At 55.3% G+C, this 57,671-nt stretch carries 47 protein-coding genes and 3 pseudogenes; 19 read left to right on the top strand and 31 right to left on the bottom strand.

All coding sequences use genetic code 11. The features are described 5' to 3' along the window. The 10 genes from ACC569_RS00005 to gspN form a co-directional block, all read left to right on the top strand. Positions 1 to 559: GspE/PulE family protein (locus tag ACC569_RS00005; protein WP_372521427.1), on the top strand; the 559-nt coding region annotated here is incomplete at its 5' end. A 127-nt stretch (positions 560 to 686) separates the two neighbouring features. After that, complete coding sequence (gspF, locus tag ACC569_RS00010) at positions 687 to 1,907, top strand: type II secretion system inner membrane protein GspF (RefSeq protein ID WP_372521428.1); 1,221 nt, start codon at positions 687 to 689, stop codon at positions 1,905 to 1,907. Positions 1,908 to 1,915: 8 nt separating this feature from the next. After that, positions 1,916 to 2,365 carry a type II secretion system major pseudopilin GspG gene (gene gspG, locus ACC569_RS00015; protein WP_372521429.1) on the top strand — a complete coding sequence of 150 codons (450 nt, stop codon included), beginning with the start codon at positions 1,916 to 1,918 and terminating at the stop codon, positions 2,363 to 2,365. A gap of 9 nt (positions 2,366 to 2,374) precedes the next feature. Then, complete coding sequence (locus ACC569_RS00020; protein WP_372521430.1) at positions 2,375 to 2,875, top strand: GspH/FimT family pseudopilin; 501 nt, start codon at positions 2,375 to 2,377, stop codon at positions 2,873 to 2,875. Further along, the gene (gene gspI / locus ACC569_RS00025; protein ID WP_372521431.1) at positions 2,875 to 3,267 is read left to right on the top strand and encodes a type II secretion system minor pseudopilin GspI; all 393 of its coding nucleotides are present in this window, start codon (positions 2,875 to 2,877) and stop codon (positions 3,265 to 3,267) included. The genes ACC569_RS00020 and gspI overlap by 1 nt, the downstream gene beginning before the upstream one ends. Further along, positions 3,264 to 3,869: a type II secretion system minor pseudopilin GspJ gene (gene gspJ / locus ACC569_RS00030; RefSeq protein WP_372521432.1), complete on the top strand. Its 606-nt coding sequence runs from the start codon at positions 3,264 to 3,266 to the stop codon at positions 3,867 to 3,869. Before gspI ends, gspJ begins: the two co-directional genes overlap by 4 nt. A 13-nt stretch (positions 3,870 to 3,882) precedes the next feature. After that, positions 3,883 to 4,875: a type II secretion system minor pseudopilin GspK gene (gene gspK / locus ACC569_RS00035; protein WP_372521433.1), complete on the top strand. Its 993-nt coding sequence runs from the start codon at positions 3,883 to 3,885 to the stop codon at positions 4,873 to 4,875. A gap of 88 nt (positions 4,876 to 4,963) precedes the next feature. Next, a complete protein-coding gene (gene gspL / locus ACC569_RS00040; RefSeq protein ID WP_372521434.1) occupies positions 4,964 to 6,238 on the top strand; it encodes a type II secretion system protein GspL in 1,275 nt (424 codons plus the stop codon). A 26-nt stretch (positions 6,239 to 6,264) separates the two neighbouring features. Then, positions 6,265 to 6,741, top strand: coding sequence for a type II secretion system protein GspM (gene gspM, locus ACC569_RS00045; RefSeq protein ID WP_372521435.1), 477 nt, complete (start codon positions 6,265 to 6,267; stop codon positions 6,739 to 6,741). Then, positions 6,738 to 7,514 carry a type II secretion system protein N gene (gene gspN, locus ACC569_RS00050; protein WP_372521436.1) on the top strand — a complete coding sequence of 259 codons (777 nt, stop codon included), beginning with the start codon at positions 6,738 to 6,740 and terminating at the stop codon, positions 7,512 to 7,514. Before gspM ends, gspN begins: the two co-directional genes overlap by 4 nt. A 70-nt stretch (positions 7,515 to 7,584) precedes the next feature. Here gspN and ACC569_RS00055 read toward each other — a convergent pair whose 3' ends face one another. The 13 genes and pseudogenes from ACC569_RS00055 to ACC569_RS00115 all read right to left on the bottom strand — a co-directional run bounded on the left by ACC569_RS00055 (position 7,585) and on the right by ACC569_RS00115 (position 22,086). Beyond that, complete coding sequence (locus ACC569_RS00055; protein ID WP_372521437.1) at positions 7,585 to 8,250, bottom strand: outer membrane beta-barrel protein; 666 nt, start codon at positions 8,248 to 8,250, stop codon at positions 7,585 to 7,587. Between the two features lie 536 nt (positions 8,251 to 8,786). Next, a complete protein-coding gene (locus tag ACC569_RS00060) occupies positions 8,787 to 10,475 on the bottom strand; it encodes a sulfotransferase (protein ID WP_372521438.1) in 1,689 nt (562 codons plus the stop codon). Next, positions 10,468 to 10,807: pseudogene (locus tag ACC569_RS00065) on the bottom strand (transposase); the annotation flags it as partial. The pseudogene ACC569_RS00065 and the gene ACC569_RS00060, both read right to left, overlap by 8 nt. A gap of 54 nt (positions 10,808 to 10,861) precedes the next feature. Then, positions 10,862 to 12,631: a tetratricopeptide repeat protein gene (locus ACC569_RS00070; RefSeq protein WP_372521439.1), complete on the bottom strand. Its 1,770-nt coding sequence runs from the start codon at positions 12,629 to 12,631 to the stop codon at positions 10,862 to 10,864. Between the two features lie 93 nt (positions 12,632 to 12,724). Beyond that, positions 12,725 to 13,504 carry a hypothetical protein gene (locus tag ACC569_RS00075; protein WP_372521440.1) on the bottom strand — a complete coding sequence of 260 codons (780 nt, stop codon included), beginning with the start codon at positions 13,502 to 13,504 and terminating at the stop codon, positions 12,725 to 12,727. A 515-nt stretch (positions 13,505 to 14,019) separates the two neighbouring features. Then, positions 14,020 to 14,403, bottom strand: coding sequence for a hypothetical protein (locus tag ACC569_RS00080; protein ID WP_372521441.1), 384 nt, complete (start codon positions 14,401 to 14,403; stop codon positions 14,020 to 14,022). A gap of 47 nt (positions 14,404 to 14,450) precedes the next feature. Beyond that, a complete protein-coding gene (locus tag ACC569_RS00085; RefSeq protein ID WP_372521442.1) occupies positions 14,451 to 15,245 on the bottom strand; it encodes a hypothetical protein in 795 nt (264 codons plus the stop codon). A 263-nt stretch (positions 15,246 to 15,508) separates the two neighbouring features. Continuing rightward, positions 15,509 to 16,234 (bottom strand): hypothetical protein, encoded by a 726-nt coding sequence (locus tag ACC569_RS00090; protein ID WP_372521443.1) that lies wholly within the window; start codon positions 16,232 to 16,234, stop codon positions 15,509 to 15,511. 47 nt (positions 16,235 to 16,281) lie between these two features. Further along, positions 16,282 to 16,980, bottom strand: coding sequence for a hypothetical protein (locus ACC569_RS00095; protein ID WP_372521444.1), 699 nt, complete (start codon positions 16,978 to 16,980; stop codon positions 16,282 to 16,284). Between the two features lie 33 nt (positions 16,981 to 17,013). After that, positions 17,014 to 17,961, bottom strand: a complete 948-nt coding sequence (locus ACC569_RS00100; protein ID WP_372521445.1) for a hypothetical protein — start codon at positions 17,959 to 17,961, stop codon at positions 17,014 to 17,016. Between the two features lie 12 nt (positions 17,962 to 17,973). Continuing rightward, complete coding sequence (locus tag ACC569_RS00105) at positions 17,974 to 20,019, bottom strand: S8 family serine peptidase (protein WP_372521446.1); 2,046 nt, start codon at positions 20,017 to 20,019, stop codon at positions 17,974 to 17,976. Between the two features lie 275 nt (positions 20,020 to 20,294). Further along, positions 20,295 to 20,972 carry a hypothetical protein gene (locus tag ACC569_RS00110; RefSeq protein ID WP_372521447.1) on the bottom strand — a complete coding sequence of 226 codons (678 nt, stop codon included), beginning with the start codon at positions 20,970 to 20,972 and terminating at the stop codon, positions 20,295 to 20,297. Positions 20,973 to 21,357: 385 nt separating this feature from the next. Beyond that, entirely contained in the window at positions 21,358 to 22,086 is a 729-nt protein-coding gene (locus tag ACC569_RS00115) for a VPLPA-CTERM sorting domain-containing protein (protein ID WP_372521448.1), read from the bottom strand. 554 nt (positions 22,087 to 22,640) lie between these two features. On the opposite strand from ACC569_RS00115, the gene ACC569_RS00120 reads away from it, so the two are divergent. Beyond that, the gene (locus tag ACC569_RS00120; protein ID WP_372521449.1) at positions 22,641 to 24,476 is read left to right on the top strand and encodes a tetratricopeptide repeat protein; all 1,836 of its coding nucleotides are present in this window, start codon (positions 22,641 to 22,643) and stop codon (positions 24,474 to 24,476) included. An 11-nt stretch (positions 24,477 to 24,487) separates the two neighbouring features. Here ACC569_RS00120 and ACC569_RS00125 read toward each other — a convergent pair whose 3' ends face one another. Further along, entirely contained in the window at positions 24,488 to 24,931 is a 444-nt protein-coding gene (locus ACC569_RS00125; RefSeq protein ID WP_372521450.1) for a hypothetical protein, read from the bottom strand. Positions 24,932 to 25,147: 216 nt separating this feature from the next. Between ACC569_RS00125 and ACC569_RS00130 the strand changes: the two genes are divergently transcribed. Next, positions 25,148 to 26,071 carry a glycosyltransferase gene (locus tag ACC569_RS00130; RefSeq protein ID WP_372521451.1) on the top strand — a complete coding sequence of 308 codons (924 nt, stop codon included), beginning with the start codon at positions 25,148 to 25,150 and terminating at the stop codon, positions 26,069 to 26,071. Between the two features lie 175 nt (positions 26,072 to 26,246). After that, positions 26,247 to 27,533 carry a hypothetical protein gene (locus ACC569_RS00135; protein WP_372521452.1) on the top strand — a complete coding sequence of 429 codons (1,287 nt, stop codon included), beginning with the start codon at positions 26,247 to 26,249 and terminating at the stop codon, positions 27,531 to 27,533. A gap of 77 nt (positions 27,534 to 27,610) precedes the next feature. Here the strand turns inward: ACC569_RS00135 and ACC569_RS00140 are convergent, their stop codons facing one another. Then, the gene (locus ACC569_RS00140; protein ID WP_372521453.1) at positions 27,611 to 29,497 is read right to left on the bottom strand and encodes a tetratricopeptide repeat protein; all 1,887 of its coding nucleotides are present in this window, start codon (positions 29,495 to 29,497) and stop codon (positions 27,611 to 27,613) included. A 236-nt stretch (positions 29,498 to 29,733) separates the two neighbouring features. Between ACC569_RS00140 and ACC569_RS00145 the strand changes: the two genes are divergently transcribed. Then, positions 29,734 to 29,925 (top strand): hypothetical protein, encoded by a 192-nt coding sequence (locus tag ACC569_RS00145; RefSeq protein ID WP_372521454.1) that lies wholly within the window; start codon positions 29,734 to 29,736, stop codon positions 29,923 to 29,925. Between the two features lie 284 nt (positions 29,926 to 30,209). Here the strand turns inward: ACC569_RS00145 and ACC569_RS00150 are convergent, their stop codons facing one another. From ACC569_RS00150 to ACC569_RS00165, 4 genes and pseudogenes are all read right to left on the bottom strand, one after another. Continuing rightward, on the bottom strand, positions 30,210 to 32,261 hold the full coding sequence (locus ACC569_RS00150; RefSeq protein ID WP_372521520.1) for a tetratricopeptide repeat protein: 2,052 nt from the start codon (positions 32,259 to 32,261) through the stop codon (positions 30,210 to 30,212). 15 nt (positions 32,262 to 32,276) lie between these two features. Next, positions 32,277 to 32,342 (bottom strand): annotated as a pseudogene (locus ACC569_RS00155) (SEC-C metal-binding domain-containing protein); the annotation flags it as partial. A gap of 13 nt (positions 32,343 to 32,355) precedes the next feature. Next, on the bottom strand, positions 32,356 to 33,798 hold the full coding sequence (locus ACC569_RS00160) for a tetratricopeptide repeat protein (protein WP_372521521.1): 1,443 nt from the start codon (positions 33,796 to 33,798) through the stop codon (positions 32,356 to 32,358). 48 nt (positions 33,799 to 33,846) lie between these two features. Next, positions 33,847 to 33,981: pseudogene (locus ACC569_RS00165) on the bottom strand (SEC-C metal-binding domain-containing protein); the annotation flags it as partial. A 504-nt stretch (positions 33,982 to 34,485) separates the two neighbouring features. On the opposite strand from ACC569_RS00165, the gene ACC569_RS00170 reads away from it, so the two are divergent. The 5 genes from ACC569_RS00170 (at position 34,486) to ACC569_RS00190 (ending at position 40,990) form a co-directional block, all read left to right on the top strand. Continuing rightward, a complete protein-coding gene (locus ACC569_RS00170) occupies positions 34,486 to 35,766 on the top strand; it encodes a VPLPA-CTERM sorting domain-containing protein (RefSeq protein ID WP_372521455.1) in 1,281 nt (426 codons plus the stop codon). 454 nt (positions 35,767 to 36,220) lie between these two features. Next, positions 36,221 to 37,510, top strand: coding sequence for an OmpP1/FadL family transporter (locus ACC569_RS00175; protein ID WP_372521456.1), 1,290 nt, complete (start codon positions 36,221 to 36,223; stop codon positions 37,508 to 37,510). A 148-nt stretch (positions 37,511 to 37,658) separates the two neighbouring features. Further along, complete coding sequence (locus ACC569_RS00180; RefSeq protein ID WP_372521457.1) at positions 37,659 to 39,599, top strand: Ig-like domain-containing protein; 1,941 nt, start codon at positions 37,659 to 37,661, stop codon at positions 39,597 to 39,599. A gap of 20 nt (positions 39,600 to 39,619) precedes the next feature. Then, positions 39,620 to 40,138, top strand: coding sequence for a type II CAAX prenyl endopeptidase Rce1 family protein (locus tag ACC569_RS00185; RefSeq protein ID WP_372521458.1), 519 nt, complete (start codon positions 39,620 to 39,622; stop codon positions 40,136 to 40,138). 246 nt (positions 40,139 to 40,384) lie between these two features. Further along, positions 40,385 to 40,990, top strand: a complete 606-nt coding sequence (locus ACC569_RS00190) for a polysaccharide biosynthesis/export family protein (protein ID WP_372521459.1) — start codon at positions 40,385 to 40,387, stop codon at positions 40,988 to 40,990. Positions 40,991 to 41,156: 166 nt separating this feature from the next. On the opposite strand, the gene prsR is transcribed toward ACC569_RS00190, so the two are convergent. From prsR to ACC569_RS00250, 12 genes are all read right to left on the bottom strand, one after another. Continuing rightward, the gene (gene prsR / locus ACC569_RS00195; RefSeq protein WP_372521460.1) at positions 41,157 to 42,509 is read right to left on the bottom strand and encodes a PEP-CTERM-box response regulator transcription factor; all 1,353 of its coding nucleotides are present in this window, start codon (positions 42,507 to 42,509) and stop codon (positions 41,157 to 41,159) included. Positions 42,510 to 42,515: 6 nt separating this feature from the next. After that, on the bottom strand, positions 42,516 to 44,618 hold the full coding sequence (gene prsK / locus ACC569_RS00200) for an XrtA/PEP-CTERM system histidine kinase PrsK (RefSeq protein ID WP_372521461.1): 2,103 nt from the start codon (positions 44,616 to 44,618) through the stop codon (positions 42,516 to 42,518). Between the two features lie 663 nt (positions 44,619 to 45,281). Beyond that, a complete protein-coding gene (locus tag ACC569_RS00205) occupies positions 45,282 to 47,672 on the bottom strand; it encodes a tetratricopeptide repeat protein (RefSeq protein WP_372521462.1) in 2,391 nt (796 codons plus the stop codon). A gap of 358 nt (positions 47,673 to 48,030) precedes the next feature. After that, a complete protein-coding gene (cysC, locus tag ACC569_RS00210) occupies positions 48,031 to 48,636 on the bottom strand; it encodes an adenylyl-sulfate kinase (RefSeq protein WP_372521463.1) in 606 nt (201 codons plus the stop codon). A gap of 118 nt (positions 48,637 to 48,754) precedes the next feature. Beyond that, positions 48,755 to 50,392 (bottom strand): glycosyltransferase family 4 protein, encoded by a 1,638-nt coding sequence (locus ACC569_RS00215; protein ID WP_372521464.1) that lies wholly within the window; start codon positions 50,390 to 50,392, stop codon positions 48,755 to 48,757. 392 nt (positions 50,393 to 50,784) lie between these two features. Beyond that, positions 50,785 to 51,555: a WecB/TagA/CpsF family glycosyltransferase gene (locus ACC569_RS00220; RefSeq protein WP_372521465.1), complete on the bottom strand. Its 771-nt coding sequence runs from the start codon at positions 51,553 to 51,555 to the stop codon at positions 50,785 to 50,787. Beyond that, entirely contained in the window at positions 51,539 to 51,871 is a 333-nt protein-coding gene (locus ACC569_RS00225) for a hypothetical protein (RefSeq protein ID WP_372521466.1), read from the bottom strand. The genes ACC569_RS00220 and ACC569_RS00225 overlap by 17 nt, the downstream gene beginning before the upstream one ends. Further along, positions 51,868 to 53,097 (bottom strand): glycosyltransferase, encoded by a 1,230-nt coding sequence (locus tag ACC569_RS00230; protein ID WP_372521467.1) that lies wholly within the window; start codon positions 53,095 to 53,097, stop codon positions 51,868 to 51,870. Before ACC569_RS00230 ends, ACC569_RS00225 begins: the two co-directional genes overlap by 4 nt. Before the next feature lie 165 nt (positions 53,098 to 53,262). Then, positions 53,263 to 54,171, bottom strand: a complete 909-nt coding sequence (locus tag ACC569_RS00235; protein WP_372521468.1) for a glycosyltransferase family 2 protein — start codon at positions 54,169 to 54,171, stop codon at positions 53,263 to 53,265. Positions 54,172 to 54,435: 264 nt separating this feature from the next. Continuing rightward, positions 54,436 to 55,446 carry a VirK/YbjX family protein gene (locus ACC569_RS00240; protein ID WP_372521469.1) on the bottom strand — a complete coding sequence of 337 codons (1,011 nt, stop codon included), beginning with the start codon at positions 55,444 to 55,446 and terminating at the stop codon, positions 54,436 to 54,438. Positions 55,447 to 55,556: 110 nt separating this feature from the next. Then, on the bottom strand, positions 55,557 to 56,213 hold the full coding sequence (locus ACC569_RS00245; protein ID WP_372521470.1) for a hypothetical protein: 657 nt from the start codon (positions 56,211 to 56,213) through the stop codon (positions 55,557 to 55,559). 182 nt (positions 56,214 to 56,395) lie between these two features. Continuing rightward, complete coding sequence (locus tag ACC569_RS00250) at positions 56,396 to 57,664, bottom strand: glycosyltransferase family 4 protein (protein ID WP_372521471.1); 1,269 nt, start codon at positions 57,662 to 57,664, stop codon at positions 56,396 to 56,398. Positions 57,665 to 57,671: the final 7 nt, after the last annotated feature.

The following is a 57,671-nucleotide window of genomic DNA, read 5'->3' on the forward strand; positions in this document are numbered from 1 at the left end:
CTCCATCCTGCGCCAGGACCCGGACATCATCATGATCGGTGAAATCCGCGATCTTGAAACCGCGCAGATCGCCGTGCAGGCCAGCCTGACCGGGCACCTGGTGCTCGCCACGCTGCACACCAATGACGCCGTCGGCGCCGTGACGCGCCTCGTGGACATGGGTGTGGAGCCGTTTCTGGTGGCCTCCAGCCTGCTCGGGGTGCTGGCCCAGCGCCTGGTGCGCAAACTTTGCCCCCTCTGCCGCCAGACGCGCGCACCCGATGCCGCGGAGTTGCGCCTGCTCGCTGCCAACGGGAGCGAACCCGAAGCGCTTCCCATTTACACACCCGTCGGTTGCAATGCCTGCACCAATACCGGTTACCAGGGCCGCACCGGTATCTACGAGCTGCTGACCATCGACGACAGCCTGCGCACTTTGATTCATGACGGCGCCTCGGAAGGGAAACTGCGTGACTATGCCCGTACCCGCGGCATGCGCAACATGCGCGACGACGGCCTGCGCTGGGTGCGCTCCGGCGCCACCAGTCTCGAAGAAGTGCTGCGCGTGACGCGTGAATAAAAGCAATTTCAAAAATGCGTTTCACGCATTGGCAGGGTGGTCACCGCCCGCCGCTGGTGGCTTCGATAACCGTCCGACGGTGGGAAATGCCCACCCTACATCTGGTTTTTAAGATGGCTTCTGAGTAATGGCGGCATTTGAATATCAGGCGCTGGACACGCAGGGACACGCCGTCAAAGGCGTGATGGAAGGCGATGCCGAGCGTCAGGTGCGCGCCCAATTGCGCGAGAAAGGCCTGACTCCGCTGCGCGTGGATGTCATTGACCAGAGCGCCGAGGCAAAACGCGGCGCTTGGTCGTTCTCGTTCCGCCGTGGCATCCCCGGATCCGAACTCGCGTTGCTGACCCGCCAGTTTGCCACCCTGATTCACGCCGGCCTGACCATCGAGGAATGCCTCAATGCGCTTATCGAGCAGACGGAATCGGCGCGATCGCGGTCGGTGCTGGCCGGCGTGCGTACCCGCGTCCTCGAAGGCCAGTCGCTCTCGCGCGGTCTGGCGCAGTTTCCTGAGTCATTTCCGGACATCTTCCGCAGCATGGTCGATGCCGGCGAGCAGTCCGGTAAGCTCGATGAAGTGCTGGAACGGCTCGCGGATTACACCGAAAGCCGGCAGAACCTGCAGCAGAAAGTATTACTCGCATTCATTTATCCCGCGCTGGTAACGCTGGTCGCCGCCGCCGTCGTCATCGGCTTGCTGGTATATGTCGTGCCGCAAGTGACGCGCGTTTTTGAAAATACCGGTCAGACTCTGCCGGTGGTCACGCGCATATTGATAGCGGTCAGCAATTTCGCGCGCGGAGGGGGATGGTGGTGGCTGATTGTGGTCATTGCCGGCATTGTTGCGTTCCGTATCGCACTGCGTGAACCGCACCTGCGGCTGCGCTGGCATCATCTATTGTTGCGGCTCCCGTTGGTGGGCCGCTTGCTGCGCGGCACCAACGCCGCGCGCCTGTCGAGCACGCTGGGTATTCTCACCGCCAGCGGCATCCCGCTGCTCAGCGCGATGCAATCCGCCGTGCAGGTCGTGACCAACCTTCCCATGCGCGCCGCCGTGGAGGACGCGCTGCGCCAAGTTCGCGAAGGCGGCAACCTGTCGCGCGCGCTCGGCAAAACCAAGCTTTTTCCGCCGATGGTCATCCACCTGATCGCCAGCGGCGAGGCCACCGGCAAGCTCGACCAGATGTTGCAACGCGCCGCCGAAGCGCAGACGCGCGAGCTCGAAAACTGGGTGCGCGCGCTCACGGCGCTGCTCGAACCCCTGCTCATCCTGGTGATGGGAGCGATCGTCTTGTTCATCGTAATCGCCATCCTGCTCCCCATCTTTGAAATGAATCAACTCATCAAATGAGGTTGTCTATGAAATATGTAACGCGTTACGACGGTAAATCCGGCGGCTTTACCCTCATCGAGGTTCTCGTCGTCGTGGTGATATTGAGTATTCTGGCGGCATTGATCGTGCCCAAGATCATGGACCGGCCGGATGAAGCCCGCGTGGTGGCCGCCAAAAGCGATATTCGCGCCATCACCAGCGCGCTCAAGCTCTATCGACTGGACAACGGCGTCTATCCTTCCACCGAACAGGGCCTCCAGGCGTTGGTGAAGAAGCCCGAAACCGGCGAGATCCCGCGCAACTGGAAAGGCAGCGGCTATCTCGACCGTCTTCCGAAGGACCCATGGAAAAACGAGTACCAGTATCTCAATCCCGGGTTGTATGGCGATATCGATATATTAAGTCTGGGTGCCGACGGACAGCCGGGCGGCGAAGGTGTCAATGCCGATGTCGGATCCTGGAATCTCGACAACTGACGCGCATCCATGAACGACATGCGTCACAACCGCGGTTTCACGCTGATCGAAGTCGCCGTGGTGATGCTCGTGATCGTCATTGTTCTCGGCATCGTCAGCGTGAATCTGGAACCCGACCGGGATTCCATCGTGCGCGATGAAGCCAATCGATTGACATTGCTGCTGCAAACCGCGCAACAGGAGTCCATCCTCCAGGGAAAGGTTATCAAGGTGGTGATTGAACGTCAGGGTTATTCCTTTCTGGTTATGGACGACAAGGGTGAATACAAGCCGCTGTCCCAGGACGACGTGCTCTACCCGCGTGCCCTGCCGCAGGATATTGTTATTTCGTCGGTAGATATCGACGGTGCATCCGATACTGAAAAGCCGCGCCTGATCCTGCTGCCGACCGGTGAATTGTCCGTTTTCACCGTGACCCTGTCGCGCGGCAAGACGCGCTGGCTCGTGAAAGGCGAACTGACAGGGGAAATCACAGCGCAGATCGCCCCGGCGACGCCGGCGAAGGGCTGATGCGCGCCTCGTCTCGCGGCTTTACCCTGGTCGAGGTTCTCGTCGCGCTGGCCGTGCTGGCCATCGCTCTGGCCGCCGTCATGCGTGCCATGGCGCAGGCGGTTGATACCACCGTCAGCCTGCGTGAGCATAATGTGGCGCTGTGGGTGGCGCAGAACCGGCTGGCGGAGCATGAGATGCGGCAGGATTGGCCGGCCGCCGACACGATTGACGGGGAAACGGAAATGGGCGGCGAAAAATGGTACTGGCGTGAACAGGTTTCGACGACGCCGGAGCCGAAAATGCGGCGCATTGAAATTACCGTGCGACGCACGCCCGACAGCAAGGACACGCGCGCCAAACTGATCGGATACCTGCGCAACAAGATCGGCACTAAACCTCCCGGCACATGAAACGCAATAACGGATTCACGCTTCTCGAGCTGATGGTGGCGATCGGCATTTTCGCGCTCGTTTCGGTCATCGCCTACGGGAGTCTCGACCGCCTGCTCCACGACCGCCAACGGCTCGACGCGGAACACGAATTCTGGCGCAGCTTGTCTCTCGGCTTCACCCGCATGGAGGACGATTTCTCGCAGGCGCGGGAGCGAACCGTGCGTGATGCGATTGGCGACCCCCTGCCCGCTTTCCGCGGACAACCGACGGACACGCGCGCCACCGGCGCGCCCAGCGTGGAATTCACGCGCGGCGGCGTCCTGACATTCGATTCCGGCGCGCGCAGCGATATGCAGCGTATCGCCTACCGCCTGGTCGACGGCACCTTGAAGCGCGTGGTGTGGCCGGTGCTCGATCAGGGACCGCAAAGCACGCCGCAGGAGTTCCCGTTGCTCACGCATGTGGAGGAATTTCGCGTGCGTTTTTTTGCACCGGCCGGCGTGTGGCTGGATCAGTGGCCTGTCCAAGGAATCAGTGAAGTCCTTCCCCGCGGCGTGGAAATAAAACTGACGCTTACCGGGCGCGGCGAATTCACGCGCTTTTTTCTGGTCAATGGCTGACCGGCCACCCGTCATGCCTGCAAGACAAAAAGGGCTCGCCTTGATCACCGCCATGCTGGTCGTGGCCATCGCCGCGACCACGGCGGCGTACCTCAGTCTCGATCAGCAGATATGGCTGCGCCAGGCTCAGAACCTGTCTGACCGCGCCCAGGCCGAAGTGGTGCGCGCCGGCGCGCTGGAATGGGCCTTTATCATTCTGGCGAAGGATGCCAAGGACAACCAGACCGATGACCTGACGGAAAACTGGGCCAAGCCGCTACCGCCTCTCGCCGTGGAAGGAGGTCAGGTTACAGGTCTGATTACCGACGCGCACGCACTGTTTAATCTCAACAATCTCGTACTCAACGGTAAGCCCAATCCGCCGGATGTAGGAACTTTCCGGCATCTGCTCGAGTCCCTGTCGCTTGACCCAAATCTCATCGACGCTGTAATCGATTGGATCGATGACAACGGCGACAACAAGCAGCCCTACGGCGCGGAGGACCTTGACTATCTGCAGATGAAAACACCTTATCGCGCCGCGAACCAGCCGATGACGAGCGTGGATGAGCTACGCCTGGTGCGCGGGTTTACCCAGGAAATTGTCGACAAACTGCGCCCGCTGGTCACTGTCCTGCCCTCAGGCACAGAAATCAACGTCAACACCGCGCCCAAGGAGGTCCTGGCGGCGTTGTTTTATACTCTGACCGACCCCGCCGCCATTGAACAAGTCGTGGCGCAGCGGCCTTACAAATCCATGGAAGAGATCCGTGCCAAGAACCCGGGGCTACCGGTTGGCGACAAAAAAACAATACCTTCGTATGGCATCAAAAGCAGTTATTTCGAAGTCACCGTCGAAACCCAGTTTGGCCGCTACCAGCGCACTACACAGGCGCTGATACACCGCGACGCAAACGACAGCGTTTCGCGCATCCTCTGGCATCGCCAGCGCCTGCCCACCAAAATGGCAACCGCGAACGCAGCGCCTGGCGAAAAATCCAATACCATGTCAGACGGGAATATATAATGATGCGCAATGGCAATACCGCTCGATATTTTAAAGAATGGCTAAGCGACAGGTCTCGTTAGCGAACCGTGCACGCCCATTTGGGCAAATGCTGCAAAGACTGCGGCAGGTCGGGTTACGCCAGGGAAATACCCTGGAGCTGCTTCTGCCCCGCGGATGGCCGGAAAGCCATGGCAATATCCACTGGCGGTTGCGTGGGGACGCGGGTGTGGCGCCCCACGGTCAGGTCACGGAGCTGAATCAGATTCCCGGTGTCGGCGCCATGACACGGGTTCACGCCTGGACACCGCCCTCGGAAACGCTGCTGACGCGCGTCACATTGCCCACGCGTTCGCGCGCCAAAATCCAGCAGGCCCTGCCGTACGCGCTCGAAGACCAGATCATCGGCGAGCCGGATCAGCTGCATTTCGCCTATCGGGTCCTGGACGATGCCAGTCTCGCCGTGGCGATCACGGCACGCGCCCGCCTGCAGGCCTGGATTTCGCGCCTGACCGACGCCGGGCTGCGCCCCGTCAGCCTGTGCCCGGCGGAATTGGCGCTTCCGCTCATCGGCGGCTCCTGGTCGGCGGCGTTTCACGAAGACGAAATCTGGGTGCGCACCGGGACGGCCTCCGGTTTCGTGTGCGCGACCGGCGTGCGCACGCCGCCATCCATGCTGGAAACCGCCGTGCGCGAAGCGCGCGAAAAGCAGATGGCGCCGCAAGGCCTTACGATCATGCAACCGCCACCCGGTTTCGACCAGAACGCATGGGCGACACAACTGAATTTAACGGTACAAACGCAGAAACAGGAGTTCTGGGCGACTCATCATGAATCCACGCCGGCCTTGAATCTGTTACAGGGGTCTTACGCGCCATCGAGTCAAATACAGGCCATGGCGCCTGCCTTGCGTCCGGCGGCGATCATGCTGGCGGTGTGGCTGGTCGGCAGCCTCGGATTCAATCTCTGGGAATGGTGGCAACTGAAAACAACTCATGAAAATCTCCGGCAGGAGATGATGTCGCTCTTCAAGCGCACCTTTCCCGACGCGCAGGTCGTGGTGGATCCGGCCTTGCAAATGCAGCGGCTCATCAGCGACATGCAGGACAAGGGCGGAAAATCTTCCGGCGCCGACATGTTGCCGCTGCTCGAAAGCATCGCGCCCGTCATCCAGGCGAGCCCGCAGCTGAAACTGCGTGGCATGCAGTACGGCGAAACCCGTTTGACGCTGGATATCACCTTGCCGGATTTCCAGACCATGGAGACGGTTAAAAATGCCTTCACGGCACGCGGCATGCAGGTCGAGGTCATCGGCGCCAACAGCACGTCTGGTGGCATCGAAGGGCGGCTGCGCCTGGGCCAGACAAGCAAGGCGGGAACATGATCCGCGCTCTACTACAAAAATTATCGTTGGAACGACTGCGAAATCTCACGCCGCAGCAACAGCTTATCTACCTCGGTGGCGCCGCCGCCGTGCTGCTGATCCTGTATCTCGCGCTGTGGCTGCCGGTGCTGCACGAGCTGTCGCGGTTGCGCACAGCGGTACCACAGGAAAAAACACAACTGGCCCAGATGCAGGTACAGGCCATGGAAGTCAACCAGCTTCGCGCCAGCGGACGCATGCCGACGGCGGGCGGCAACCTGCTGGCCAGGCTGGAACAATCCGCGACGGTAAGCGGCATTCGCGGCCGCATCACGCGCATGGAACCGGATGGGTCCAATGGCGCACGTCTTTCACTGGACAGTGTTGATTTCAATGCCTTGATCAGCTGGCTCGGCAATCTTCAGGCCCAGGGCGGCGTGCGGGTGGAAAAAGCCACCTTTGAGCCACAGGCGACGGCGGGCACGGTCAGCGCACGCCTCGTCTTGCGAGGTGCCGGCGCGTGAAAAAACGCTGGCTGCTGTACGCCGTCTTCGGGCTGGTCTTTTATCTGCTATTTCTCATCATCGAGATGCCGGCATCGTGGTTTGCGTGGGGGCTGGACTACTACACCCATAACACAGTTCGCCTCGATCCTCTTTCAGGCAGCCTGTGGCACGGCAAGGGGCGGTTGGTGATCTATTATCCGCAGACCGTGCCGCACGATTTCGGTCAAACCGAATGGAGCATAAACCCCTTCTGGCTGCTGACCGGGCGCGTTCAACTGACACTGCAAACCAATACGCCGGATAGACAAATCAAAACCACGCTCGGCATCGCCAAGGAAAGCCTTTCCATCAAAGATACTGACGCCGCGTTTCCCGCGACCTTCGTCAGTCAACTCTACCCGCCCGCTACGTTGATTGGCCCCCAAGGCCAGATCAGGCTGCGCACATCGGACCTTGTTTTCGGTCAGAAAAATCTGGAAGGAAACGCGACGCTCGAGTGGCAAGGCGCGGGCAGCAGTCTTTCAAATGTTAAGCCGCTGGGCGATTACCGTCTTGAAATCATCGGCGCGGGAAAAACGGCTAACCTCAAGCTCTCCACCGCACGAGGCGCTCTTGAATTAACCGGTCAGGGCCAGTGGCAAACTCAGACCGGCCAAGTTCAGCTCACCGGCTCCGCTCTCCCCCGCGAACGGGCGGCTGAATTGGAATCCCTGCTCAAACTGCTCGGGGAAGATCAGGGCAATGGAAAACGACAGCTTATGCTGAACAGTTACCTGCCAAAGCTCCAGTAACAGGTAGTGGCGACTGTCAAATAAAGAAAGCCGGAGTGAGCTAACCCGGCTTTCATGTGCGGATTGTCAGTTATTGGAATTTATATAAAAGTCCAAGCGTTATCAGATTAATATCGCTCGACCCGGTAATAAGGGTATTTCCCACGTCTTTAAATCGCTCCCATTCCACACGCATATCCATGGTTTTGCTGATGCCGTACTTAAAACCAACACCAATGTTATTGAAGGCAAAGCCGGGCTTGGTGTCTCTCGCCAATGTGCTGCGCCCGCCAGGAATAGAAGCTTCGGACTGTACCTTCCAGCGGAACATCCCAACACGGCCGATGAGGCCAAAGTCTTTTGTGATAGGCAAAGTCCCCACCCCGGCAAACGCGAATCCATCCACATCAAACGTGGTCGCGGCGGTTACAGAGGTGGAAGTACTTTTGGCATTGGCAGACGTCCCGCCGAAGTTGAGGTAACTGAGTTCAAATCCCAGAACATCCATGAGCTGGTATCCGCCGACCAGCTTAAAGGCGTTGTTGGTATTATCGCTGCTCGAACAGGAATACCCGCCACTCAAAAGGCTTCCCGCCACCCCGCAAATGTTATTTTCTGTCATTTTTGCATTGCCAAACCCCACTCCGGCATACAAATCGCCGGCCTGCACCGGGACGGATGCCGCCAACCCCAGCAAGAGCGCGGGCACCACTCCCCATGCAACCAAATTCTTCAATAAGCATTTTTTTCCACGCATGACGCAAAACTCCTCCAGTTCAAAATCGTTTTTGATTTACGGACTTTTCTCAATGGCACTAAAACTAAAGTTTTCAGCGTCACCCATGTCCGCTTGAGGTGTCACCTTCATTATCGAGGCTGTCAGACTAATAATCGGCGGCCACCAAGTCAATAACAACAGCGCCTTACTGGACCGAAAAGTGCTTCATGTACACTCCCTCTCGCAAATTCCCCGGAAACCGTAATAACCGGTGCCGGACGTTTCGTAGAGTTCCCAGCAAAATGAATAAGTTACTATGGTGCCGCTGATCTGATAAACACCGCAAGCTGTTCGTGTCCAGCTGACACCGCCCTCTCCTGACTTTTCCATGAGGGTGAGATCTGATTTATGTAGATTCGCGCCGGACAACCATCGACTGTATACCGAAGGGTTCATGACTCATTTATAACGCCCGGTACAGCACAACGCACCGCCTGTCTCGATTTCTTGTCAGATTTAAGATAAATCGAATAGAAATTGCCTCCGTCGCGCATCCTGCCGTTACTGAGAGCCATTCACGACTCGCGCAAAGGGTCGCACGGACTCTCATGAAGGGCTTCAATTAACTCTCCCAAATAGAATTCGTAATGTTTCCACCGTCCAACCGAACTCCGGTAGATGGGTTGCCTGACCTGATCGTAGCTCGCCGTATTGACGTAACGTGTCGATTTATGAAATTCGAGGCAGCGCGGATCCCATGGCAAATCGCAAAACTCCAACAACGTCCGGACCGTCTGTTCCGGATCGCTGACAAGCGCTTCGTAGCTGACGTCCAGAATGCGAATTGACAATGTCGCATGCCAGTGAGCCATAAGCCTCTCGTAAATCCGATAGACTTCACCCAGGGCGCGCAGGTCAGACGAGTATGTATGGGTGTTGCCGAAGTTTTGGAAATAGCACGACAGGCAGGTATCGAGCGCATGCCGGGTGGTGTGAACAATACGCGCGTTTGGAAAAAGTCTTTCAATTAACCCCAGCCGTTCATAGTTGATGGGAAGCTTGTCCGTGACAAACCGGGCACCTTTTGCGATATCAGCGATCGCACCGAGATAATGGTCTGCCAGAGCTGTCATTTCGGAAGGCGTGGCGCCACGAAGGCATTCGGGGTAGCTTCCCCGGCCGCCGATAATGCCGGCGGCGCGTCGTTCCACATCATCCATGACCTCCAGCTCACCTGCCGCCGCCACGTCCGGGTGGCTGGCAAGTATCTGCTCCACCAGCGACGTCCCGGAGCGCGGCATGCCGACGATGAAAATCGGCGTGGGTAACTCTCGTGACGCTTGGCGCGCTGTCGGCAATTCCTTGCTGGAGAAGACCTCGATGATCTCTTCAGTTTTTTTCCGCTTCGCTGCCACGTCAAACCGGTGTGGGTACAGCGAGTTGGCTGAACGATAGTGGGAGAATGCCGCATCATAGTCCCCGACCTTGTCATTCAATTCACCGAGCGCGAAATACATTTCCTGTCGTTGCGACGGTGCCCAGGATGGGCGAGACAGTACGGTATTCAGAAGTGACATGGCGCGATTGGCGCTGTCATATTTCGGAGCGAGCTTTGCGTAGACGATTGCCGCGCCAGGCGTGGCGGTGTTTCCAGCGACTATTGGGGCCAGGCATTCCCACGCCGCATCGAGGTGGCCCTGTTTCTCCAGTATCAATGCTTTGCTCGCCAGCGCCTCGGGGTGCTCGGGCACCTTGGCCAGAACCTGATTGCATAATTCCAGCGCCTCTTCCATCCCGCCCCTGAATATCAGGATGTTGGCGAGAAACACGGCCGCATCGAGAAGCGCCGGAGAAAGTTGCAAAGCCCGCCGCAGGTGTCTGATTGCCAAGTCGAGCTGTCCAAGATCGCGCTGCAAGCAACCCATCTGCATATGCCCCTCGGCAAAGTCAGGCCGCAACTGCAGCATTCTCTCGAAGGGCGCCACCGCCTCTTTGAGGCGACTTTGCATTACCAATGACAGACCATGGTAGCAGTGATGTTGGAAGGAATTTGGCTCATGCCGGCAAAGACTTTCGTAGCAAGATTCGGCTTCTTTGAATTCGCCCAGCCTTCCGTGGATGGCGCCCAGCAGCGCAAGAACCTGCGTGTTATTCGGGGCCACGCTGACAAGTCTGCGCCCAAACGCCCGCGCCTCGGGCATCCGGTTTGCCTGAAAGAGGCGGGCCAGCTCGTGAATCTCGGCATTGACCTGTTGGTTAGTCATGCATGAAGTCTCTGGCTTGATGATAACAAAATGGCAGCAACGGGACAGGTTGAAATACCTTAAGCTCAACTCTCGTTACACCTTCGCGCTTAGACGCTTTTCGGTACTCCTCCCCGCGGGCCATGAGCGCCCAGAGGATCTGTGCATTCTTGTTGGCGAGTGCCACGGCGGTGATCCAGCGGCTGCGGGCATCCTGCTTGCGTTTGGCCGCTGCCACCGCGGCCTGCGCCCCGTGGATCAATAACGTGCACCGACAGGTGTCCCCAGCGTTTGCTGATACCGGCGAGCACATTCTTCCCGCCGCTGCCGTATTGCCGTGGCACGATCCCCACGCCACGCCGCCATCGTCAATCTCGCGATCGTTTCCCGCTTTTGTCACTTCGCGGTTAGGCTTTATGCGCAATGCACCATTTCTTCCACATTGAGCGATAAACGGATTCCACTTCCCTGGCGAAACTTTTTCCATCGCACAAAGAGGAATTCATGATTCTTTCACGCAAAGATGCACGTGAACGCGAGAGATCTTCGACATTTTTTGCCAATATAGATGCGATACGGACATACTCCTCTGGCGTTTCGGCAATAAGATGGGAAAGCCCAAGTTGCGTGAGTAAGCTGATTCCAACACGACCTGCGTGCAAATGGCCCGCCAAGGTAACGACAGGAACACCCATCAACAGGGCCTCGCATGTCGTAGTCGTTCCATTATAGGGAAATGTATCCAACGCAATGTCAATTGCGCCATACGAACTTAGATGTTCGGCCATCGAGTCATGGCGTCCCTGCAATTCCAACCGATCGGGCGCAATTCCATGTTCAGAAAATAATTGCAAATAACGTTTTCTTATCGACAAGTCGCTTAATGAGAAGTTTTTCAAGACAAGACGAGCGTCTGGTACCGTACGCAAGATTGATGCCCACAGTGAAGCGACACTGGGTGTAATCTTCGGCAGATTGTTAAATGAGCCATACGTAACATGACCTCGGATTGTCACAGGCGGTTGTGTGACTGGAGGTGGATTCGATGGCGGAAGATAGCACAAGAAACCACGCGGCAATCGGATGAGCTTTTCCGTATGAAAGCTGTCAGTCTGCTCCGGCGGGTCAGCCCAAGCATCTGTCAATCGGTAGTCTATTGCGGCTACACCGGTCGTATTCGGATAACCCAGATATGTTGCCTGTATCGGCGCGGGCTTGGCAGAAAATGCCAATAACCGGTTATTTGAAGAATGTCCGGCAAGGTCAACGAGAATATCTATTCTGTCAGCATGAATGCGATTGGCTAGCTCACGATCGGTAATACCACAGGTGGTGTACCAATGTTTAGCCAACGACTGCAAACGCTTTGTCGTCGAGTCGGGCTTAGCAACCTCCGCGTAGCAGAAAGTCTCGACCTCGTCCGCATGATGATTAGCGAGCAGCGGTTCGAAAAAATACGAAACCGAATGTTCGCGTAGATCGGGCGAAACGTATCCAACACGCAATCGTCGATCTGAATCAGGCGTATTAGCATGAAGAAATGCAGAGGTGGACGCATAACGTTGGCCCCAACGAACATGTTCGGAAAATATCGTGTGCGCGTCATAGGCAGCGCTGTAATTCAGCGCAAAGAGCAAGCTACTGTGTAAGGTGTGAAAGTCTGGTCTGATCCGCAGACCCTCTCGAAAGCTTGCAACCGCCTCCTGGATTTGACCACAACTTACAAGTGCAGTGCCGACGGCACCATAGGCTTCTGCTAAATTTGGTTCTAGTTGTGCGGCACGCTGGTAGTACTTTAACGCCTCACCGACGCTGGCTGACAAGTTTCCTAAATGCAAATATGTCATCGCATGTTCGGGTTTCAGCTGAATCACGCGTTGAAAAGCAGAGACGGCGTCATTTTGTTTGTTCTGGAACATGAGCGCACAGCCGAGATGATAATGCGCATCGTATAAACCAGGATTAATCCTGATAATTTCTCGACAGCATTTTTCTACTTGATCGGGCTGGCCAAGGCGTGCATTGATTTGAACCAAAAGTATCCAGGATTCAATATCGTTTCTATCTATTTTGCATATTTTCTCTAGGAGACTCTTTGCCTCGGCAAGTTTATTACTTTGAAGCAGGAGCAGGGCCTGCTTTTTATTACTGCGAGTCATACTGTCATTATTTTCCATCGCTTCGCTCACCCTGGCGCGCAGCGTCGGAGATCATGCTGGGTAGGATAAATACGGCGGCTCGAGTGAGCCGCCGTTGCTGCATGTAAACAGTTAGGCGGCCCTGCGTTTTCTTATCACACCGAGCAATCCCATCAGACCGGAACCGAACAACCACACCGCCGCCGGGACCGGGACGGGAGCCGCCGCTACAATCCCTTCGAGGTGTGTATAAAAATGCACGCCACCGAAACCGGAGGGATCCCCCGCAAGGACGGTGCTCGCGTAGTCCAGCAAATAGGCATGTCCATACACACCATCCCACTGGAGCCGACCGATACCATCGGTAAAGGTGTAGCCGGTGCACCCCAGTGCAGCACAGTTGGTCGGCTGCCAGGCGCCGCTACCCTCTGGAATGCTCGGTAAGCCATTCCAGGGCCAGTTCCAGCCACTCATGTTCAAGCCGGCGGTAGTGCTCCCCGTAATGGGAATCGTCGAGTACCAGGAACCCGTATTACCGAAAAAATAATCCGGGGCGGTGATTTGATTCGTATCACCGGCCGTGGGGGGGCCGCTATGCGTGGCGCCGGGGGTGGTGATGGCCCCGATCACAAGGCCGGTAGTACCTTCCGAGAGCGGGGTCTTTTCGACGTTAGTAATTGCGCTATCGTTGTTTTGGTCGACTCCATAATAGGAACCGCTGGTGACAACGCAAAAGCTATTAGAGTTACATGAAAAACCGGCAGCGGTAATATGCAGAACGTCGCCATTGTTGAGTACCGCCGCTTGGGCGCCTAATGAGACAACCGTACCCAGAGACACCAGGATTGCCGAACTGAGAATTTGCTTGTACATTGTTTGCTCCTCCTTTGAGTTTGATTTCTGTTTTTTCATTTTATTGGTAACTCGTCACAATCGTTTATTCATGGGTTGGGCTATAACAAGTACTCCGGCAGGGAATATAAACAAAGGAAAGACCGCTTAGCAGAGTATCCAGATCTACCATGCTCCCGCGCCATGCTTTGGCATGAACACAATACACTAGATATCGACTACATCAAGAGCTGACTGGCTTAGAGGTTCCTTTAGTCCGTTCAATCAGTTCCACAAGCTAATGTAAGAAATCATCTGAGTGCCGTTAACCTGCAGATTTTTTTAGCTTTAAAATCCATGGCTTAAGCATTGACGAAAAGGGCGGGTCTCCACCTATTTGTTCGTCAGGTGTCCGATACTTATCGGTTCCAGAGTGGATAATCAAAGAGTTTATTAAACTGAACAGTCTGGACAAAGCGGTATATCTCTACTCTCGGTTCCCCACCCGGACAAACCCGGGTATTAGTCGTCTTCGCTGAACCTGTCATCGATTATGCGCGGGCCGATTAAGTAAGATTCCATTCCCGTCGTAGCGTTCACGACAGCGCGTCAATCAACTCGCCTAAATAAGATTCGTAGTGTTTCCACCGCCCAACCGAGCTCTGGTAGATCGGCTGCAGCACCCTCTCGAAGGGTGTCAGCGCCTCCTTGAGACGAGCCTGCATGACCAATGACAGGCCCAGGTAGTTATGGTGCTGGAATGATTTTGCCTCAAGCGCGACAAGAACCCTGTAACAGGATTCGGCCTCCTTGAATTCGCCCAACCTTCCATGTATTGCACCCAGTGTCGAGAGAACCTGTGTGTTGTTCGGAGATACATCAGCAAGCCGAACGCCCAATGCGCGCGCCTCCAGAATCCGGTTGGCCTGAACGAGGTCGGCCAGTTTGCGCATGTGGGCGTTGAGCTGTTGGTTAGTCATGCATGAAGTCTTGGGCTTTATGATGGTTGATTATGGCGAAGGAACGGTCAGTTTTTTCTGCGGCGACGGGCCAGGCCCAACAAACCAGTCAGCCCGGAGCCAAAAAGCAAAGCCGTCGCCGGAATCGGGACGGCATTTACAGTGCCTTCCAAGTGCCAATAAAACGGAACATTGCCAAAGCCAGAGGGATCCCCGGTAGGGACGGTCGCGGCATAGTCAAGTGTGTACGCATGTCCATAAACACCATCCCACTGGAACCTCGCAATACCATTCGTAAAGGTATAACCAGAGCATCCCAGGCTTGTGCAGTTCAGCGGTTGCCAGGCCCCTCCTCCCATATTGACGTATAAATCGTTGTATTCTCCCGTATAGGTATTAAACGGTCGCCAGTGCCAGCTCCAACCGGAAAAGTCGATACCGGATGTCGTATCGCCAGTAGGGGCGAGGGCTGTGTAGTCATGGCCGCCGTACCCAAAAAAATTCCACATGTCGATCTGCGCGTTGGCATTGGTGTTGTCAGGACCCGCTACATGCTGTGTTGAGCTAATCCGCAGACCGCCGTCAACGCCGGGCGAGATCGCGATTTTTTCCGTGCTAGTGATTTTGTGGTCGACATTCCCGTCAAAACCAAAGTATGAGCCGGAAGTAACGTTAATGGAGTTTCCATATGTGTCATAAACCGACACGCCGGTGGTGATCGTCAATAGGTCGCCGGTGTTGAGGACCGCGGCTTGCGCGCCTATGGTGATTATACCTAATGCCAACATCAAGGTTGATTGCAAAACAGTCTTGGTAGTTTTCATTTTCTTCTCCACGCGTTGGTATTTAGTGAGTTCACTCACAAATGCTTTTTTCTCCCGGCCGCATCGAAAAAAACCAGCAGACCGGAGCCCACAGTCAGAACACGGTCGGAATCGGCGTCGCCATTACCTCGCCCTCCCCGGGATACGGAACATATCTTGTCCCGCCAAGTCCAGTGAGTTTTCACGGCATGAATCCCCGTGGTTGCATGATTTTTAGAAATAAAAACGCGCAGGAGTAAAACTCATGCGCCTGAGAAAAAGACTGAGGGTTCAGCCTCTTTCTTTTCTTATGTGAGTTTTACTCAGAAAAAAGCATACCGTCCCATGGACATGACTCCACCTTTCCGCGCTACAGCGATGATCAGCAACCCTATTATTCCACTTGCGAAGGTAACAAGCGCGCCGGGCAGCGGTATTGCTACAACTGATCCATACAAATGAACCGTTGAAGTGCTCGTGGGACCCAGCCCGATGGAGTTATAAATAAGGTAATACGTCCCATCCGGGTTGATCATCCACCCATTCTGCCCTGCCCCCAGAAAACTGATATCACTCACGAGAGGAACGAGGGTATTGTAGCCGGATCCCGAGCCAAGATCGTACACGGTTCCTGCCTGTGAAAAGAGCAGATTGCTCATATCAATCGTGTTATTGGAATCGATGGTGATTCCACCTGCAGCACTGAAGAGAATGGCGGGCTGATTGTACATTATGTACCAACCCCCCATTTCTCCCATCGGCTGTTCCGTTCCAAAAACAATGCCCCCCATTGATCCCGGGCCGAACATCCAGCTATGCCCGGGAGGATCAATGATGACATGGTGAAACCAGGAAAACTGGGACGTCAGCGCGAATTCACCTACGATACCCGAAGATGTTGTGCCGTCGATGGTAAGCCCTGTTACCGACTGCGCGGAGCATGGGAACACCCACAACATGCACGACACAAAGAGCCAACGCGCAATATGCTGCTTTGGCCACCAAAACAATGACGTCTTCTTACATTTGCGGCGTGTGCGTGGTTTCATTGTTCATGCCTTCTGAGTCAACAGAATTTGAAGTGTCGACAGCATTATCAAAGCGATCTTTTTCTGAAAGAAAATCCAGTCAGGCTCAGTATTCCGGAGCCGAACAGCCAGACGGCGGCGGGGATCGGAACCGTCGGGGCCGCCTGTACGGTGCCGGTCAGGTGCCAGAAGAACCGGCAGCCGCCGCAACCGGTCGGGGAACCAACCGGCTCCGTCGTGGCATACCACAGGTTATAACTGTCACCATAGACACCGCTCCATTGGAGCTGGGCCACACCGTTGGCATAGCCGGAACCGGGAGCACCGAAATCAGCGGTGTTGGTCGGCGTCCAAGCTCCACTCCCGAATGTCCAATCCGTGAGCCATGACCAACGCAGACCGCTGAGATTCAGCGTCCCGTCCCCGCTGGTGGGCGCGGTTACGGTATAGAGCCGGGTGTCACCACCGAAGAAATAGCTGTGTTCAATCTCTCCCGGTGCCTGGGTTGCGCCGACGATCAGCCCACCCGCACTGCCCGGCGTTGTCACCTGCCGCTCATACTCGGAGAGAGCGCCATTGCCATTGGTATCGGCCCCAAACCAAGAACCACTTGCCACACCGACCGCATTACCGTAACTGTCGTAGTGATCAACCACACCGGGTGCGATCGCCAACAGATCACCGGTGTTAAGCACAGCGGCATGGGATGTGACAGCGGCCGTACCGAGAATTAACGTCAGCGCAACGCTAATGAATGATTTTTTCATAACGTGCTCCTTATGAATGAATTCATTCGCGCATCAGTACGAGTAATAGGTCAGGCTCGGTTGCAGCGCGATCGCTGCACCGCTGGTGTCATAAACGGACGCACTGACGAGACTGAAACTGGGCGAAGCGCTCAGTCCCCGGGGATGAACAATAAAAAGCTTCAGATAACGCGCATCAATCCCCTGCGGAGCCACTACATCGATATAGAGCTTCAGCCCGTCCTGATGCCAGTACACCATGCGCTGGGTGGCACCGAAGGCCCCGGGGCTGATGAATGAGCCGCGCACTGTGGATTCCGGGACATAGACATTGATGTCGTTGCCATTCAGCACCGCGTTGTTGAAGCTAATAGTCAGGGAAGCGGCACCGATAATCGTGCCATTGCCGAAATCAATCTTGGCGTGCGGCGCCGGCTCGAACCGGCTGAAATCCGCGGCCGCCGAGCCTCCCCCGGCATTCCTATGCAAAAACTGATCGGAGCTGCCGGCGCCGGCAAGAATTTCCAGCTTCACCGAAAATGGGCTCGCAATTCCGGAGCTATTGTCCGTCGCATTGAGAGACACGTTTAAGGTCGCCATGCCCGGATTAACATTCACCGGAAGATCGGCAACCAGGACCGTCTGGACCGGCTCATGGCCGGCAGACCACGATATATAGCTGTCAAGATAAGGGGAATAATGCATTCCGTATGCCCGCCCTTCCGTGCGCAGGTTAAACACAGAGCGAACCAGGCCCAAAGATTTCAAATCCCATGTCTGACTGGTGGCGTCCGTCAGGGTCACGCTCATCGTCTCCTTACGAGCCAGTTCCGAACCGCCAACCATCACCGACACCGTATCCCCGGCACGGGCAGCCATGGGGAAGGTATTGACGCTGGTACAGGCAGGCAAGCCCACCAACATGATCAACATCCAGACAAAAAGAGTTTTGTTTGTTCGCACCATGACAGCGTGAAACAGGTTTGCGATTGCCGAATTCATGCTCGATCTCCTCTAATATCCCAATTGGCGCCGCAGCAGCAACACATCCCGGATATCCAATACGCCATCTCCGTTCATGTCGCCAAGAATCAGATCGCTGGCGGTGGGGGTTTGCAGATGCTCAACAAAACGCATCAGCATCATCAAATCGGCGACATTGACTTGGCCGTCAGGGGCGCCAGAAGGGGCCAGATCACCCTTGTTCGATGACGTTGGATTAGTGTGGTATACATTCACCTCTTGCCCATCCGTCAGTCCGTCACCATCGGTGTCCGCAAGCAAGGGATTGGTGTGGTATACATTCACCTCTTGTCCGTCCGTCAAACCATCCCCATCCGTATCACGGTTTCGAGGGTCAGTTCCGAGGGCAGCTTCCTGGGCATTGGTCAAGCCATCTCCGTCAATATCATCGTCGCAGGCATCGCCAATACCATCGCCATCCAGATCCGCCTGGGTGGGATTGGACACCAGCCGGCAGTTGTCCGTATCGTGGTTAAAACCATCGCCGTCGGCATCCAGACTGATCCGTCCACTGCCTGTTCGGTAATCAAATCCTGCGGTGTTAACGTCTTTGGCCGTGCTGGTCAGCAGCCACTTAATCTGCGCCAGCGTAAAAGTCGGATTTTGCGACATAAGCAGGGCAACCGCTCCGGTGACGTGGGGCGATGCCGCCGAAGTACCGTAGAACGTCGTCAGCGATGTTGTTACACCATCCGGACCGCTGACGTCCGGTTTGTTGCGTCCGTCGGTGGTCGGTCCTTCGGAACTAAAATATTCCGGAACATCGCTCAAGTTGGTCGCACCGACGCCGATGACGCTGGCGCAATCCGCGGGTTGCGCGAGGCTGCTGCTGTATGTATTTACACCCAGATCGGGCCCCAGGGAAAATAAAGCGAATCGCACATTCGCGATGGAGCTTTGATATTTCTTTACGACGATGTAGTAAGTCCCGCTGGTGGTCGGCGTGTACGTGATGGACTCATAAGGATCGGATGACGCGGTGCCCCGTTGTCTGGTCGCCGACTGGGCGACGATCGCGCCTCCGGCATCGGGGTTGCCGTTATAGAGATACAGGTTGTAGTCGATGCTCGTCGTCGGATAGGCGTCCCAGCTCAGGATGAGAGTTATGGAAGTTCCGGCAGTAAGGGAGATTGTGTTGTAGTTCTGGTTCGCCGCAAATTCATGCCGCAAGTCGGCATTGGCGTCGGTAAAAGTCGCCATGTAATGGCGGTTACGATCGTTACCCATGGCGTTGACCCATTGGACATTGCTCGCGTTCGCCTGGTTCGCGATGTCGCACATCGGGCCGGTGCCGTCATAGAAGGCTGCACCATACCAACCCACCGAGTGATTGATCACGCGCACGCCGGCCGCCACCATGTCGCTCATCGCCTGCTGCATTTGCACCTCGGTGCTGATTTTGGCCAGATACATCTGCGCGCCCGGCGCCATTTCGTAGACAATCTCGGCGACATTGGTGCCGTGATCGATTCCACCGGTACCCGTGCCGGTGTAATCCGTGATAGTGAGATTCGATGGCAGATCGCCCGTGGATTGGGCGGTGGCGAGGCTGGCGAACCCCAGATCGATGACGCCGACTTTCACGCCAGTGCCGTTCTTGCCAAGCGCCTGCATGTCACCCGCGCCGGTCAGCGCCACGCCCTGACCGGTGACCGCCAACGCTTGATGAGGATAAGGGGGGCGTATGACGGTACCGGCCGGCAGAAGACGGGCCAAGGAAGCCAGTTTGCCGGCTGGAATGGAAACTTCGTGCAACCGGTTCCAGCGATACCGCAGCTTGCCGCCGTGAGTATTGGCGAGTGAAGAGACTGTAGTAGTGGTACCGGGATCCGCCTCGATGATAACCGTAACCGCCGAAACCGCTTTCGCCGGATTGCGACTGGCTTCGTCGATCCATTGTTGGATTTCGTGTGAGTAGCCGGCACCCCCGTCAGCAGGAGCTGCCTGAAGCGCCGCGCATACCAACCACAGGCACAAGCCGCCAGAAAAAGCAGCCAAACCACGGGCAAACCAGCGCTCGGTTACAATCGACGCCATACGTGCTCTCTCCTCCTCCTTCCGCGCTTATGAATAATCCAGGGGTAACATGCGCGCCGGGATCATGCTTGAAATATCAGCACGCCCTCATACCGAAACATCATAGAGGCAATCCATGAACCGCGGCAACATGTACGGTCGAATGTTTATCGCCTGGCAACTTGGATTTTGTCCATCGGCAGTGATATGGAAACGCAAACGGCGCTATGCAGGCTCCCTGCATAGCGCCGTCCTTATCTTATCTTTCCTGCGCTCCGAATAGCCTTACATTCGTTTCAAACGTTCGTCGATTTTCTCGCGCTGAATTTTTTACGCCTTCCAATGACCGTTAAGGAAACCAGCCCGGAACCGAACAGCCACACCGCCGCCGGCACTGGAACGGGGACGGGAACATTCACGAAGCTTTCGCTGCCACTACTCGAAAATCCCTGGACGTGAATACCGATACGCAGTCTGCCATCACCCAGCTCGTTGATCACGTCATTGAAGGTACTGCCTGACTGCAAACTGAAATAAATCCTGAGCCACTCGCCGGGGTTCACACCGTTCGGCTGCACGGGGGGATTGGAATCGGCTGAAAAGCCTTTCGCCGTCTGGAACGGCGGGCTGATATTGTTTCCGCCGGGCAGATTAGGCGGCGTCGCGTCCTCGGAGAAACTGACCCCTGGACCGTTGGTGATCGTAGAGAGCGCCAGCAGCGTGCCGTCATCGAAATACACGTCAGTAATGGAAGCCGCACTCCCCCCCGCAAGGTTCTTGAAGAGGAACAGCGCCTGGCCCGCACCGGGGTCCGATACCGTTACCGTCATCTGGGATGCGCCAATGGCGCAGTCGCCGGCAAGGTTGTTCGTGATGCAGAAAAATGACAGCGTGGCCGCCTTTGCGGGCGCGGTGGCGAAGACAAGTGCGGACAACAAATAAACCCACAAATTCTTTTTTAGAACACGGCTCATGCTTTCTCCTAGGTCTTTCCTTGCGGGTCTTTCCTTGCGTTATTATTACCGCCTTCTAAATTACCGCAATCTCCTCGCACCTTTTCGGACTGGTTTGATTACACCGCCCGATTATTTAAATTTCCGTTTTTTCTTCACCCACAGGTTACTGCCCCGTAGAACTGAACAAAAAACGGCAGGGAATCGGTATTACCAACCCCCTGTCTTCAATAATGCTCCCCACTTTCTTATTCCGGTTATTCTCTCCTCCGAATACTCCGAATTCTTTCCAGACAAGTGTAAGAGTGCGGCCTTACAGGGCCGCACTCTTCACCTTTACCGATTATTGTTATGTCCTACGACCATGACAGTTCTAACGCTGACGGTAAGTCAGTTTCGATCTGTCTTAGGCCTTCTTCTTGCGACGGGCTACACCAGCCAGACCCAGCAGGCCCGAACCGAACAGCCAGACAGCGGCCGGAATCGGAACTTCAGACGGAGCGGCAGTCACGACGCCGGTCAAGTGCAGGAAGTACTGCACGCCACCGAAGCCGGACGGATCATTCAGCGGCACGGTGCCCGCATAGTTCAGCGAGTAGGTAGAGCCGTACGTGCCATTCCAAATGAACTGGGCATTGCCGTTGGTGAAGGTGTGCCCGGAGCAACCCAGCGCCGTGCAGTTCAGCGGTTGCCACGGACCGTTACCCATGGGAATGGTTTGAATGCCGTTCCAGGCGACGGTCCAGCCACTCAGATTCAGGCCAGCCGTGGTGCTGCCCGTTACGGGGACGGTGGTGTAATCCAGACCCGTGTTGCCAAAGAACTGCCAGATATCAAACGCCGGGCTTTCAGAACCATTGATTGTGCCGCTATGGCTACCAGATCCCGCCTGCGCGCTGCCAATGACGATGTTACCGACACCCGTGATTCCGGTCCTTTCACCAGCAGAGATTTTGCTGTTGCCATCCTGGTCCATGCCGAAGTATGAATTAACGGTAATAAGCGCACCGTTTGAGGTCGAAGTACTGCTGGTGATGCTCAGCGTGTCACCATTGTTGACCACCGCGGCATGCGCGCCGAAAGCAGCTACACCAACTACCAAACCCAAGGCGCAACTAAGTGCAGTTTTTTTCATCGAGAAACTCCTCCAAATAATTTCAGTTCACCTCACCCAAGATAAAATCTGAGTGAGATACGTTAGTGACAGACGACCCACACCTCCCTTTTTCAAAAGGGCAATATTGATTGTTTCGTCACTGGACCTACTACATAGCAATCGCCGTGCCGTATTTATTTTTTTAAATTTAATTCAATTAAAACAAAATGATATATATATCGTGAGATACTTTCTATATTTAATAAATCTATATTTGTAAAATTATCCGACAACTCAAACGCGCTTTTTTTATTAAACACTCAGGAAACTACACATATAATTTTTAACTAATTGTTTCAATTATATATTTTATTCAATATCCATAATGTAAGCTTATTCGACAGACATATCTATATGATTCTTATATTTTTAATCCATATGCTGTCCTGCGCCCGATAGCAATGCTTTATTCAGCCAGGGAACATGATTTAGGTGTAGTTTGGGTGTAATGCCCAACAAGTATACAGCTGTGTCAATCTGTTAATATCGCGGCCGTTTGATCTAAGTAAGACCCATCGTGAGTGAAATTAGCCATGGCGAAAAGCAACGTTCTAACGCGCTCCAAGAAGACCAAGGTTCAGGCATTGATGCAGGAGGGCCGATTGCCCGAGGCAAAGGAACTGTGCACAAACATAGTGTGTATCGATAAGCTGGATGCGGACGCCTGGGTGATGCAGGCGGTGATCAGCCGCCGATTGGGCTTACATAAAGAGTCCGAAGCTTGCGCCCGGCAGGCCTTGAGCATACGCCCGGATATGGCGACGGCTCAGACGGCGCTGGGCGCCGCGTTGCAATGCCAGGGTAACATGCAGGAGGCGCTCAGCCGTTATCGCCAGGCCGTGACCATCGATCCAAATCTGACCGAGGCCCACTACCTGCTTGGCAACGCCCTGCGCGAACTCGGATTATTGGACGAGGCGGTGGCCAGTTACCGCCAGGCCTGCGCTTTGCAACCGGATTTTCTGGCCGCGGTGAGCAATCTGGGCGCAACATTGACAACCCAAGGCCAGACCGAGGAAGCCCTCAAACATCTGAATCACGCGCTGAAACTAGCACCTAATTCCCCGCAGGTGCTGTGTAACGTGGGTGTGCTGCTGGAACGCGACGGCCGCTTCGAGGAAGCGCGGAACAAGTTTCATCAAGCATTGGCCCTCAACGCGAATTTCGTGGACGCCCTCGTCTCTCTCGCCTCTCTCGCGGAAAAGATGGGGCATCTTGATACAGCAAAATCCTTCATAACCAAGGGGCTTGCGCTCGCACCCGACAATATGTCACTGATCATCACCTCGGCCAGAGTCGCCCGTACCGAAGGACGCCACCGCGATGCAATCGACCTGCTAGAACGCCTGATGGGGCTACGACCTGACCCCACGCTCGCCGGTGAGTTGTATCTCACCTTGGGCAAACTTTACGACCAGGTTGGCGACGTGGATCGTGCTTTCCAGAGTTTCACCGAGGGGAACCGGCTTGTTGCCGAGGTGTTGGTACCCGATAACTATGATCGCCGCGCATATCAGCACAAACTGGACCGCATAACGGCCTACTTCACGAACACGCTGGCAAGTGCCTGGGGTCACCCTGAAGAAGATGATCTCAAGGACAATTCACCGGTGTTTCTCATGGGCTTCGCGCGCTCGGGAACCACGCTACTGGATCAGATCCTGGACAGCCACCCGCGTATGCAAACCCTGTCCGAACTCCCTACGGTTGACGCCATGCACGAGGCCTTCCTGGCGTTGGCCAAGGATCGCCCGGATGCGTTAACCACACTAAGCGGTGATGAAATCGCCAAGCTCAGGAAGGTCTATTTCGATACGGCAGCGCGTTTCGTACGGCTCGATTCGAAGCAAATGTTAATCGACAAAATGCCCCTGAATACGATCATGGCGCACATCATCTGGCGCGTTTTTCCGCATGCGAAATTCATACTCGCCATTCGCCATCCGTGCGATGTGTGCCTGAGCTGTTTCATGCAGAATTTTACGCTTAACGCAGCAATGATGAGCTTTCAAACCATGCGAGACACCGTGGAACTTTATGCACGCGTCATGGACATGTGGCGTAATTATGTGCGGGTGTTGCCGATCAACTATCACCGCATCCGCTACGAGGATCTGGTTGCCGATTTCGAGGGTGAGGCGCGCCGACTCATCGGGTTTCTGGGGTTCGAGTGGGATGATGCGGTTCTTAACTACGCTGAGCACGCCAAGGGCAGGGTAATCAAGACCCCCAGCTATCATCAGGTAACCCAGCCGATCTATCAGCACGCCAAGTACCGCTGGAAGCGGTATGCCAGGCACTTCGAACTCTACATGCCGGTATTGACGCCCTTTATCGAATATTTCGGATACGCAGAACCCCAAGGCTAGCCGAGGTATTATTACCGTAGTCCCCGGCATCCTCTCAATGTAATAGATAATCCTCCGATGCGCAGAGGGACAGCGGCATATACCGCTGTCCCTCCATGTATGCCCTGGATCAACAGTTTTCCCGGATACGGAGCGATGATCAGATTGGCGTGGCCGGTCGCTGAATTCCCGGATGCATCGGTTGCCATGACCGACAAGGTTATCTGCGTCGCGTCATCGATGATCAGCCGCTGATTCTCCACGTGAACCTTGATGTATTCGCCGTCGTTCACGGGCAAACCCACCATCGAGTTAACGGTCGGCTGCGGATCGCACGTATTCATCGCCGCCGCCTTGATGATCACCATGGCGTTCTTCGACGCCTGGCTCACAACCAGCCCGGTGCGCTGGTCCACAAACGCGGCCGTAACCGTCGGGCTGATCGTATCCCGAACGGTGACGTTGGCGGTTGCCACCGCTTCCACCGGTCAACATCATCGCCAGTGAGCTTCAGCCTCCCGCCTCTCGCGCCTCCCGAGAGAATTAATCGGAAGAGTGCCGGCAAATCAACCCTGCCCTGTCGCGGTACCGGGGTGAATCAAACTGACCACGGATGAGGAAAGTCGAAGTGGCCGTGGGGTCCTTCGGGTGGTTATACTTGTGCATCCGCAAATAATTGAAACGCCCTGATCATGCGACGCCTCTTTGTGCTCACCCCCTGCGTGAACGCCGAACGCTATATCGATGGCACGATACAGAGCATCGTCTCGCAGAGCGGTGACTTCTCGGTGCGCTACCACATCCAGGATGGAGGATCCACGGACGGTACCGTCGGGAAAATCGAGCAGTGGGCCGATCGGTTGAAGCGCGGCCACTGGCCGCTTTTCTGCCGGGAACTGGAGTTTACCTACTTGTCGTCCCGCGACGAGGGTTTATACGATGCCATCAACAAGGGGTTCTCGGCATGTGCCGGTGACGCACCCGATGAAAGCGTAATGACCTGGATAAACGCCGGGGATCGTCTCGAACAGGGCGCACTGCAGGCAATCACGTCGATCGGGCGCGCATTTCCCGACATGACGTGGTTGTCGGGCAATTTTGCCCAGATCAACGACGAAGGATCCGCGGTCTTCTGCCGCACAGGCGGAACCGCCTACTCAAAGAAGGCCATCAATGCCGGTTTGTACGAAGGACGGCTGCTTGGATTTATACAGCAGGAAGGCAGTTTCTGGTCATTGGGTTTATGGCGCGCCAACGGCGGCAGAATCGATCCGGCATTGAAGCGTGCCGGTGATTTCGATTTGTGGCGCCGGTTCGCCGCGCACGCCGAGTGCGCGAGAGTCAATGCGATCACGGGATTCTTTCGGCAGCACGCGGGCGGCCTGTCGTCGGATCGTGACGCGTATTACAAGGAGATCGACGCATTGCTAGGTGCCGATGGCCGGATGCGGCGTGACAATGTCATCAAGGAACTGCAGGACGTTATGGCGAGGCGCGATATCGCCGGCCTGTTGGCAAATGGTCTCTCGGGCACGGTCGTTACCTGGAATATGGTCACCGGCCGCTGGGAACGCGCGATCGAACCGATCAAGGCCCAATGGCCAAGGATCGATTGATAGAGGCAGGATCGAGGTATCCACATGACGGTTGAATCGGTTATGGCTAGCCTAATGGTCGCTCCCCCCCTAAACGGCATCGAAAGCGCCAGAGTGGAAGCGCCGATTCGTCCACTCAATCACCGAGAGAGCGGATGTCGCCATTCATCCTAATCATTCGCACAGGAACAGAAGATTGAACGGCGTGCCCGACCTCAGAACGCTTACGAATTTTGGGTTCCACTGTTATCAGGCAGGAAACCTCCCGCAGGCCGAGTTGACCGCGAGATTGATGATCCGGAAATGGGGTGATCCGGCAGACGCCCATCTACTGCTTGGCCTGATATCCCTGAAAGTGCAAATGCACGATGCTGCCATAGGCCATTTCAAGAAAGCCATACGTGGGGCAACAAACAATCAGCAGGCCAAGACGTACCTGGGGCTTGCGAAAAGGGAAAAGGACGAGTATCAGCTGCGCGTCAAGTCCCAACGACGCATCGGTCCTAGTGGCGCATCGGACTCACCCGGGAAATTCCTCCTGATCAAATCCTGGGGCTACGGATTATGGTCTGACATGGATCACGTTCTCGGGCAGTTGTTGCTGGCGGAGATGACGGGAAGGACCCCTGTGGTTCACTGGGGCAGCAACAGTCTGTACAGAAACGAGGATTGCGACAACGCGTTCGAGTCGTTTTTCGAACCGGTTTCGAATGTCACGATCCGGGATATTGCCGGCCAGGGGCGAACCTGTTATCCGCCCAAATGGTCGGATCAAAATCTCTTCGACAACGACGTCAACAAGTGGGATGGCCCCTTCTCCAGAATGTCCGGGCTTTATTTCCTCAACCGGGAAGAAAATATCGTCGTGAGCGATTTCCATACCTACGTGGCCGACCTTGTGCCCTGGATACCTTCCGGCCATCCTCTGTATGGTCTGGAGCCGCAAGAGATATATCGCCGTTTTTTCAGCAGTTATATCAAGCCCACAAGCGACATTTACCTGGAAATCGAGGAATTCTGGAACCGGACGTTGCGGGATCGCAATGGCGTGGCGGTTCACGTGCGGGGCAGCGATAAAATCATTGAAAGACCAAAGCTGCATGAGACGAACATCACGTATTATTCCCTAATAGACGAATACCTGCAGGGCCATCCGGACGCATTCGTATTCGTGCTCACGGATTCGGTTGGAACGTTGGATGAATTCAAGCATAGATACGCCGGACGGCTAGTATTCACGGACTGCACGCGCAGCGGCAGTGATCAGGGCGTGCATCATCAGGATCATCGCGACAAGCGTCGGACAGGGATTGAAGTCATCAGGGACGCCTATCTCGCCGCACGATGCGACCGTTTCATTGGAAATGGTTATTCCAACGTATCGACGTCCATATTACATATGAAGCACTGGGGCTCCTCAGAATACCATCTAATGGGCAAGAACATGCTTTTTGAACCCAACTTTGAACTGCATAAACGCTGACAAAGGCGATTGTCGCATTGCCGAGAACGATGAGTTGAGTGGAGATGGCTTGATGCGAGAACGTAGTTGGTGCCCGGCTATGCCGATTCGCCGGCTTGTTGTGCACACCACTTTTTCCACATACTGCGATAGGCGTACTCGACTTTCCTGGCGAACGTTTTTGCATCGCACAAGGGGGAATCCTGCATTCGTTGCCGCAGCGCGGCACGCAACTCGGACAGCCGGTCAAGGTCTGCAGCCATCCTCACGGCCGTTTCGATGTAACCGTTATGATCCTGCGCAATACACTCCGCCAGCTGAAGTTGTGACAGCAGGCTCACGCCGACGCGTTCGACATGGGCATGGCCTGCCACCGTAATGACGGGCACGCCCATCCATAACGCTTCGCACGTGGTGGTCGTCCCATTATAGGGGAAGGTATCCAGCGCGATGTCCACCCGGTTATAGGTGTTGAGGTGCTCGATCAGTGACGGTGCCGGGCCGAGCAGGCTCACACGTTCTTGATCGACGCCGTTCCGGGAGAACAGATCCCATATCTGTTTCCGGACTCCCGCATCGGCCAATACGTTATGCTTCATTAGCAGACGCGCGCCCGGGACTGCGCGCAGAATCGCGGCCCATGTCTCGATCACCTCGGCGTTCACCTTGGTAAAATGGTTGAACGAGCCGAACGTCACATGGCCCCCCTGATAGGCTGGTAACGGCCCGATCTCGGGTGCATCGGGAGGCGGCTGGTAACACAGGAATCCCGGCGCAAGACGCAGCAGGGTCTCGGAATGAAACGCCTCAGTTTGTCCGGGGGGATCGGCCCACGCATCCGTAAATCGGTAATCCATGGTTGCAAGACCCGTGGTGTTGGGGTACCCGAGATACGAGACCTGAAGCGGGGCTGGCTTGCGGGCAAAGACCAGCAGCCGATGCGCACCGACGTGACCGACCAGATCGACCAGTATGTCGACATTATCGGCGTAAATTTGCTCTGCAACCCGTTCGTCGCTCAACCCATGTATATCCCGCCACAGGTCGGCGGCGCCCTTCAGGCGTCGAGTCGTGTCATCCGGCCTGGCTACATCGGAGTAGCAAACGACTTCTACCATTGCGCGGTCATGCTGCGTCAGCAGCGGTTCGATAAAAAAGGCGACAGAATGCTGACGCAAATCGGACGATACGTAGCCGATTCTCAATCTGCGTTCTGGATCGGGCGCGTTGGCATAGCGCGAATAACGCGGCTGTGGGCGCGCATGCTGTTGGTCCCACAGACGGTACTCGTGGAACACCACGGAAGCTTCAAGCGACTGGTAATTCAGGGCGTGCAGGAGGTTCGAGTGGGCCATGACATAATCGGGCTTTAGTCGCAACGCCTCCCGGTAACATCTCATGGCGTCATCGATCTTTTGCTGGTCAAGCAGGACAACACCGAGATTGTTGTGCGCCTCGGCAAAACCCTGGCGTAACCGTATCGCGCACTGGTAAGCTGCGACGGCGTCATCCAATTTTCCCTGCGCGCGCAAGGCGCTGCCCAAATTGTAGTGGGCGTTGGCATTGTCAGGTTGGCGGGATACGGCCTGGCGCAAGCATTCGACGGCTTCCTCCAGCCTGTCGCACTGTTTCAGCGTATTCCCGAGGTTGATGAGCGTGGCGACGTCCGGCCGGAGTTGCGCGGCGCGCCCGTAGGCGTCGATCGCTTCCGCAAGTCTGCCCTGCAACTTTAGTATGTTGCCAAGGTTCAAGTGGGCTTCCGGCAAATCGGGGTTGATACGAACTGCATGCCGGAGACGTTTTTCCGCCTCGGGCAGGTTGCCGAGCATTCCTTCGACGATGCCCAGCATCACCCACGCCTCGAGATCTCTGTCGTCCAGACGACACGCCTCCAGGTACTGCTGTCTCGCCTCGGTCAACTGACCGTGTCCCAGCAAGGCTTTGGCGCGGCTCTTTAGCCGAAGCGCCCGCTTTATGGAGGACACGATCTGCCCGGACTCGCAAATTTAAACGCCAGGTCGGCGGAAACGGCCCCGCTGCTATCGCTAACGGCAACGCGACAAGCGTCTTTGTCAGCGTTTATGCATTTCAAAGTTGAGTTCAAAGAGCAACTTCTCGCCTGATAGATATCATGTATTGACCTGCCGCACCTGAAGCCACTTGGGCCGCGCCTGGGGTTTGTTCAACCATCGGCGCAGAGCCGATATTGAGAGGGGAGGCCATGAAGAAGCTTAACAAATATATAGGGCATGATGAATCTAAAGACACCATGGCTGTTGTTATAGCGGATGGAACAAGCGGCGAGGCGCGCTTTTTAGGGGAGATTGCCAATATTCCGGAAACAATCGCGCGCGAACTCTCTGGCGTCATCTGGGCCATCGGACAAGCGCTGCCACAAGGTGCCAGCGCGTGAAGTATGGTGCCGTATGCTAACAGCAGGACGGGCAACGGTCGAGGATGTCCGAAGTTTTGCGTAAACGAGTTATCGTTTAACGTCTTTTAACACCGTAGTCTCCGCTTTTCGAACTGGATGGCAAACCGGTTCAGCGCTGCTTTCCAAACTTTTATCGACATCGTCCACCTCTGACTGATGTTTCGATGCGCCAGATAGAACAGCTTCAGTAATAACAGGTACACAGAGGGCAGAGGCGGACCACGCGTCCTTCGGCAACTACGTGACATATTGCAGAGGGGGAGCTATCGCGAGTTATTGGCAAGCCACTTCTCGTACATCGCACGGTAAGCCTGCTCGAGATTCCGGGTAAATACCGGCGCGTTGACCAGCGGCGATACGCTCATTTTTGCGCGCAATTCCTTGCGGATTTTCTCCAAGGTATTGAGGTCATGCGCCAGCCGCGTGGCGATTGCAACGTAGTCATCCGGGGTGCGTGCAATGAGCTCCGTCATCCCGATGCTGCTGAGCTGGCTGACGCCGACGCGCGCGACATGCGTGGTCCCGGCCAAGGTGATTACGGGTACACCCATCCAGAGCGCGTCGCAAGTGGTGGTCGAGCCGTTGTACGGAAACGGATCCAGACCGATATCGATGCTGTTGTATTGCTCGAAATGTTCCGCGCCGGAGGCGCTGTGACCGAGGAGCTTCAGTCGTTCCGCGGCAACGCCATGGGCGCTGAAAGCGTCACGCAAGACTTCCCGGCGCGCCGGTTCGTTCAGGATTTTGTTTTTAATCATGAGGCAAGCGCCCGGAATCGCCCTCAGGATCGACGCCCATAAGGAAATGACTTCCGGCGTGACCTTGGCGAGGTTGTTGAAAGACCCGAAGGTAACGAATCCGTTCCGCCGGGCAGGCAATTCCGCGACCTCGGGACAATCGAGTAACGGTGCATAGCAGGAAAACGAACCCGGAAGCCTGATCAGTTTCTCGCTGTGATACCCCTCCGTCAGGCCGACGGGATCGGCATATTCATCGGTAATGCGGTAATCCATCGTGGAAAGACCCGTAGTGTTCGGATATCCCAGCCACGTAACCTGCACCGGGGCCGGCTTCCTGGCGAAAACCCGCAGGCGGTTGTACGCCGTATGGCCGTTAAGGTCCACCAGAATGTCGATCTTGTCGTCCCGGATCAATTGCGCCACCGCCTCATTCGGCAAGCGAACGATATTGCGCCACTGGTCAACATAAGGTCGCATCCGGCGGGTGACGTCGTCTTCCGTATCGTGGCTGGAGTAGCAAAACACCTCGAACCGGTCGTGATCGTGATGGCGCAATACCGGCTCGATGAAGTGGGCCACGGCATGTTGCCTGAAATCGGAGGAGACATAACCGATGCGCAGACGCCTATCGCATGACCTGTCATTGCCAGGCGGCCTGATGGAGGCGGCCAATGGCGCCTCATGCCGCTCGGCGAATTTCAGGTGCGCGCGATAAACGGCCATTGCATCGTAACGCGGGATATAGTTCAGGCACATCAACAGGGCGCTGTTCGTATCCGCGTAATCCGGGTTGAGCGCCAGCGCCTTCTCGTAATGCGTAATCGCCTCTTCCACCCGGCCTTGCGCGGCGAGGACATTGGCAAGGTTGTGATGCGCCTCGGCGAAGTTGGATCTGGCGAGCAATGCCTGCCGGTAATGCGCAATGACCTCATCGGTTCTGCCCAGCTTGCTGAGGGCGATACCCGCTGCGCACAGCAGTACCGCATGATCGGGATGGAGCGCGAGCGCCTTGCGGCAGCGGGCCAGCGCGGCTTCCGCCTTGTTTTGGCGGCACAGCGCCGCAACCAGCGGCATATAGGCGTCGATGAAATCGGGCCGGCGACTCAGGAAACGTTCAATGAACGTCGCCGCTTCCTCCGGCCTCCCATCCGCCAGCAGCGCTCTGCCCATAACATAAAATGTTTCTGGACTGTCGAATTGGAGCTTGAGGGCTTTCTCGCATTCCGCGATCGCCTCGCACGCCCTGTTCATGGCGAGATACGTTTCACCGAGATTATTATGATACATGGCTACGTCCGGGTTCGACGCGATCGCCCTTCCGATCAGAACAGCCGCCGCCTCGTGTCTGCCGCACTGATGCGCCACCACGCCATTGAGATGCAGCGCATCCGCGTTCTCCGGTTCGGATTGCAGCACCAGGTCGTATAGCACAGAGGCTTTTTGCAGCTGTCCGGCCTGATGAAGCTGCACGGCCGCCTGTATCGCATCCGCAACGGTAACGGCATTGCCGTTGGGCAGTTTGAGTGTTCTAACGCGCGTGCCGGCGCGTTGTGGAACAACAGAGTTGGAATCCACGGCGACCCCTTTACCTTCGCAGCAGTGTTTGAATTTTTTGCCGCTGCCGCAGGAACAAGGCCGATTGCGCCCGGATTTCATCGAGGATCTTTTTTTAAGACACGTGGGCCGAAGATGCGAAATTTTCCGGCCGCTCACCCGTTTTGACAAGTATAAACATATGTCCGGGCACGGGCTGGTCTAGGTTCTTGCGGATGTCTACATCGGCATGTTGCAACACCTGAAAACCCGAACGCTGACAGAGAGCGGTGACATACTCCGGCGAGTGAGCGTAACGCCCGGTAGTTTGCAGGGCAAAGTCCCCCGCCACCAGTGCCTCCAGAGAAAACGCGAAAACGCCGTGACGGCGCAGGACGCGCGCGCACTGCGTAAAAATCTCATCCAGCCTGCCGATATAGACAAAAACATCTGTGGCAACGGCTAGGTCAATACTCGATGGGTCGAGCGTCTCGAGAAACTCCTGCAGATCGCCCGCCACAAGCCGGTCATAGACGGATCGCGCCCGAGCCATCTCGATCATTTTCGGAGAAAGATCGACGCCGGCCAGACTTTTGCTGATATCCCGCAACTCGGGTCCCATCAGGCCTGTTCCACAGCCCAGATCAACGCTGTCAAGATCGCGACGGCCAATATCCCGGATCGCCTTGCCGATAAGTTCGGGAATGTGATATTCCAGCTTCTTGACCAGGTGTTCATCGAAGATATTCGAGTAGTGGTCGAATGTCATCCGCACATATTCCGCCGGGGCGCGATCACTGTTGATCCGTTCTACGGCATTGAGCATGTGCCGGACGACTTGGTCATTCGGACACAGCTCGAGTTCCCTGCGGTAGCATTCCGCAGCATGCATCAGATCACCCTGCGTCTGGTAAGTGAAGCCCAGATTGTGATGCAACTCTGGTGCGTCGGGATGTTCGGAGATAGCCCGGACATAATGCGCTATGGCCTCGTCGATGCGGCCCAATGCGCGCAGCGTGATTCCCATGGCGCATGCCAGCCCCCGGTCGCTGGGAGAAAATGTTGATGCCTGCCTCAAGCAACTGAGCGCCTCGTCGCCCCGATGCAGCTTGACCAGCGTTTCGCTCAATCCGAGATAGGCTTCAATAAAGCGCGGCCTGTATTTAATCGCCCGTTGGAAGTGCGTGACGGCCTCATCCGGTCTTCCGGCAACACGCAACGCCATCCCGAGGTTGCAGTGCGCCTCGGGAAAATCCGGTTGCAGTTCCAGGGCGCGCTGGGACTCGGCGATGGCCTCGTCATGCCTGTTCAGTGTGCGCAATGCTTCTCCAAGGTTGTTGTGAAAAAGAGCCGCATCCGGGTTGAGCGTGATCGCCTTGCCGATCAGGGCCAGGGCTACCTGAAGATTGCCGGTCTGACGAGCGACCATCCCGAGCAAGTGCAGTGCATCCGGATTGTTTGGCTGCGTGCGTAATATCGAGTCATAGATGGCTTGAGCTTTTCGCAATCTTCCCGCCTGATGGTGTTCGATGCCCGCCTGAATCGCGACGGCGATACTGACCGCCCTGCCATCCGGCAACGTGATGACCTCCGCGGGTGGCGATGCACGATATGGAACCGATTTGCTTTCACAACAGTGCTTGAACTTCTTTCCACTGCCACAGGGACAAGGACGATTGCGTTCAGGTTTCATTCTGGCGACGAATAATGGAAATGCGCCGCTTTGGGACGAAAACAAATGCCCATGGCCCGCGCGCGCCATATATTTTTGACTAAGTTGAACCGGGAGCTTGAAACGCTCTGGCTATGCGTCATGTTTGACCGACACGAATAGATGTCCGGGCACGGGCTGTTCTCTGTCCTTGGAGATGTCCACATCATCGCGTTAGGCGAGCCAAAAACCCACCAAGAAGCTCGGATAATCGTAACGAGCGCCTTCCACAATGAGTAGCGGCCTCCTCCAGCCTGTCCATGGCCGGAAACACCTTCACGAGGTGATTCAGATGTAAAACGCCTGTAATTTGGTTCGGCATGCAATACAAGATATCATAAATTGTCTCGGTCATTCAGAGCATCCGACTTGATGGAGCTATAACCGCTTGCATGCAATGGGCAACGGAACCACTCTGTCGGCGAGCGGCATTATCGTTTGTTAATTAACATACCTAACTATATGATTCTGTCGGATGTAGTAATATATATTTTACCCGTGGCAACCGAAAAGCGGGAAAGATAGTAAATAATTTCAGACCAGGAGGAGGATGTAATGAATAAGAAACTGCTTGGAAGATTGGTGCTATTGGCCGCAACCGCCGTGACACACTCCGCCCTCGCTGTATATCCGACCGGCTCAGGAACAAATTATATTACAACGTACGACGCGGCCCATTACGGCAACGCCGGAGCCATCACGTTCAACGACTGGGGATACACAGGACCCAACGGTTCCAGTGTCAACGATTTCGTAGTACCCGGAACCTCTGGTTTTGATCCGAACAACATCGGCCAGCGCCAAAAGGTGGTGACCTATGGCGTCAGCCAAAACCCGACAACGGGCGCGGTAACAGACAATCTTGACTGGAATACACCAGACCCTGCAAAAAGAGTCCAGGCCGATGACTTGTCGACCTTTTATAATAATTCCAGCATGGATGGGACAGTTAACTTCTACAGATGGGCTTACACCACCCCCGCCGGCAGTACCTTTAACAACATGCAAATCGACAAGGCGGGCAACTACTTCGTCGCGCGGAATGACATGAAATTCGGTTTTTATGATTACTTCCAATACCGAGACACAACCGGAGTAACCCCGAACCAGACCTCTGATACGGCCATCAACTTTCAGCCTTATGCGATTTCCGACGCCAGAGGATGGTGCGGCTCGGTACTGAACAGCAACCCCAACGGTGTTGGGATGATGGCTGGACAGGTCACTTTCGACTTCGCATTTGACGCTTATTTGGGAAACGGCCACCCTACTCCGGGCGCGGGCGGTGGCACGCAGATCGTGCCCGGGTTCATCATGCGCAGCTACGGCGATTATATCGTGAATATGGGGTCAACCCTGTTGACCTATAGGGGAAGCGCCGTGATGAACAATACCAATCCCCTTACAGGAGATCTGGACCCGAATTACCAGAACAAAGTGTCTTTCTTGGGCGGCGGCGTTGTGCCAAAAGGCGTGTGGGTGACGGCTGGCTCTTACAACCTCGATGGAACACGGAAATTGAATGCAGACAGTACTTGGCAAGTGACAGTCGCCTCTGGCACAAACCTCTGCGATCCAGCAGCCGACAAAATTCGTGCGTCAGATGGCGCCCACTGCTACCAAAACTCGTTTGCCGGCTATGGCTTCCTCATGCGAGCGGATGGCACGCGGTTGCTCTATGAGATCAACCCGACAGGTCATTCCAACTATGTCACCACCGATCCGGCCGCGTATGCTTCCATCGCCGCGGTTCCAGTCCCTGCCGCCGTGTGGCTGTTCGGTTCCGGTCTGTTCGGGCTTGCGGGATTACTGCGCAGAAAGCATAACTTACACTAGAACAATCTGGTAACTTTCGCTTGAATGAAAGGGATGCATGTTTCGGCATGGATTCCATATATCTAAGGCACAGCCAGCCAAGCCGCTCTCCCCTTTTTTATAGAGCTTTCAAAGGTATTCCTGACCAAATTCCCGGGACATGATAACTCGCACAATTCGTGCGTGGACGCAGGATTTTTGCGAGCATAACGGCCTGATCTTGACCCGCATAACTTAAATATTCAGCTTGCTTGACAACATAAATCTTGCACTGGATACTGTTAGCCGCACCGGGAAATTAAAAAATAGACAAAGCGGTTTGTTGCCGGAAATTTGCTGAAAACCCTCCATCTCCCTGCGGATGTAAATGTGTTTTTCAGAAAATTGCTGGATACAGTCAGTAAATACTGATTACACATTCCGCCGTACGATAACAATTCATTGGAAGTCACTGCCTTTAGGAGGAGTATTTAACATGACACGCTTACTCAAGCGTTCTTTAGTACTTGCGGTTCTTTCGGCACTGCCTGCCACGGCTTTGGCCACCAATGGAATGTTCATGATCGGCTACAGCGTTAAGTCGGTGGGCATGGGCGGCGTGGCCATGGCCTTTCCCCAAGATTCAATGGTCAGTGCAGTCAACCCGGCAGGCATTTCCGAAATTGGTACGCGCTTCGATGCCGAGGCAACCTTGTTTCTCCCCAGCGCTCAGGCATCACTCGGTGGCGTGAATTCAAAAAGCCGTGCGAATGAATATTTATTGCCTGGCCTGGGCCTGAATATGCAGCTGGACAACGAAACCTCATTTAACTTCAGCATGGTTGGTGCTGGTGGCGGCGGCTCTCACTACAAACAGAATTTCTACGACATCTCGGCGAATCCTCCCAACGGCACGGGAAACCCGCATACCGGAGATCTCGGCGTTGACCTCATGGTCATGCAAATGAACCCCACCATGTCGCAGAAAATCAATGACAACAACACGCTGGGCGCCACCCTCGTGCTGAGTGTCGCCCGCTTCAAAGCCTTTGGGCTCGGTAACTTCACTCAATTTACATCCTCGCAGACAGACACCAGTCTTACGGACCGTGGGCCTGAATACAGCCGCGGAATGGGTATGCGCTTCGGCTGGCTGGGCAAGCTCCCGAATATGGGGCTGACCCTCGGCGCCGCCGCAACATCCAAAATATACATGACAAAGTTCCAGAATTACTCCGAGCTGTTTGCCGAGCAGGGCGATATGGATACCCCGGCTAATCTAGGAGCGGGGTTTGCTCTGAAATTCACTCCCAAAGCGACTATCGCGATGGACGTCATACGTACGTATTACAGCAAGGTCAGATCCATCGCCAATACTGGCCCGAACCTCCCGGGTGACCCCAATGGTCTATTTCCCACGAGCAAGGCGGAAAACGGTCTGGGCGAGGATGCTGGCTTGGGATTCGGTTGGCACGATCAAACAGTATATAAACTGGGAGTAAATTACGTATACAACAGCAAGTGGACGTACCGTGCGGGATGGAACTACGGTAAGAGCCCGATTAATTCATCTCATGACATCGCATTCAACATCGTTGCGCCGGCCACAACTCAGCACCACGCCACACTCGGCACTACCTATAAGCTGGACAAACAAACGGAGGTGAACTTTGCCTATATGCATGCGTTCCCCTTCGAGCAGTCGGGGCCAACCTACATTGGCAACTCGGGAACCATAAAGATGTCGCAGGATTCCTTCGGCATAGGCGTGGGATTCTTCTTTTAATGAAAAAACACTTTGAAATTTGACCGTTAACAAACACTAGACAGATAATAAAAAATATAGCGATATCTAAACGAAAAAACTCGGGCTCGGTCTGCCCGCTTTTTTAGAATAGAAGTCACCAGCATTCTGATGTGAGGAGGTTTTGATTATGAAGAAGTTCAGTGACCAAAAATTATCCACGGCGTCGAACCTAAGGAAGCCGCTCTTCGCGGCCTTGCTGTTCGCGGGCGCTGTACAGGTTGGGGTGGCACAGGCGGTCACCTTACCCACCGGCGCCGTGCTGAATATCACCGCCGGGGCGGTAGACTCCAACAATGTATTTACCGGCGTCGGCTCCTTTTTCGGCATGGACCAGGATGGCAACAGCAAGATTGCCGCAGGCGAAAGAACCGCCATCAACAACGGTACTATGACCGGCGCGGGTTGCGTTACCGGTGTTATTTCCCTCGGGACGGGTATTCCTATCGGTTCACCTGTCTCCGCCAGCGGCAGCCATAGCAATTGCATCAATGGCACCGAGAGTGCCGCTTTCGATAAGTGGGAGTTCTTCGGCAACACCGGCATGGATTACATCCGGGTGAATGCAAGCCCCGCCCAGGCGGTTATTACCGATAACGGCGATGGCACGCTGGTCTTTAGCGGCTGGACGGTAGCCTGGAACGGCATTGCGGCGATCCCCATGAACGCGCGCGCCTGGCAACCGCTCAACTGCACCGCGGCTTGGATGAACTGCACCGGCTGGACCTTCACCGACAGCAACGCCCGGTTTCAGTGGACCCATGCTACCCCCCTAATATGGTCTAGTGCAGGTACATACATACTGGACTACGCGGCCACTGTACCGAACGGTGACCCTTCCGGATTTGGTAACGTCAAGTATTATCTGCATCTGGAGGGTACTGTCACGCTTCCTGCATTCCCCCTTGCGAACGATACCGCAACAGTAAAGACCGCGGTGCTACAAAATATCAACGTTACCACCAACGACACTCAAACAAACTATGCAATTGGTTCCAGCAGCCTTGCCATCGTCACTCCACCTTCGCATGGAACAGCAACTGCAAAAACCGATAACACTGTTGACTACACTTCGGTCGGTGGATATACCGGAACGGACACCTTTACCTACACGCTAACGAGCGGCGGCATTACTTCCGACACCGCCACGGTTACCATCACCGTGCAAGCTGTGCAGCCACCAATAACGAGTGCCGACAGCACTACGACGAATGGAATTACCCCAGCCTCCCTAAATCTCATAACCGATAATAAAGTCACCGCGGGCGATAACCCCATCAATTGGACGACCTTGGCAATTTCAACGCAAGCAAGCCACGGCACGGCGGTGGCCGGATCGAGCGGCGCGTTAACCTACACCGCTAACGCCGGTTTCTCAGGGATCGACACCTTCCAATACACCGTGATGGACACATTAGGAAATTTATCAAGTCCCGCGTCAGTAAGCATAACGGTGCGAGCGACGGATCCCGCGAGCGGAAGCGGTACGCTTGCCCCTGGCGCGATAGCAGTCGCGGCAGGGACAACAGGCGGAGGGCTTACCACGACACGAGTGGGCACCGACAGTGCGCTTGCCCAGCAATGCGTGGGTGGCTGCTTTGATTTCAACGTGACCGGCTTAGCGACTGGTGGCAGCGTGAAAGTCGTCCTCCCGCTTTCAGCACCAATTCCAGCAAACGCTGTCTATCGTAAGTTAGTCAACAGCACATGGCAGGATTTCTTAACCACAGGCGGCAATGCCATCGCCTCGGCCGCTGCGGTATCTGCTGGTATCTGCCCTGAGACCGGCTCTGCATCTTATTCTTCGGGCCTCGCCGCCGGGAACAACTGCGTCCAGCTGACTATCGTCGATGGCGGTGCGGACGACGATAACGGCTCATCAGGGGCGGTTGGTGATCCAAGCGGGGTGGGCGTGAGAGCAACAAATACGACCATAGCCTCCGCAAGCACCAGCGGTTGCAGTCTCAGCTCCAGCCAGGTCAGCCCGACCGACCGCGGCGACTGGTGGCTGGTGCTGGGCTTCGTCGCCTGGCTGGGAATGGTCATCCGGCGGCGGCAAAATCGCGCCTGACGCTAGCGCGTTTTATACCTTTGCTGAACGGCGCAGCCCTTGCGGGTTGCGCCGTTTTTTATTATCCAGGCCGCGATTATGTTCTGATCGGCCTTATGCTCTTCCTTCCCCTGCTGGATCGAGGATGGAAGCTGCCCGCGTTCCCTAGCCGTCGTGGAAACCTGATTGCTTCGTCGGGACTTGCGTTGGCAATTGCCGGCTTGCTCATCTGGCAGCCACAGTCTTTATCCTACGCCATAAGCACGCTGTTTCTGGCTGCTCTGCCCGAGGAATGGTTCTTCCGCGCCTATTTCATGACGCAGCTGGGCCAGGGCCGGTCCTCAAACCTGATCGCCTCACTGCTGTTCTCTTTATTGCATGGATTGACGCATGACTGGACCACCGCCCTGCTGGTATTCGTCCCCTCGCTGTTCTATGGCTGGCTATATCAGCGCACCCGGGATCTGTCGTTGCTGGTCCTGACCCATGCACTGTCAAACCTGGTATTTGTGCTGTTCCTCGTCACGCTTCTTGCGACTTTTCAGGGATATTTGCGGTAGAATGAGATTGGTCAAGTTCAGTAAGATGTGTTTATTTGCTGAATTCAATGCCCTTTATAGCTAAGGAAGGCCTGATTAAGTCCGTTCGTGGTGAGCCTGTCGAACCACGAATGGACGAATCGCCTCCTATTTACGTTTACTTTACGTTTACGGGATTTCCTGTTCACCCTTCGACAGGCTCAGGGCGAACGGGGGACTTATTCAGAGCTTCCCTAAAGATAATCAATCAGTAGTGAGATTTAACCAATGAAGATTTTAACGATAGCACTTTTCCTGTTTCTCGCCGCGTGCAGTTCCATGTCTTCCGTCTCTACGGCATCGGATAGCACGCCAACCGAAAAACCCGCGGAAGCCGGTGCCTCAGCAGTCGATAGTTACGTAATACAACCGGGCGATATGCTGGAAATCTCCGTATGGAAGGAAAAAGACCTGCAAAAAGAGTCGATGGTGCGACCGGACGGCGGGCTTAACTTCCCGCTCACAGGCGATATCATTGTCTCCGGTCTAACCATTGAGCAGCTTCGGAAGGAACTCACCGCCAAGCTGACAAAGTATGTGCCGGACCCTGTGGTGACGGTTTCGATCAAGCAAAGCCTGGGCAATAAAATATATGTCACCGGCAAAGTAAATAAGCCCGGGGATTACATCGTCACCCGCAATGTCGACGTCATGCAGGCGCTCAGCATGGCCGGCGGCCTGACGGCTTATGCTTCGGAGAATAAGATCAAAATCCTGCGCCGGGTGAACGGCGAGCAGAAAGTCTTTCTCTTCAAATACTCAAAGGTGGAGAAGGGAGAAGACCTGGAACAGAACATCGTGCTTCAGGGCGGCGACATAGTCGTAGTGCCGTAATTAAGGGCGCTTTTGGATAGCGCGATTCACCGTAACCCGGATGGAATGAAATGGAATCCGGGGATCAGAATGGTCTCTCGGATTCCCATGTCTGAACCGGCAGCGGGTGATCTCGGTTGAATAATTAACTTCCGGATTCCGCTACGCTTCATCCGGGCTACGTAAACTAGACCTTGAGATCAAATTTTCGGATAAGGTCGTACATTGTCGGCCGGCTGATGCCGAGCATATCCGCCGCTTGGCTTATCTTTCCGTCAGCATGACTCAAGGCACGTTGGATAGCCTGGCGTTCCGCTTCGTCGCGCACATGACGTAAGTCCAGAGGCTTCTCATCGCCTGAAGCCGTATTCAATTCCAGGTCCTTGGGCGTTATATGCTTTCCCTCCGCCATGATGACCGCCCGTTTGACCCTGTTTTTCAGTTCACGCACGTTACCGGGCCAACCGTAGGCTTCCATGGCGATCAACGCGTCTTTGCTGAAGCCGCGATGTTTTTGTCCTTGTTCGCGGTTAAAATGCTCAAGGAACATGCGCGCCAGGAGGGGAATATCCCCGCCGCGCTCGCGTAACGGCGGTATTTGAACCGCGATTTCGCCGATGCGGTAATAGAGATCCTCGCGAAACGTGCCTGAACGAATTTTCTCCTGAAGGTCCTGGTGGGTGGCGCACACCACGCGCACATCCACGGGGATTTCCTGACGCCCGCCGATGCGCTCCACCACGCGCTCTTGCAGAAAGCGCAGCAATTTAGCCTGCAACGACATCGGCAGATCGCCGACCTCGTCGAGGAACAATGTCCCGCCGTTGGCATATTCTATTTTTCCGGGGGTCTGCTTGACGGCGCCGGTAAAGGCGCCCTTTTCGTAACCGAAGAGCTCACTCTCCAGAAGATTTTCCGGAATCGCCGCGCAGTTGATGGCGATGAAGCGGTTGCTGGCCCGCGAGCTCAAATCGTGCAGCGAGCGCGCGCAAAGCTCCTTGCCCGTGCCACTGTCCCCCAGGAGCAGAATGCTGGCGCCGGATGGCGCGACTTTTTCAATCGTGCGGCATACCTTGACCATTTCCGGGCTGCAGGCCACCACGCCTTCCACCGGATGGTCGGTTTTCTGCTGCATGAGCACGCGGTTTTCCAGCTCCAGTTCGCGCAACCGGAAAGCGCGGTTAACGATCAGCCCGAGAATCTCGGGATCGATCGGCTTGTGATAAAAATCGTAGGCGCCGGATCCCACGGCGCGCACCGCATTTTCACGATCGTTCTGACCTGTCACGACGATTACCTTGGTGTCAGGACTTTGCGCCACGATTTCTTCCAGTGTAGCCAAACCTTCGCTGATGCCGTCCGCATCCGGCGGCAAACCGAGATCCAGGGTCACCACCGGCGGCTGGTGGCGTCGCAGCTGTTCCATGGCGCCGCTACGGTCTCCAGCCACGATCACCTCGTGGCGGTCGAAACACCAGCGCAACTGATCTTGCAGGCCGGGGTCGTCTTCCACCACCAGCAACTTGTTGTTTATCGGCATAACGGGTTAATGGAAATTCTGGCGGTATCTCAATGATTCAACGGCCGCCTGATATGGAAAATGGATGCGGAAAACCGTGCCTTCACCCAGCCTGCTGTCCACGTGGATATCGCCTCCCAGCGAACGCACGAACTCACGGGCCTCGTAAACACCGATACCCATCCCGGAGGCGCCTTTTGTCGTCTGAAATGGCCGGAACAACCGCACGCGAATAAAGGACTCATCCATGCCGCACCCGGTATCTTCCACCTCCACCACGGCGTGGCCATTAATCTTCTGCAGCCTGACGGTCACACGGCCATGTTCCGGCGTGGCGTCCTGGGCATTCCGAATCACATGGCCCATGACCGACGCCAGACGATCGCGATCCGCCGCGATAGTCAGATCCTTCTCCTGACATTCCAAAACCGGCACGGGCCTGGACGACTTGGCATCGCGCACGACTTCTTCCAGCAGTTTGGCCAGATTGACCTCTCGCCGAGTGTCCGTCTGCACGCCATCGCGCATGCGCGCCAACAGCCGATTCATTTTGGAAACCGAATTTTCCACGGTACTGATCACGTTTTCCATGAAGAGAGGATTGCTTTTGTGGCGCGCCGCGTTGGAAACAACCAATGACAGCTGGGAGATGAGGTTCTTGAGGTCGTGAACGACATACGTCGACAAACGGCTAAAGGTTTCGAATTGCCGGGCTTCAGCCAATGCTTGTGAGATGGCATGCTGCGCCAGATAGCTCGCCGCCTGGCTGCCGCTGGTTTTGAGCAGATCGGAGTCCTCCCAGTTAAAGTCCCTGTGGCTCGCCGACGCCCGCGCCAGCACCACAAAACCCAGCAGGCTCTCCTGCAAAATCAGCGGCGATATCAACCAGGCATTGGGCGCGGTTTTGAGCCAGTCCGGCATTTCCAGGTCGCCGAGACTCCGATAAAGTCCGGGATCGCGCTGATACTCGTCCAGATTGATGACCCACTTTTGAATCTCGAGAAACCGCACCAGAGAACTGTCCGCCGGCTCGCTGGCTGAAACAGGCAGATCCATGTTCCAGCGCGCGGCGGGCTCGAACTTGCCGTCATCGCGCCGCACCCATAGCACGCCACCAGGGCAATCGATCATCTGCGCTATCGCACGAATGACGCGTTCCGGCAACGGGATATTCTGATCGCTCGACGACAGCGTGCGGATAAACCGCAGCCATTCCTCTCGGTAATCGTATTTGTAATGGAAGAAATGTTTGTTGATAAAAACACGCAAACGGGCGCGAAGCGGTCCGGAAAACAGCAAAATCAGCAAAATCAGTACCGCACCGAACAGGAAAATGGTCTGCGCCACCACGCCCCATGTTCCGCCATAGTCGCGGACGTAGTAGCCGCCCACGGCCATGGCCAAAAGATATATGCCGCTGCCAAGAAGCGCGGAAGTATGAAAAACAACTCTTCGGGAAATGAAGACGCGCGGTGACCATTGCGGATTCCTGGCCAGCGATATGCCTATCACCGGCACCACGAGCGCGTTGACAAACCCGCGTGCCTCCCATAACGCCGGGTCGATACGCTGGAACAGGAGCGCGTCCGAATACAGGTAAAAGTCATAGACGAACATGCCGCCTATGCCGAGGCACAGATACTTGATAGCACGGAGCAGATCGACCGGAGTATTGCGAAGAATCTGCTCGAGAAGCACCAAGCCAACCACCGCCAGGAGAAGATGTCCCGCCAGCGCATAATCGAACCCGACAATAAACGACAGACTCAAACCACCAAAATAGCGGTAAAGCGCCAAAAGCATGGTCACCGCGGTAAAAGCGTAGATGGCATGTCGCGCGGTTCGCAATCCGGTGGACATTACCTTGCTGCCATCCGCGCGCGCATTGAGCATGTGCAGCAGGAACGCCAGCCAGGAAAGATCGCGCAGGAGTTCCAAAAGCTGGGTGATAATGAGAGTGGTATCGAATGCCGCTTGCAGCGCCGCTGCTGCAGCCCATATCCCACTGGCGGCTGAAGCCAACGCTAGAAAGCGCTTGAACGATACACCGGAGCGCCCTGCCAGCAGCACCAGCAACAAGGCGAAGAAAAATACCGCGGACGTCGTGTAACCAATAGCGCCAATAATCATGTTGCAGTCATATCCGGCCGGTAAAAGACAATCGCAAACGTGCCTTTGTCACGATTTTCTCCATCACGCTCGTTTGACGCATCATTTCGCAATGCCAACAGTCCGCATGGTCAGACTATCTGAATACACCGCATATAGGCTGCCAACAGGTCTCCAACGCCATTCAACTCGAGCCAGCGAAGCAGAACAGAACATGGGGTACCGCATAAACCGCACTCGGAGGGGCCTCCTGCCTTCCTCTACTACCGCCGGACCCGAGCATGTCCGGATTAAGCAAATTGCCTGTATGAATATCGTGGGCTGCAAACAACTCATTTCCTAAACCGCCTTAAATTTAATGATACAGGAAAATGCAAACTAAAGGGCAAAGTACAAGATTGCTACGTAACTCCCTGCATTTTCAAGCAAAAATCCATTAGCACCTTCTGATGTACGTTACCTCCCCTTTGAAGAGGGAGAGTTAGGATGTGGGTGTAAAGGCACAAGTCTCATTGATGTCGTGTGTCCCCTACTGTTTCCCAGCCAGGGGCGTGAGAAAAACGCACGCGCCGTTGGGGGGGGTCACTGGTCCTTACCGTCTTTCAGCCTCACCTCACATTCGAGGGGGAAGGAACGTGAAAACACCCGACTCAACTGTTTACGGCCTTTCCGCGGAGCTACTTTTCAAGGCAACTGTTGCAATACCGCACGCGCCTCGTCAGCACCCGCGAAGTTGATCTTACTTTCCAAGGCCTTGGCCAAATGGGTCTTGGCAGCAGTCACGTTGCCCTTCTTGTTATAAGCCATGCCCAAGTGGTATTGGAAAATAGAAATAGCCGGCGCTTGTTTCACGACATCTTCGAGAAGCGCGACCGCTTTATCCGTCTCACCGGACTTGTAATACACCCAACCCAGCGTATCGCGGAAAGCCGGCTGCGGCGATGATTCGAAACGCTGAGCCAGGACCTTGGCACGGTTGAGGCTGTCAGCATCTCCCTTTTGATCAGTGAGCAATGACGCAAGATTATTGGCCGCAATTTCAAAACTTGGATTTTTCTGCAATATGCGATCATACGTCGCAATGGCCTTGATGAAATCATGGGTTCTTTCGTACGTCTCGGCAAGGTGAAAAAGCAATTGGCCGTCGTCAGGAATAGCCTGCAATCCTTGTTGATATACTTCTTCCGCGGCGGGGAAATTACCGCGCACAAGATAAAGATTCGCCAGGTTCCTGTAGGGTGTATTCCATTTCGGATTGGACTTGATCGCTTCGCGCAACTCCTTTTCCGCGTCAGGATATTGTTTTTTAATGATGTAAACTTCTGCGAGTAGCTCATGCGCGAAAGGATGATTTGGCGTCTCCTTCAGAATCCCCGCAAGTCGCTCGATGGCCCGCTCGGGTTTCTTCTGCGCGAGATTGGCGCTTATTATCGACGAGAGGGGCTGAAAAGTATCCGTCGATATTTTCAACGCCTGCTCGAATTCGCGGATGGCATTGTCATATTTCTTCTGCGTCATATAGAACTGTCCCGTCTGTAAATACCCGATGGGATTATTCGGATGAGCGTCTTTTATATTTGTCAATACCGCCTGCAATCCTTTTGTATCCCGCTTGGCAGATAAAAGTTCTGCCTTTGCCAAGAGGACGTCAATATCCTTTGGCGCTATCTTGATGGCTTCATTTATCTGTTTAAGAGCACCATCATAGTCTCCGCTCCTCGCGAGATATTGAGCTAACGGGAGTCTCGCCTTGGCATTTTGCGGGTTTAACTCAACGGCTTTAGACAGGCTTTCCTTGGCAAGCTCGATTTCCTTGTTCATCATGTGAGCGTCGGCGAGGAGAGCCAGAACATCCACCGAAGCCGGCTGGTCGTGCAGGACCGTTCTGAAACTGGCTATAGCATCCTGTGATTTTCCCTTCAGCATCGCCAGCTTTCCCTGGATAATGAGCGCATCATTATCACGCGGATTCTCTTTCAGCACCTCATTGACAAGTTTCTCTGGCTCAGCCTGTTGTCCTTGTTTGAGCAGCATATCGGCCAATTTGTCCCTGGCCGCCAAACCGTCCGGCCCTGTGCCATCCATATCGATGACATCTTTATAAACACCCGTCATCTTGTCTTTTGATCCGGTCTGTTCATAGAGCTTAGCCAGGCCAAAACGAAGTTTATAAAGCTTGGGGTTGGCCTTGATAGCCGCCAGCATTTCAGTTTCAGCCTGAGTGAGCCCTTTCCTGGCCGCCAGGAAATCCGCAAGGAGCAGATAACGATCTGTATCCTTGGGATCTGCCTGAATAGCATCGCGCAAGGTTTTCTCGGCTTTATCAGCCTGATTAAACTGTGAATAGAGGGAGGCAAGCATTACTCGGTGTTGCAATTTCTCAGGCTCAATACGGATAATTTCCTCCATAAGTTGCTCGGCTTTTTCGTTCTCTTTCTTTTCGATATAGATCCGGGCCAGGGATACATGGAATTGAAGATTTTTCGGATTTGCCGCTATCCCTTTTTTTAGAACTTCCGCGGCCTTATCCAGGTTTCCGTGGCTAATATAAAGCGAGGCCAGGAGGTCGGCGACATCCGACGAAGATGGGTTCGCCGCCATCAGCTCTTCAGCTTTCTGCAGCGCGCCCTTGACATCTCCTTTTCTGGCTACGATGGCCACCTTAAGGATCTTGCCCACGATATTATCGGGCTCCTTGGCCAGAATTTTGTCCACCATTTCTGTCGCTTTATCAGCGTCTCCCGAGAGGAGATACAGGCGCGCAAGCTTTCCGCGCGCGGCGATATGGTCAGGATTAAGCTCTACCGCTTTGGAATAATTTCCGAAAGCGCGTTCCCAATTTTGCTTTTTCTCTTCTATCTGGCCGATCAGATAGTAAGCCTCCGCATATTTGGGATCTATCTGCAGAACATTTTTGAGTTCCACCATGGCCTTGTCATAATTCTGCTGCTCCAGGTAGTCCTTGCCTTTGGCCAGATATTTGGCCTTGCGCTGTTCTGCCCCACCGCACCCTGCCGCAATCAGTGCCGCTAGACACAACACAGTTATCAGTACGATTATCTTCAACGATTTCATTACTCTTCCTCAGTCAAAATCAATCATGTTGCGGATGATATTACTTTACTACGGCGCCAATTACGCATTACTCTCCCCTGCAATGGGGCGCCATTATATAGTCTTTACCTCCAGATTGAGACAACTGATCATCCGCTGAGCCACTGAAAGGTGCGCAGCACCACGGCGATGAACCCAAGGTAGCCACGCCTCGTGCGGCGTAAACTGCTGTGGCGAGACGCCTTGGTTTTTCCCGTCGCGCCACACGACCGAGGCCTGCCGGCGGCGAAGACCGGAGGCAGGATCTCGCGTCGTGAACGAAGACGCGAGGCGACTGTAAGTCCCGCTGCACATACCAGGGGTCGGCGCACGCTGGAAATCATTTGCCGATTATTCCTCGTTGTGACAGCAATACCATAACCTTGCCGGCACATTCATCCAAAGAACAAACATTTGTGTCCAGAACCAATTCAGGCTTTTCAGGTGCTTCATAAGGAGAAGAAATGCCCGTGAATTCCTTGATTTTCCCTGACTTGGCTTGTTGGTAAAGTCCTTTAACATCCCTGTCTTCGCACACCCCCAAGGGGCAGCGGCAGTAGATTTCAATAAAATCATCTACACCTACCAGGGAACGTACCCGCTCACGGTCTATGCGGACAGGAGAGATGAAGGCAGTCAATACGATAATTCCCGTCTCCACGAAAAGCTTGACCATTTCGCCGATGCGGCGGATATTTTCAGTTCTGTCCTTTGGAGAAAATCCAAGATCCCCGCAGAGTCCATGCCTAACATTATCTCCATCCAGCACAAAGGTATGGCAACCTAATCGATGGAGCTGTTCTTCAACGGCATGTGCGATGGTAGATTTCCCGGCTCCCGATAAGCCCGTGAACCACAGGATCGCGCCTTTGTGTCGATTTAACTGCTCCCGGCGCGACCTGGTTACCGTGGCATGATGCCAAACAACATTATTGCTATTTTTCATGAATCGTAAAAATGAATTTTAAGTGAGGGGCGCACTCTAGTCCAAAACAGGAATGAGATGCCGGATCATCCGCGGGTGCAGAGTTCGGAATAAAGTCTCCTGCCTCTCATCTGCATCTTTAGTAAATCAAACCCTTGAACGCAATGATGCACAGCGATAACAGGACAGGAAAATTAAACACTTGTTGTTTATTTCGTGCATACGTAAAGATAAGCTCACAGCCATAAAAAAGGATGACCAGCTTGATTACCATGGGGCCTAAATAAGCATTGTCCGGTAAATTATGCAATAGGAATCCTGCAAAGAGAACCATAAATATGACGAGATAATCCAGGGGCGTGGTTTTGAATTCAGTCTTGCGGCTATAACGCACAATAATACCAATGGTCACGGCCAAAACTGAAAAATAGAACGGTTCCATGGTATTCAGCAATGAAGCCCAACTGCCGACATATTTTGTTTCCAGATAAACGACAAATGCCGCTGTTACGTAACTAACCGCTTGCATGACTATGGAATCATTCCTTCCGCGTAAAAACGTATATACCAGGAATATCAGGGCAAGCACGGCTGATACAGTGCCGATGTCACGCGGGACATCGTTAGCCAAGATGCTGACAATGACAAACAGCAACGGTATCGACACGGTCACAAGACCGATCGGCAATGTCTCAAATAGTTTGTTATTTTTTACTGCCTGGATGACCGTTGTTAATCTGGAGTCAAATTTCGAATTGTGTGCTCGCCACCGCCCGCGTTCTGCGGCTATCAAAAACCCAAATACGGCGACACTAGCGACTGCATAAACAGCCAGTATCAGCAGGTCTGGCTCATAGGGGAACATTATCGCGCAAGCGACAAGCACGATCTGGACCGAATATATAATGACCACCGCCTCGTAGTGATCGAAACCCAGTTGCAGCAATCGGTGATGGATATGATTTCTCGATGCACGAAACCAGTTCATGCCGTGATAAACGCGTTGTACAAACACGGCCAGAATATCGATAATCGGCAGCCCGAGGATCAGGGCGGGGAGCGCGGGACTAAGCGCGGGATTGATCTTCTCCATCAAGTACACGGTCAGAAAACCCGAAGTAAAGCCTAGAAATTGACTGCCTCCGTCCCCCATGAAAACTCTTGCCGGGTGCGTGTTATATCGCAGGAAACCTAAAATGCCCCCTATCGTCGCCAGAGCGATGAGTATGGCTATATTTCGTGCCGCGCCCTCATCAACCAAGTATGCCAAGTAAGCAATGGCGCTCAAGCACAGCAACGACATCCCGCCCGCCAAGCCATCCAGCCCGTCAGAATGGTTCAGCGCATTGATCACACCAACCATGGCAAACACCGTGAAAGGCTTGCCGATAGTTGCGGTAAGCTCGGCATCTAAAAGGGGCAGGTGCGTAACATAAAGATCGCCGTAGTAGACAACGACGATTACGGCGAGGAACTGACCGACAAATTTGACATAGTGCCCCAGCTCGCAAGCATCGTCCCAAACACCGAATGCCAGCAGCACCAACGAACCGAACAAATAGGCATACAGCAGATCGTTCATGGGCAACCAAAGCGCGATCGGAACCAGCGCCCCGAGCACGATACCTATTCCGCCGGTGCGCGCGATGGGCACCGCGTGAACCTTGCGCGGATCAGGCTGGTCCACCATTCCGATTCGTGGCGCCAGTCGGATCATCACGGGGATGACCGCCATGCTGATAACCAGCGCCGTTAATAGCGCAAACAGAAAACTCAAGAAACTCTCCCATGAATCATGTTTGGGAATCCGTCAAATGCACGGCGGCCATTACACATACATCGGCAATATCTAAAAGCCTCTGTTGAAAATTGAGCGGGTAACCGTAGAGCAGCGTAGCTGCTGGGAGCCGGTCTGACCACCATGTTTGAAAAGATATCTGAGACTGCCCTGGGTATTGCCACATCGTGGTATGTGCGCAAAACGCGCGGTTAAGGCCGGCTCGCCAAGATTCGCGCCGTGATTTTCCTGCTCGCCGGCAAACTCGACTTCTCGAGACTCAACCCGCATGCAAGCTATCCACCCACTTGAAATTCAACGGAGCCCCCAAAACAAATTCGGGCCGCCCGGATTCGGCGACCCCCTAAATCAATCTGCGACTAAACGCGTGATTACATCGGTTGTTGGTTGTTGGAAAAAGGCGGCTTATACAAGCCCAGCCGCTGCTTGATCAGCAGATAAAAGAACGGCAAATCGCGAACCAGGTAACGCTGCCACATTCTGCCCGGTTCCTTGGCCAGGCGATAAAGCCATTCCAGTCCACAGCGGCTCATCCAGCGAGGCGCACGGCTTACTGTCCCCGCCTCAAAATCAAGCGTGGCGCCCAGCGCCATGAAGGTGTGGATGCCCGGCATGCGCGCACGGTATTTTGAGATCCAGATCTCCTGCTTCGGAGCGCCCAACCCTACGACCAGCACGTTAGCGCCGGAATTGTTGATCATGCCGATGGCCGCTTCGCACTCCACCGCGTTTGTGGCGAAGCTCATGGTAGGGGAATGGGCGCCTGTCACGATTTCACGGCCAACCTTTGCGTTGACATTGCGGGCGGCCCGCTGTGCTACTCCAGCCCTTCCCCCCAGCAGGAAGATGCGAATGCTTGGATTATTCTTGTGGAAATTGTAATACGCGGTGAAGAAATCGGAGCCGGATACCTTTTCCTTGACAGGGTGGCCAAGGAATTTGGTTGCCCAATACACGATCTGGCTGTCTACCGTCACAAAATCGGCCTGTCGATAGACATCAAAAAAATCACGATTTTTCTGCAATTGAACCAAGTGGTCGACGTTCGGCGTGACGAGTAACCCGCGAGTAAACGATCGCAGCAATTCATTCACTGAGATATTATCTACTTCGATGTTTAAAATCTTAACGCGGTTCTTCATGGAATGCCAGAGCCGAGCCTCCCTCGGTATTGAGTTTTTGACAGGCCCTCTCGGCCATCTTCCTCAGGGTAACCGAAAAAACACATCGGCATGAGCAGCCGGTCTCTGAGCTGAGGGAAAATGGAGCCGAGGGTTGGGCAATCACGGCCGCCTCGTCGTGGGCCGGAATCAGGATACCTACCGGGAAACGCCTGCTCTGCGGCAAAGGCCTGGGCCGGTAGGCGGGCAGGGCCATGAGCACTTGAACCAACAGCACCGTTACCGGCACCAGAATCAACACCGCAAGCGTTCCCAGAATGGCCGACAGCGCCGTCATGCAGGTGACGCTCCATCGATACATGCTTCCCGGAAGAGCGCCGCAAGCTTCGCCGCTTCGGTGTCAATGGAATGTCGCTCCAACACAAGCCGGTAGCCTGTCTCTGCCATGCGCTCCAGGACATCGACGGACGTAGCCAGGAACGTTTCCATTGTCACTGCCAATTCATTTACCGAGCCTGCCGGAAAGAGCCATCCCGTCTCTCCAGGGCGCACCAGCTCCGGGATACCGGCCACATACGTGGTCAGCACCGGCCGGCGCAGGGCCATGGTTTCCATAATCACCACCGGCAACCCCTCGGCGAAACTGGGCAGCACCAGCCCCCTCGCCGCGAGAATTTCCTCCCGCACTTGATCGCTGCTGATCCAACCCGTAATTCGCACTCGATTCTCCAGCGCATACCGCCGGATCAGGCTTTCCACTTCAGCCCGCATTTCGCCATCGCCGGCGAGCACCAGCTCGAAGCCGATCCCTTTCTGCGCTAGGCGATGCGCCGCCTCCACCAGGAGTAGCTGTCCCTTCTGCTCGCACAGGCGGCCGACGCAGACGAGGCGCGGCGTCAGCGGCAACGGCATCGGCGGAACGGAGTGAAACGCGGTTTCCAGACCGCAGCGGACTACTTTAATCTTGGGCCAATGGGAATGATCGATCCAGCGATAGAGCTGACTGCGCCCAAACGAACTGACCGCCACAACAAATGCCGATCTGCGAATCTTCTCTCCCAGCCCCAGGGAAAGCGGCCTGTCGAATTCTTCCGGCCCATGCACGGTGAAACTGTAGGTTGGTCCGCCCAGGGCATGGGCCAGCATAGCTACTTCAGCCGCATTGGTTCCGAAATGGACATGAACATGGCTGGCCCCATAGGCCTTCAGCCAGAACAGTATGCGGCAGGCCTCGAGCAGATAGATCAGGTGGTAGGGCAGAGGGCGATCCGCTCGCCATCCCATCTTCAGGGCCAGGCCCAGGGCCGAAAAGAATCGGCCCGGCGCGGTCGCACAGGCGCGCAGCATGGATAGCATCAGAACCGGCGCTCCTTGCTGCAATACATACCGTGTCCGAGCCTGCTCAGCGCGGTCTTCCACGTCCACCAGTTTGGCGTCCCAGCCGCGCAGGGCGATGCGCTGCACTTCGATGCCCTGCCGTTCGAGGGCAAGGATTTCCCGACGGATGAAGCTGTGGCTCACTTTTGGATATTGATTGACGAAATAGGCGATGCGTAAGTTCATGACCGTTTTTTTGACACGCCTTTTCGATGGGCGATGAGTCCAGCGTTGTCGACCCCATCAGTTAGCATGATGACGGCCATAGTTGATTGTATCTTGCGGGAGGATCGCTGTGATTTCCCACGAAACGCAGATGCGCCCTCTCGTCAGATACCATGGTCAATGCAATCACATTCTGCCTTTCGGACTGCTCAGCTCTTCGAGCGCGCGCCTCTTGCCTACGAGCAACGCGCGCCTCTGATAGCGCCGCAGGAACGCGATGAACTCCTTGTCATGGTAACGCGGCTTGCGTTGCAGCGCACTCTTGATCCAGCCCCAGAGCATCGCCGCACTGCCGAACAGATAAGGCTTCTGGTTGATTCTCGACACCGCGCTGGCCAGCATGTACCAGAAGCCCGTACCCATGAAGTACTGGCCGTAGCCGTGCCGCACGCGACCGGCATAGATACCTTGCTGGCTCGAGCCCATCGGGCGCAGGTGAACGAATCGAAGCTCCGGCTCGTTCCAGCTGCATGCGATCCAGCCCTTCATGCGGCACTGATGACAGTCGATTCCGTCCCACATTACCTCGCGCACGAAGCCGCCGATCTCCTTGAAGCACGAGACGCGGTAGAACTTCGTCATGCCAAGCGACGTTTCGTCGCCGTGGCGTTCGTACACCAGTTTGCCGTGTTCTTCGATGTAGGCCTTGCCGCTACAGGTGGCGATGAGCGGGTTCGCCACCATGCGTTCGATCAGGATCTCGAAGTAGCACGGCGGCAGCCGCAGGTCGAGGTCGAGCTTGCACAGGTATTCGCAGTCGTCCGGATCGATGGCAGCGTAACCCGCGTAAAACGCGTCGATGACGCCCGGCCCCACCGCGCGATGACCACGATCCTTGCGTTCGACGATCTCGATCCAATCATGCTTCGCCGTGTATTCCGCGAGGATCTTGCCCGTATCGTCCGTCGAACCGTCGTTGACGATGATCCAACGGGTCGGCCGAACCGATTGGGCAACCACGCTGTCGAGCGTCTGCCGCATGTAGTCCGCTTCGTTGCGGCATGGTGAAATCAGTACGTACCGTTTGCTCGTCATCACATCGTGTCCTGATTTTTTGTTCGGTCGGAATGGGCGTTCGCGAGGCTTCAGCGCTCTGCTCTGGTAACTCGCGCTAACCGCCGAATTCCTTTGGCGCCATCATGTCCAAAACGGTGGCCTGGCCCTTCCGCGACGCGGCGGTACCAGTCACCGTTGCTGCATACATTGAAGGCGAAAACGGTCGGAGCTTGGGTGATTTTCATTCTGGGCTTCAGTGCAATAACGAAGCGGGACTTAAGTAGGAGCAGACTTGAGACGCCCTCATTTATCGGAGACTGGACGGGTTTCGGAGTTGTCCGCCGACGCCCGGTCCGAGGGGGGCACCGAAGGGAATGTTCCGTTTGGCGTTGCCGCCCGCGCAGATCCATTGTGCGTGCCAGTGATGCCGGCCCGCAACCGGGAGGACAGCGTCGCGAGCATCTCATATCGCCGCCGATACATCGTACGTTTCTTGGACGGCACGTCGTCGATATTCTTGAGCGTCGGGTTAACCCGAAGGCAGAAGAAGTCGTCTCCGTGGGGCACGCCACCACGCTCGATCCAGACTTCGTCATAGTTGGCTAACAGCAATTCGGCCTTGCTTGCGTTGAAGAAAGAACTTCGGTGATGCCGGCTGGCGTCGCGGACCGCGAGGATGCGCACAACGCCGAGCGATTGGACCAGCATGCGGAAGACCTCGATCAGAAAGTCTCTCGGACGCATTCCGAACAGGATTTTCGTGAACTCCTTGTATTTTTCGAGCATGCCATCGCGCTGAACGCCTTGAATGGCGCCGATGTAGGCGACGCGCTCGTCAGCCTCAACACCAAGACTGAAGGCCAGAGAGAAGATCCGGTCTTGGTAGCTGAACAGGTTGATGGCCAGCTGACCCTCGCGAATAAACCACTGGGGTCTGTCGACGATAATGTGCAGCCCCGGGAGCAAATCATTGAGGTCAAGCAATTCAAACGAGCTGGGTGCCGAAAAAGTGAACCGCCCGCGAAGTTCGTCAATGACTTCGTAGTGTTTGATCACGTTGCTAATTCTTCGGTCTGCGCCCCAGCTATTGCAGATATAGGGCCAGGCAATCACACCAACGATTTCCGGACGAAGGGCAATTTCGGCCTCGAGTGCGCCGCCTTGGGGTGGCTCGATAAAAGGCGCAACATCACGGCGGTGCAGGACTGCAAGTTTGGTGAAATTGACGCGCTGCATAAAGCGCCGGATGCCGGTCCCGGCGGCAACGTAGCGCGAGTTGCGCCAAGCCCAGCTGATGAATCGAAGCATGTTCATCTTTCTGTCCGATTCAGCAAGGTCCGGTTCATTGTTTCAAAGACTGGAGCGACGACTATGCCAGCGTCCTGCCGCTACTCCGTCCGCAAAAGCATGACGGACGGCCACCTTCAATCCGTAGTCCAGAGCGTCGCCTGATATCTCCTCGCAGTGGAGATGGGCGGCCCCTCCCCCTCGACGCGGGCGAGGCAGCGCAACCAGCCAGCCTGTTCGAGTACATGGTTGCAGACGGGGTTGCGATAAATGATCCTGAGCGGTGGCGCGTCGCCTTTTTCCCTGGCTTCGTGAAGCTGCGCCAGCACTTGCGCCATGGTCGTTTCGCCGAACGGGTGGAACATGAAAAGGACCGTTGCGTCGCCCAGATTGACATGAAGCGCGTTGGCGCAACGAAACTGGACATCGCGTCCCTTGATGTTCGTCCGCGCCAGATTCTCGTTCGCCTTTGCCGATAAAGATTCCACCAGCTCGATCCCGACAGATCGGCGAACGCCCATCCAGCTAGCCGCGAAGACAGCGCGCCCCATGCCCGATCCGAGATCGGTGAAAACGTCATCGGGGCCAAGATTGACCAAACGAAACAAGCGGAACAGCTCGCGATAGGGAGTTGGCGCATAATGCAAATACCACTCCGCGTCGCCCTGTTGCCCGCTGCCGGGGTGGTAGCCGGATGTCTTGATCCCCAACCGCCAGTCCCAAAACTCATCGAAGGGGTTCTGCAGCCGGGTTTTGTAACCAGCGCCCTGCAGGCGCTGAAGTAAATTTGTCATCGGGTTGTTCCGTTCGTGTGCTTTGTCTGGCAAATCGTGGGCGAGCCGACATGGACGCTATATTTTATCAATATCATGCCTGTATTCACGCCTGAGAACAAGCCAAAACCAAGGAACGCATCATGTAGCGAGAAAATAAAATGCGACCAGTCTACTCAATGCAATTTACGAAGGACGGCAGTTCAGCGATGGAGTTGCCGTGAAGACGAAGCGGGAAGAAAGCTGGGAATCCCGATGTGTCTCAAGAGGCGATCCAAATTTACGTCTTGGCTGAACTCCCGGCGCACGTGATTCAGTGCCCGGCCCGCCAGGTCGGAACGCAGCTCAGCTGATTCCAGCAACCGGTCGATCTGCGCCGCCAGGCTCAAGTGGTAGCCAGGATCGGCCAGCAATCCAGTTTCCTCATGCAAGACGAGCTCGGGAATTCCGGAAAGTCGGGTCGATATCACTGGCACGGATTGCGACATGGCTTCCATCAGCACCACGGGAATACCGTCCATGTCCCCGCGGACGTCTTTACGGCAGGCCAGCACGAAGGCATCCAGGCTCCTCATCCAGTCAGTCACCTGGCTGTGAGCGATACTGCCCTCGAAGTGCACCGTATCGGTTAGGTCCAGGCTTCGCACCAGGGCTTCCAGTTCGTTGCGCAAGGGTCCGTCGCCGGCGATGCTCAGTTCGATCCGGTATGGGCGGTCCCGCAGCTCAGCCACGGCCCGGATCAACACGTCCATGCCCTTCTTCTCGACCAAACGCCCCAAGGTGCCAATGCGATACCGGTCACGGCGCTCGAAATCCGGTGCGGTCGGACGCATGACAAGGCTGACACCACAGCGCACGACCGCAAGCTTGTCGGCGGCGACACCCATCCTCTCCAAATAAGAGCGGTTGTATTCAGAGATAGTCAGCATCTTCAGCGCCCTCTCCGCCTTGCGCGACAAAAGCATGCCACGCTCGAAGATGTCGTTCGCATGCGCCATGACGGTGAATGGAATACCGCTCAGCGCCGACGCATACATCGCAATCTGCGTAGATACATGGGCAAAATGAACATGCAGATGGACACAGTGATGCTGCTTCAGTAACCGGGCGAGCCTGACCGCGGTAAGGAACTGAAATGCCAGCTTCCAGCTTTGCGATTTCAGTAAACCCTGCTCGACCATGTCGCTTGCAAGCCAGCGCAACGCTTTCCCTGCGCCACGACCAAACCGTGGCGCCCAGGCCAAGCCCTGAATCAACATACCCAGCTTCGATCCATCGTAAAGGATCAGCGTTCGCACCACCAATGCTTCCTGCCCACGGCCCACCTCGTGCGGCCGATGCACGGAAATGGGAATCACCGACAGTCCGCGCCGTTCGAGCCCCAGAAATTCCTCATATACGAAGGTCGCCCACGGCGCCAGTGTTTCGGGCGCGAGATAAGCAATCACAAACCGGTTCACGGCGTTCGTCATGATCAGA

The sequence above is a fragment of the Sulfuricaulis sp. genome, from assembly GCF_041499725.1.
Classification (GTDB): domain Bacteria; phylum Pseudomonadota; class Gammaproteobacteria; order Acidiferrobacterales; family Sulfurifustaceae; genus Sulfuricaulis.

Coding starts and splice junctions, on each gene's coding strand:
- gspF (WP_372521428.1), top strand. CDS start 687: ATGGCGGCATTTGAATATCAGGCGCTGGACACGCAGGGACACGCCGTC.
- gspG (WP_372521429.1), top strand. CDS start 1,916: ATGAAATATGTAACGCGTTACGACGGTAAATCCGGCGGCTTTACCCTC.
- ACC569_RS00020 (WP_372521430.1), top strand. CDS start 2,375: ATGAACGACATGCGTCACAACCGCGGTTTCACGCTGATCGAAGTCGCC.
- gspI (WP_372521431.1), top strand. CDS start 2,875: ATGCGCGCCTCGTCTCGCGGCTTTACCCTGGTCGAGGTTCTCGTCGCG.
- gspJ (WP_372521432.1), top strand. CDS start 3,264: ATGAAACGCAATAACGGATTCACGCTTCTCGAGCTGATGGTGGCGATC.
- gspK (WP_372521433.1), top strand. CDS start 3,883: ATGCCTGCAAGACAAAAAGGGCTCGCCTTGATCACCGCCATGCTGGTC.
- gspL (WP_372521434.1), top strand. CDS start 4,964: ATGCTGCAAAGACTGCGGCAGGTCGGGTTACGCCAGGGAAATACCCTG.
- ACC569_RS00055 (WP_372521437.1), bottom strand. CDS start 8,250: ATGCGTGGAAAAAAATGCTTATTGAAGAATTTGGTTGCATGGGGAGTG.
- ACC569_RS00060 (WP_372521438.1), bottom strand. CDS start 10,475: ATGACTAACCAACAGGTCAATGCCGAGATTCACGAGCTGGCCCGCCTC.
- ACC569_RS00070 (WP_372521439.1), bottom strand. CDS start 12,631: ATGGAAAATAATGACAGTATGACTCGCAGTAATAAAAAGCAGGCCCTG.
- ACC569_RS00075 (WP_372521440.1), bottom strand. CDS start 13,504: ATGAAAAAACAGAAATCAAACTCAAAGGAGGAGCAAACAATGTACAAG.
- ACC569_RS00080 (WP_372521441.1), bottom strand. CDS start 14,403: ATGACTAACCAACAGCTCAACGCCCACATGCGCAAACTGGCCGACCTC.
- ACC569_RS00090 (WP_372521443.1), bottom strand. CDS start 16,234: ATGAAACCACGCACACGCCGCAAATGTAAGAAGACGTCATTGTTTTGG.
- ACC569_RS00095 (WP_372521444.1), bottom strand. CDS start 16,980: ATGAAAAAATCATTCATTAGCGTTGCGCTGACGTTAATTCTCGGTACG.
- ACC569_RS00100 (WP_372521445.1), bottom strand. CDS start 17,961: ATGAATTCGGCAATCGCAAACCTGTTTCACGCTGTCATGGTGCGAACA.
- ACC569_RS00105 (WP_372521446.1), bottom strand. CDS start 20,019: ATGGCGTCGATTGTAACCGAGCGCTGGTTTGCCCGTGGTTTGGCTGCT.
- ACC569_RS00110 (WP_372521447.1), bottom strand. CDS start 20,972: ATGAGCCGTGTTCTAAAAAAGAATTTGTGGGTTTATTTGTTGTCCGCA.
- ACC569_RS00115 (WP_372521448.1), bottom strand. CDS start 22,086: ATGAAAAAAACTGCACTTAGTTGCGCCTTGGGTTTGGTAGTTGGTGTA.
- ACC569_RS00120 (WP_372521449.1), top strand. CDS start 22,641: ATGGCGAAAAGCAACGTTCTAACGCGCTCCAAGAAGACCAAGGTTCAG.
- ACC569_RS00130 (WP_372521451.1), top strand. CDS start 25,148: ATGCGACGCCTCTTTGTGCTCACCCCCTGCGTGAACGCCGAACGCTAT.
- ACC569_RS00145 (WP_372521454.1), top strand. CDS start 29,734: ATGAAGAAGCTTAACAAATATATAGGGCATGATGAATCTAAAGACACC.
- ACC569_RS00170 (WP_372521455.1), top strand. CDS start 34,486: ATGAATAAGAAACTGCTTGGAAGATTGGTGCTATTGGCCGCAACCGCC.
- ACC569_RS00175 (WP_372521456.1), top strand. CDS start 36,221: ATGACACGCTTACTCAAGCGTTCTTTAGTACTTGCGGTTCTTTCGGCA.
- ACC569_RS00180 (WP_372521457.1), top strand. CDS start 37,659: ATGAAGAAGTTCAGTGACCAAAAATTATCCACGGCGTCGAACCTAAGG.
- ACC569_RS00190 (WP_372521459.1), top strand. CDS start 40,385: ATGAAGATTTTAACGATAGCACTTTTCCTGTTTCTCGCCGCGTGCAGT.
- prsR (WP_372521460.1), bottom strand. CDS start 42,509: ATGCCGATAAACAACAAGTTGCTGGTGGTGGAAGACGACCCCGGCCTG.
- prsK (WP_372521461.1), bottom strand. CDS start 44,618: ATGATTATTGGCGCTATTGGTTACACGACGTCCGCGGTATTTTTCTTC.
- ACC569_RS00205 (WP_372521462.1), bottom strand. CDS start 47,672: ATGAAATCGTTGAAGATAATCGTACTGATAACTGTGTTGTGTCTAGCG.
- cysC (WP_372521463.1), bottom strand. CDS start 48,636: ATGAAAAATAGCAATAATGTTGTTTGGCATCATGCCACGGTAACCAGG.
- ACC569_RS00220 (WP_372521465.1), bottom strand. CDS start 51,555: ATGAAGAACCGCGTTAAGATTTTAAACATCGAAGTAGATAATATCTCA.
- ACC569_RS00225 (WP_372521466.1), bottom strand. CDS start 51,871: ATGACGGCGCTGTCGGCCATTCTGGGAACGCTTGCGGTGTTGATTCTG.
- ACC569_RS00230 (WP_372521467.1), bottom strand. CDS start 53,097: ATGAACTTACGCATCGCCTATTTCGTCAATCAATATCCAAAAGTGAGC.
- ACC569_RS00235 (WP_372521468.1), bottom strand. CDS start 54,171: ATGACGAGCAAACGGTACGTACTGATTTCACCATGCCGCAACGAAGCG.
- ACC569_RS00240 (WP_372521469.1), bottom strand. CDS start 55,446: ATGAACATGCTTCGATTCATCAGCTGGGCTTGGCGCAACTCGCGCTAC.
- ACC569_RS00245 (WP_372521470.1), bottom strand. CDS start 56,213: ATGACAAATTTACTTCAGCGCCTGCAGGGCGCTGGTTACAAAACCCGG.
- ACC569_RS00250 (WP_372521471.1), bottom strand. CDS start 57,664: ATGACGAACGCCGTGAACCGGTTTGTGATTGCTTATCTCGCGCCCGAA.